The organism is Acidobacteriota bacterium, assembly GCA_035471785.1.
GTDB lineage: Bacteria > Acidobacteriota > UBA6911 > RPQK01 > DATIPO01 > JANQFM01.
This window is the reverse complement of the sequence record DATIPQ010000050.1, coordinates 1-57,671: the sequence shown is the minus strand read 5'-3', so window position 1 is coordinate 57,671 and position 57,671 is coordinate 1. Positions and strand designations below refer to the sequence as shown.

General features: G+C 62.6%; 40 protein-coding genes (1 of these 40 running past the window's edge). 18 read left to right on the top strand and 22 right to left on the bottom strand.

Annotated features, from left to right (window positions below; translation table 11 throughout):
* Nucleotides 1-210, bottom strand: partial view of an RNA-binding protein gene (locus VLU25_07815; GenBank protein HSR67833.1) — the 5' portion only. Its footprint begins 75 nt before the window's first position; the window shows 210 of its 285 coding nt (coding positions 1-210); it begins with the start codon at nucleotides 208-210; its stop codon lies off the left edge, out of view.
* 364 nt (nucleotides 211-574) lie between these two features.
* A complete protein-coding gene (locus VLU25_07810; protein HSR67832.1) occupies nucleotides 575-2,881 on the bottom strand; it encodes a hypothetical protein in 2,307 nt (768 codons plus the stop codon).
* Between the two features lie 635 nt (nucleotides 2,882-3,516).
* On the opposite strand from VLU25_07810, the gene VLU25_07805 reads away from it, so the two are divergent.
* The 10 genes from VLU25_07805 to VLU25_07760 all read left to right on the top strand — a co-directional run bounded on the left by VLU25_07805 (nucleotide 3,517) and on the right by VLU25_07760 (nucleotide 19,551).
* A complete protein-coding gene (locus VLU25_07805) occupies nucleotides 3,517-4,656 on the top strand; it encodes a hypothetical protein (protein HSR67831.1) in 1,140 nt (379 codons plus the stop codon).
* A 27-nt stretch (nucleotides 4,657-4,683) separates the two neighbouring features.
* A complete protein-coding gene (locus VLU25_07800; protein ID HSR67830.1) occupies nucleotides 4,684-7,386 on the top strand; it encodes a toll/interleukin-1 receptor domain-containing protein in 2,703 nt (900 codons plus the stop codon).
* Entirely contained in the window at nucleotides 7,370-9,865 is a 2,496-nt protein-coding gene (locus tag VLU25_07795; protein ID HSR67829.1) for a hypothetical protein, read from the top strand. Before VLU25_07800 ends, VLU25_07795 begins: the two co-directional genes overlap by 17 nt.
* Nucleotides 9,866-10,202: 337 nt before the next feature.
* Nucleotides 10,203-10,694: a hypothetical protein gene (locus tag VLU25_07790; protein ID HSR67828.1), complete on the top strand. Its 492-nt coding sequence runs from the start codon at nucleotides 10,203-10,205 to the stop codon at nucleotides 10,692-10,694.
* The gene (locus tag VLU25_07785) at nucleotides 10,691-12,013 is read left to right on the top strand and encodes a hypothetical protein (protein ID HSR67827.1); all 1,323 of its coding nucleotides are present in this window, start codon (nucleotides 10,691-10,693) and stop codon (nucleotides 12,011-12,013) included. Before VLU25_07790 ends, VLU25_07785 begins: the two co-directional genes overlap by 4 nt.
* A 71-nt stretch (nucleotides 12,014-12,084) precedes the next feature.
* Nucleotides 12,085-12,903: a creatininase family protein gene (locus VLU25_07780; GenBank protein HSR67826.1), complete on the top strand. Its 819-nt coding sequence runs from the start codon at nucleotides 12,085-12,087 to the stop codon at nucleotides 12,901-12,903.
* Between the two features lie 506 nt (nucleotides 12,904-13,409).
* Entirely contained in the window at nucleotides 13,410-15,080 is a 1,671-nt protein-coding gene (locus tag VLU25_07775; GenBank protein HSR67825.1) for an L-lactate permease, read from the top strand.
* Nucleotides 15,081-15,203: 123 nt separating this feature from the next.
* Nucleotides 15,204-16,985: a hypothetical protein gene (locus VLU25_07770; GenBank protein ID HSR67824.1), complete on the top strand. Its 1,782-nt coding sequence runs from the start codon at nucleotides 15,204-15,206 to the stop codon at nucleotides 16,983-16,985.
* Between the two features lie 88 nt (nucleotides 16,986-17,073).
* Entirely contained in the window at nucleotides 17,074-17,982 is a 909-nt protein-coding gene (locus tag VLU25_07765; GenBank protein ID HSR67823.1) for a TerB family tellurite resistance protein, read from the top strand.
* Nucleotides 17,983-18,024: 42 nt separating this feature from the next.
* Entirely contained in the window at nucleotides 18,025-19,551 is a 1,527-nt protein-coding gene (locus tag VLU25_07760; GenBank protein ID HSR67822.1) for a glycosyltransferase family A protein, read from the top strand.
* A 55-nt stretch (nucleotides 19,552-19,606) separates the two neighbouring features.
* Here VLU25_07760 and VLU25_07755 read toward each other — a convergent pair whose 3' ends face one another.
* From VLU25_07755 to VLU25_07745, 3 genes are all read right to left on the bottom strand, one after another.
* Nucleotides 19,607-20,416, bottom strand: coding sequence for a nitrilase-related carbon-nitrogen hydrolase (locus tag VLU25_07755; GenBank protein HSR67821.1), 810 nt, complete (start codon nucleotides 20,414-20,416; stop codon nucleotides 19,607-19,609).
* Nucleotides 20,417-20,418: 2 nt separating this feature from the next.
* Complete coding sequence (locus tag VLU25_07750) at nucleotides 20,419-20,796, bottom strand: S4 domain-containing protein (GenBank protein HSR67820.1); 378 nt, start codon at nucleotides 20,794-20,796, stop codon at nucleotides 20,419-20,421.
* Nucleotides 20,797-20,861: 65 nt separating this feature from the next.
* Entirely contained in the window at nucleotides 20,862-21,374 is a 513-nt protein-coding gene (locus VLU25_07745) for a CBS domain-containing protein (GenBank protein HSR67819.1), read from the bottom strand.
* A 297-nt stretch (nucleotides 21,375-21,671) separates the two neighbouring features.
* Here VLU25_07745 and VLU25_07740 point away from each other — a divergent pair, with 297 nt between their 5' ends.
* Complete coding sequence (locus VLU25_07740) at nucleotides 21,672-24,677, top strand: PD-(D/E)XK nuclease family protein (protein ID HSR67818.1); 3,006 nt, start codon at nucleotides 21,672-21,674, stop codon at nucleotides 24,675-24,677.
* Nucleotides 24,674-28,354, top strand: coding sequence for a UvrD-helicase domain-containing protein (locus VLU25_07735; protein HSR67817.1), 3,681 nt, complete (start codon nucleotides 24,674-24,676; stop codon nucleotides 28,352-28,354). The genes VLU25_07740 and VLU25_07735 overlap by 4 nt, the downstream gene beginning before the upstream one ends.
* 32 nt (nucleotides 28,355-28,386) lie before the next feature.
* On the opposite strand, the gene VLU25_07730 is transcribed toward VLU25_07735, so the two are convergent.
* From VLU25_07730 to VLU25_07715, 4 genes are all read right to left on the bottom strand, one after another.
* Nucleotides 28,387-29,721: a CCA tRNA nucleotidyltransferase gene (locus VLU25_07730; GenBank protein ID HSR67816.1), complete on the bottom strand. Its 1,335-nt coding sequence runs from the start codon at nucleotides 29,719-29,721 to the stop codon at nucleotides 28,387-28,389.
* A gap of 13 nt (nucleotides 29,722-29,734) precedes the next feature.
* A complete protein-coding gene (locus VLU25_07725; GenBank protein HSR67815.1) occupies nucleotides 29,735-30,886 on the bottom strand; it encodes a tetratricopeptide repeat protein in 1,152 nt (383 codons plus the stop codon).
* A 90-nt stretch (nucleotides 30,887-30,976) separates the two neighbouring features.
* Entirely contained in the window at nucleotides 30,977-31,546 is a 570-nt protein-coding gene (locus VLU25_07720) for a hypothetical protein (protein HSR67814.1), read from the bottom strand.
* A 95-nt stretch (nucleotides 31,547-31,641) separates the two neighbouring features.
* A complete protein-coding gene (locus VLU25_07715; GenBank protein ID HSR67813.1) occupies nucleotides 31,642-35,019 on the bottom strand; it encodes a TonB-dependent receptor in 3,378 nt (1,125 codons plus the stop codon).
* A 488-nt stretch (nucleotides 35,020-35,507) separates the two neighbouring features.
* Here VLU25_07715 and VLU25_07710 point away from each other — a divergent pair, with 488 nt between their 5' ends.
* The 3 genes from VLU25_07710 to VLU25_07700 all read left to right on the top strand — a co-directional run bounded on the left by VLU25_07710 (nucleotide 35,508) and on the right by VLU25_07700 (nucleotide 39,787).
* Nucleotides 35,508-36,803 (top strand): aspartate kinase, encoded by a 1,296-nt coding sequence (locus VLU25_07710; GenBank protein ID HSR67812.1) that lies wholly within the window; start codon nucleotides 35,508-35,510, stop codon nucleotides 36,801-36,803.
* Nucleotides 36,800-38,098 (top strand): homoserine dehydrogenase, encoded by a 1,299-nt coding sequence (locus VLU25_07705; GenBank protein HSR67811.1) that lies wholly within the window; start codon nucleotides 36,800-36,802, stop codon nucleotides 38,096-38,098. The genes VLU25_07710 and VLU25_07705 overlap by 4 nt, the downstream gene beginning before the upstream one ends.
* 66 nt (nucleotides 38,099-38,164) lie before the next feature.
* On the top strand, nucleotides 38,165-39,787 hold the full coding sequence (locus VLU25_07700) for a GWxTD domain-containing protein (protein ID HSR67810.1): 1,623 nt from the start codon (nucleotides 38,165-38,167) through the stop codon (nucleotides 39,785-39,787).
* An 83-nt stretch (nucleotides 39,788-39,870) separates the two neighbouring features.
* Here the strand turns inward: VLU25_07700 and VLU25_07695 are convergent, their stop codons facing one another.
* The 4 genes from VLU25_07695 to VLU25_07680 form a co-directional block, all read right to left on the bottom strand.
* Nucleotides 39,871-43,569, bottom strand: a complete 3,699-nt coding sequence (locus VLU25_07695; protein ID HSR67809.1) for a carboxypeptidase-like regulatory domain-containing protein — start codon at nucleotides 43,567-43,569, stop codon at nucleotides 39,871-39,873.
* Between the two features lie 415 nt (nucleotides 43,570-43,984).
* Nucleotides 43,985-44,176, bottom strand: coding sequence for a DUF2892 domain-containing protein (locus VLU25_07690; GenBank protein ID HSR67808.1), 192 nt, complete (start codon nucleotides 44,174-44,176; stop codon nucleotides 43,985-43,987).
* A gap of 89 nt (nucleotides 44,177-44,265) precedes the next feature.
* Nucleotides 44,266-44,712 (bottom strand): hypothetical protein, encoded by a 447-nt coding sequence (locus tag VLU25_07685; GenBank protein ID HSR67807.1) that lies wholly within the window; start codon nucleotides 44,710-44,712, stop codon nucleotides 44,266-44,268.
* Nucleotides 44,712-44,975 (bottom strand): hypothetical protein, encoded by a 264-nt coding sequence (locus VLU25_07680; protein HSR67806.1) that lies wholly within the window; start codon nucleotides 44,973-44,975, stop codon nucleotides 44,712-44,714. The genes VLU25_07685 and VLU25_07680 overlap by 1 nt, the downstream gene beginning before the upstream one ends.
* A 106-nt stretch (nucleotides 44,976-45,081) precedes the next feature.
* Between VLU25_07680 and VLU25_07675 the strand changes: the two genes are divergently transcribed.
* Entirely contained in the window at nucleotides 45,082-45,636 is a 555-nt protein-coding gene (locus VLU25_07675) for a nuclear transport factor 2 family protein (protein HSR67805.1), read from the top strand.
* A gap of 7 nt (nucleotides 45,637-45,643) precedes the next feature.
* On the opposite strand, the gene VLU25_07670 is transcribed toward VLU25_07675, so the two are convergent.
* The 4 genes from VLU25_07670 to VLU25_07655 all read right to left on the bottom strand — a co-directional run bounded on the left by VLU25_07670 (nucleotide 45,644) and on the right by VLU25_07655 (nucleotide 49,281).
* On the bottom strand, nucleotides 45,644-46,042 hold the full coding sequence (locus VLU25_07670) for a DUF1761 domain-containing protein (protein ID HSR67804.1): 399 nt from the start codon (nucleotides 46,040-46,042) through the stop codon (nucleotides 45,644-45,646).
* Nucleotides 46,043-46,161: 119 nt separating this feature from the next.
* Nucleotides 46,162-47,580, bottom strand: a complete 1,419-nt coding sequence (locus VLU25_07665; GenBank protein HSR67803.1) for a hypothetical protein — start codon at nucleotides 47,578-47,580, stop codon at nucleotides 46,162-46,164.
* A gap of 27 nt (nucleotides 47,581-47,607) precedes the next feature.
* A complete protein-coding gene (locus VLU25_07660) occupies nucleotides 47,608-48,330 on the bottom strand; it encodes a hypothetical protein (protein HSR67802.1) in 723 nt (240 codons plus the stop codon).
* 126 nt (nucleotides 48,331-48,456) lie between these two features.
* Complete coding sequence (locus VLU25_07655) at nucleotides 48,457-49,281, bottom strand: helix-turn-helix domain-containing protein (GenBank protein ID HSR67801.1); 825 nt, start codon at nucleotides 49,279-49,281, stop codon at nucleotides 48,457-48,459.
* 141 nt (nucleotides 49,282-49,422) lie between these two features.
* On the opposite strand from VLU25_07655, the gene VLU25_07650 reads away from it, so the two are divergent.
* Nucleotides 49,423-52,182: a cation-transporting P-type ATPase gene (locus VLU25_07650; protein ID HSR67800.1), complete on the top strand. Its 2,760-nt coding sequence runs from the start codon at nucleotides 49,423-49,425 to the stop codon at nucleotides 52,180-52,182.
* Here VLU25_07650 and VLU25_07645 read toward each other — a convergent pair.
* Complete coding sequence (locus tag VLU25_07645; GenBank protein HSR67799.1) at nucleotides 52,100-52,603, bottom strand: GNAT family N-acetyltransferase; 504 nt, start codon at nucleotides 52,601-52,603, stop codon at nucleotides 52,100-52,102. The genes VLU25_07650 and VLU25_07645 overlap by 83 nt on opposite strands.
* A gap of 71 nt (nucleotides 52,604-52,674) precedes the next feature.
* A complete protein-coding gene (locus VLU25_07640) occupies nucleotides 52,675-53,094 on the bottom strand; it encodes a hypothetical protein (protein ID HSR67798.1) in 420 nt (139 codons plus the stop codon).
* A gap of 396 nt (nucleotides 53,095-53,490) precedes the next feature.
* On the opposite strand from VLU25_07640, the gene VLU25_07635 reads away from it, so the two are divergent.
* Nucleotides 53,491-54,000: a hypothetical protein gene (locus VLU25_07635; GenBank protein HSR67797.1), complete on the top strand. Its 510-nt coding sequence runs from the start codon at nucleotides 53,491-53,493 to the stop codon at nucleotides 53,998-54,000.
* Between the two features lie 91 nt (nucleotides 54,001-54,091).
* On the opposite strand, the gene VLU25_07630 is transcribed toward VLU25_07635, so the two are convergent.
* From VLU25_07630 to VLU25_07620, 3 genes are all read right to left on the bottom strand, one after another.
* Complete coding sequence (locus tag VLU25_07630; protein HSR67796.1) at nucleotides 54,092-54,472, bottom strand: MerR family transcriptional regulator; 381 nt, start codon at nucleotides 54,470-54,472, stop codon at nucleotides 54,092-54,094.
* A 20-nt stretch (nucleotides 54,473-54,492) separates the two neighbouring features.
* Nucleotides 54,493-55,302 (bottom strand): SDR family oxidoreductase, encoded by an 810-nt coding sequence (locus VLU25_07625; protein HSR67795.1) that lies wholly within the window; start codon nucleotides 55,300-55,302, stop codon nucleotides 54,493-54,495.
* Nucleotides 55,303-55,404: 102 nt separating this feature from the next.
* On the bottom strand, nucleotides 55,405-57,671 hold a 2,267-nt coding region (locus tag VLU25_07620), incomplete at its 5' end, for an ADOP family duplicated permease (GenBank protein HSR67794.1).

Here is a 57,671-nt window from a genome sequence, read left to right as displayed (position 1 = left end):
TCCGCCGTGGTCTTGGCCGTTCAAGTTCTCGATGGCCGCTTCGGCGTCTTCCTGGCTCATTTCCACGAAAGCGAATCCGCGAGGACGGCCCGTGGCCCGATCCTCGGGCATGTGAATGGACGAAACATCGCCATAGGACTCAAAAAGTTGCCTGACATCGCCCTCGCTGGAGCTGAAAGGCAGGTTTCCGACATAAATTCTCATTGACATTTGTGTTCTCTCACGCGCCGGCTGGCGGCGCACTTCAAATCTATCTCGCTGCGGGGCACCTGACGATGCTACTCCCGGCATAAAGAAGCTCTGGAATCGGTTGTGTGGAGCACTGGCTAGTAGTGAAGGGTCTCGGTTGGAAAATCGCGGGTCTCCGCGCCACCTCAGAGGCTTATCCTCGATCAGGTCGCTGCGCTACACGTTGTGACAGTCTGATAATACCACACAATTCCCGCTTCCGGACTGCAAATCATCGACGGCTGAAAGCCGGTCATGAAACAGGTCATTTACAACCGGGTGAAAGAACCCTCCAGCGCACCGCATGCCTTAGGCTCTTTCAGAGAGTCAAGCAGCCGGCTCGTCCCTATCCGTGGCCGAGGTTTTCTCCGATCAGGTTCTTGCAGACGTCTTTGAAGGCCTCCGGTTTGGGAGGTTTGAAGGGCGGGGCCTCTTTTGTGGGCCCTCCGTCCTGGTTGGCCTGCAAGTAGTTGTAGTAGCTGACCATGATGTGGCGCTGTCCGGCCGACCAGGTGCGGGTCACGGGCATGTAGCCGGGTCCGTCGAATCCGTCGGGATTGGTCACCCCGTAGATGCTGTTGGCCATGCTCTGGAAGGTTGCCGGGTCGCTGATGAAGTCCATGAAGGGGAAAGCGTAGAAGTAGGTCACGAAGACCAGGTCCCAGGCCACGTTGGTGGCCTGTTCGACAGTCGGGTTGAGTTTCAGCCATTCATCGAAGAGTTCCGCCAGGGCGTTGTCGAAGTTGAGGTTCTTGATGACGGTGTAAAAGGTCGAACCGATTCCCACCCCCGAAGGGAAGGGAGCGCCTTTGAACTGGCTGCCCGACTGGTAGGGCAGAAAGAGCAGGTTGGGGATGGCCGCTCCCTTGGAGATGGTCTGCACGACCACGGAACCGTCGGCAGGGACGTCAATTGCGCCCTGGAAGGGAACGAACTGACCCGACGGGTCTCGGTAGTTCACTTGAAAGGGCTCCTTGCCTGGATCGTAGGGCGCCAGCGTCAGGCTCAAGGCACGCCATTCCAGTTTGGCCGCCACGGCTCCCGTGGGGACCTGGCCGGGCGCGAATCCCTTGTAGCGCACCTGCACCTGGCAGGTGGGAGCCGTCGAGGGCATCCCCGCTCCCGGCGAGGACGCGTCGCCGTCGGAAAAGCTGGGATCGGGCTGCTCGGCGTACATGCCGCGGGTGTCGGTCTGGGCTGTCAGGTGGGTCTCGTAGAGGGCGGTGACGAGTTGCCTCGAAGTGGATTGGCCGCTTTGCACCTCCAGCGAGAAATCCCACTGGGCCAGATTGGAGACGCTGACTTGCTTGCCCTCCGTGGACAGATCGACCAGGCCGCCGAAGCGCTCATAAGTGCTCTGGTCGTAGGCCACATTCCAAATATAGGGAGCATCGCCGGGCCTGTTGAGGAGTAGCCGGACATTGCCGAAGTCGCACTTGGTTCCGCTGCTGTCGCGCTCGGGAATGCAATTGCCCATGTCGAGCGTCAGGCGGGTGACGTTGCCCGAAGCGTCCGCCTCATACTCCACCGTGGCCGGCCCCAAAGGATTGGGAGCGTGGACGGGAGCATCGGTGTTGGGCGGCAACTGGGGCGGGGGCTGGTACTGGGAGGGCTCCAGGTTGGCGGGCGTCACGTTGATGGCGGGCTTGCCGGGGGTGGTGGCTTTCTGGTCGTAGGGAATGAGAAAGCGTCCGCCGGGGACGCTGACCTGCTCGCCCGGCATCCAGATACCGATCCAGCCAGCTATCCTGCTGTAGGCGCGGCTGACCGGCTTGTCCTTGAGCTTGCCGTCGGCGTAGGCCTGATAGAGTTCGCCCATCCTCTCCAAAAGCGGATAGCGGTTACCGGGAGCAAGTCCGTCAAAGACCGGGCCCTGAAAGTAGAGCGTGGAATAGGCGTTGTAGCGCAGCATCAATCCCGCGGCGCCCTGGCTGAAGGCCTGCTGGATCTGCTGCTGGAGCGGTCCGCCCGTGCCGTTGAACTGCACCTTGTTCTTGTCGAAGCAGGTCTGGAAGACGGCCCCGAAATCGGCCGCGATGACCAGGTCGTTCTTGGAGTTGTAGTTGCGCGGGGCGGTGCTGATGAAGCGCGAATGCATGCGGGCCACGCTGGGGGCGGTGAATCCGGCGCTGCTGTCGCCCAGGGTGAGGCTGTCGTTGAAGATCTGCGAACTCCAGAAAGACATCGGGTTGACGTCAACGAGCTTGGCTTCCGAACCGCCCAAGTCAAGCTGCAAGGGCTTTTGCAGCCAGGGTTCCGTACTGGCGTCGTCGCTGTAGTTTCCGTCCACGCCCGTGTAGCCGGTGGTCAGGGTCTTCTGGGAAGGGGCCGAAAAACGCGAGGGGTCGCTGATCTTTGGTGCGTCGGCGGTGACGAATCCGCATTGCTGTCCGCCGTACATTCCCCATTCGGCGGGCGGAATCTTGCGGGTGGGGGGAGAGTAGGGGATGTTTTTGCGCAAAAAGGGCGGGATTTCGCTCATATCGTCCACGCCTTGACTGTGCAAGTAGTCGAAGTCGAAGTCGGCCTTGGGCGGGTCCCAGGTGTTGATGGCGAAGGACTCCGATCCGCCGTAGTCATTGTTGTTGATGGTGTTCGGATCCCAGTACTGGTAACCCGTGAAGTAAATACGAGGCAGATTCGCCGATCCCATGGCTTCTCCTCCCGGCAGCGTACTTCGGAAAGATTGACGGTTGAATTCGGTATAGCAAGCGAATAGCTAAGATGTCAATAGTTTTGTCTTACAAAAGCTGGAGAAAAAGTGAGGATTTTAAGAAAAACAAGTGAATTCAGAGCAAGAGCGCGAAGTCCAATTAGCTCTTTGTGTCTAAAGTTGACTGCAATGTTCGGCGACTTGTCGGTGGGAATGGTGAAGATCGCCCCGGGATGAGTCCGGGCCGGCAAGAGTGGTCCCACCCAATACCGTGTGAGGCGCATCCCTGCGGGATCCTGATAGCGCCTCAAGCCGCCTTACAGCAGGAGCCAGGGCATCGGCAAATCGAGAGGTCTGAGTTCCGAGGACACTTCTTCCTGCGGTGACTGGCATCTCGAGAGAAGCAGCGCCAGGATCGATACCCCGACTCTTGCAGCAACCTCCTCATAGATGTGTGAGACGTGTCGGCTCCCTGGGTTGGGTGGCCCCTGAGCTGCCCAAAAAGACTCCCTCCCGCTAACCCCTTTCCCCGACGACCGTGTCTACAAGCGGGACAGGCCTGAGGCGTTTCGGGATCAGTAACGTCGATCAAGGGCTTGGTCCCTCAGAGTCAGGCTTTTAGGAGGACAGATGATATGCATCAGTTTGCGAAATGTGTCGCGCTGCTGGTCTTGCTCTCGGCATGTTCGGGCAGCGATCCGCGCACCGTCCGGATCACTGCCGAAAACCAGGGTGAAATCTACAACCGGCTTGAGTCGAGCAAGGTCTTAACCCTGGCAGAGGCTCGGCAGCTAATCTCCTTCCTTGATCGACGTCAAGAAGAGTTGGGCAATTACAAACTGCCGCCCGGACGCACCTTGGCGGAGATCTTCGAAGAGGAGGAGTTCTTTCTCAACAACCCTCCCTCGGCTCCCCCTCTGCCCGAGGAGGACGGAGAGTTGCGGGCCGTTCCGATCACCAGCGAAAACCACAGTGAGATCTTCAACAGGGCCCTGGCGAGCGAAGCCTTTACGGCTCACGAACAGAGTCTCCTCAACGCCTACCTCGACCGCACCAAGGATAAGGAGGTCCCCGCAGGCCAAACACTCGAATTGCTGTTGAGGGTGGAACGGTGCCGCCAGGAGAAAGACGAGTTGGCCAGGACGCTTAGGCGCCAAGCTAAGCAGTCCTGCGATGCACAGCCGGAGGCGGTAGCCGAAACAAAGTCCCAAGAACCTGATGTTGACGAAGCGGCCGAGCCTGTCATGGAGGGCCCTCAGGCCCAACCCTTGTCGGCTGTCCTGCCGGAGGGAACCAAAGTGGCCATCAGCCTTACCCAGTCCCTCAGCAGCAAGGACAATCTGCCGGGAGATGAGTTCGAAGCTGTCTTGGACGAGGAATTACGAGTCGGCGATCTCTTGTTGGCGCCGAGACGAAGCGTCATCAGAGGCAAGATTATGAAAGCGGGCCGGTCCGAGGGCGCCAATGAACTAGCCTTGACCCTTACTTTGATGCAGGTGGGCGACGATCTCTACCCGCTGGCAACCAACGTCCTTGAATTCCGTGCCAAGAAACAGGGCTTCCTCAAAAAGCTGGCCCTTGGTGCCGCAGCGGGAGCCGCTATCGGAGCGGTTGCGGCAGGGCGCAAGGGAGCCGCCATTGGCGCAGCAGCCGGAGCCGGTAGCGGCACGGCCATCTCCTTTAAAGGCAAGCATGTGGAGTTCGAAGCCGAGCAGAGTCTTTATTTCTACCTCTCCGATCCGGTTGAAATGAGAGTCGCGGTAGAAGCTCGATAGAAGCAACCGGAGAACGGGTCCCTTGCAATGGACGAAACGACGCAAACGGTCAAATCCGGCCTGACGGATGTGTTCATCTCATATTCCCGGCAGGATATTCTTCGAGTCAAACCACTGGTCGAAGCCTTGACCGGATGTGGCTGGAACGTCTGGTGGGACAAGAAGATACCGGTCGGAGCCAGAGGCCGAGAGGTCGTTAAGCGACAACTCTCGCAAGCCCGAACCGTTTTGGCGGTCATTAGCCGCAATTCAATCGACAGCGATTGGATCGATGGTGAACTCAAAGCCGCCATGAAAAAAGGCACCCCCATTTTCCCGGTTCTCCTCGACGATGTGGAACCTCCCATCCCTCTCTCGGGAATTCAGCACGTTCGATTCGTCGGCTGGAGTGAACGGCGCAAGTCTCCGAGATTCGGCGAACTTGTTTCGGGGATGGCCCTGGTCTTGGGTCCGCCGGCCAATCGGCAGGCCGAGGGGGCTTTTCCAGTGCACGAATTCGAGGATCTTGGGGTTCCGGACGAAGACGACAGCAAGAAAATCGAGACCGAGCCGTTTCAGGACCCCACCGTCCCGTTTCCTAAGAGCTCCGGCATCGCCGACCACGAATTCGATATGGATGAAGTTCGGACCTGGGCCGACGAACTTCTCTCACACCGACTCATCGCCGTTCGCAGCCCCGACGACGAAATCACCTCGGCCGCCGTCGATTCCCTGGTAGGCCTGGAAGAATTCAGCCGCTATGACATTCGCTTGTTAGCCTTCGGAATTGAGAATCAAAAACGCTCCGACTTGACTCTCAACAACTTGGCCGGTCGGGACTTCGGCAATCCCAACCAGGCGACCATCGTTGTCGTCGATTCGCATGGCGGACTTCCCTTTATTGAGTCCACCCTGGGAAGCCCGCACCAAGCCAGACGGACATCGGAGGAAATGAGTGGCCGGGACCTTCTCATGGTCGTTCAGATCGGGTCGCGATATCAACGTGAACTGAAACCCCGTTTTGGCAACTTCCGCTTCCCTTGCTGTGAGGTGAGGTTTCTAGAACCGCTCCTTCTGCGCTATTTCTCTAAAGAAAAAGCTCAGGTTTTGCACGAACGGCTCTTGAGGCAGCGGGAACGCAATTTGTGGGGGCCGGTCGACGATGACTTGGAGTTTTACGAGTCCCTGCAGGCGCTGCTCTCACCCAGAAAGGAACGATTTGAACAGGCGCTCGAAAGGCGAGAATCGGATGGCGTCGCCGAGCCGGAGACTCTGGTGGCCCTTGAGACTTTCCGCTCCAACCGCGACTACTGCCGCGGAATTATACTGTGCGCTGCCTTCTTTCGCGGTTTGGACGTCAATGAATTCAAGACCCTGTGCCTCTCTATCGTGGGAGACAGGGTGGTCCACGTTCCTGACGTCTCCAGGGGCGAGGGTGGGCGAGTATTATCCAGTGCCCGAAGGTCCACTCTGAGGGAGGAGTGGTCCAACGTTGCCGACGACCTCTTCGAAGAGTGCGATTTGGTTGTGCGCGACTCGCAAGGCCAGCATACCGTCGCCTTTGGGGAACCTAATGAACGCAAGACCGTAGCCCAGTACATTGAGAGCCGAGCCAACTATTTCTCGGAAACCGCTTCGAAACTGTGGGCCACGGGAATCTTCTTCGAGGAGGAATCCTCTACGGAGCTGGTGGATGGAATGACGGTCCTCTTTCTGGCCATGCTGCGTCACGACCGTAGTCTGAAGCGGTCTGAATGGCTCTCCGACCTGCTCGTCGCCAGACTGAGCGGAGGTCCTCCCAAAGACGTCGAAGACTGGTTTAAAAAGCTCACCGTCAACCACCTCGTTCTGGGACGAACCAGCCGTCTGCTTCGGGCCCTCCTAGTCGATGCGGACTACGCCCGCTTGGTCAACCGCTGGCTGGACGACCTGCTCTTCCGCGGCGGGCATCTTCAAGCGCTGGAGTTGACGGCTCACCTGCACTACGTCGAGGGCTTCGACTACCTGTTCTGGCTCAAGCGCTTCTGTGACGAGGGATCAAAGGATGTGCGTGCTGCCAGCTATGTTGCGCTCTACAGACACGCCCAGCAATCGGGAGCTCAGATATGGGAGTTTCTCTCCAGCTTGGAGGATTGGCTGCCCGATCCGTCCCGGTCGGCTTCGCGCAATCTCTCGACTTCAAACCTCTTCGCTCTAAATCTCATCATCCACTACTCGTTCGATTCCGCCAATCAGTTGAAGTCCGCCGATATCGGCTGCTGGCCGCCCCGCTATCCTCTCTTCAGGGACTTCGCCCTCGACGCGGAAGCAGCCTCGCAACGTCTCTCCTCTTTGATGTTCTGGATATTTCATCCGGGAGTTGCCAGCCTGCCTTCTCTGGAAACGTGGCAGGCCCGAGGGCAGCTGATCTCGGCTTGGGCTTACATCCTGCTTGGGTTGGAACCGGAGTTTACCCATGCAGAGGCAGAGAAGAACTACAAGCGGCTGATCCAGCTTTGCCTGAAACATACGAATGTCGATGGGCGGCGCAAGTTGCACGACGTTTGGGTGGTTGAAAAGCAGGACTATCAAAATAGGCCGCCTGGCAAAGGATACAAGTACTTTCAAGAACGAACCAAGTTGTTGGACCGCATCATTGTGGATGTGCGGGATGCGGTCCCTTCACAGTCCCGATCGGCGGGTCTAGGCAGAACTCCGGCCGGGGTGAGGATCGTTGAGCGGTTTGGAGACAGTCATGGCCAACGAGAGTGATGACAAAGAAGTAAGAGTGGAGCAAGATATCTCGGCGACGACCCAGAAATACGTGCAGGTTCCCGTCCTCAAGCAGGAGGAGATCGAGGATAATGTTCTGATCGGGGTCTGTGGCGTTCAAGCGTCCGGGAAGACAGTTTTCCTGTCCTCGATCTTCCACAATGTCAACGGCATTCACGTTAAGGGCGTCGGGCGGGTGACCCTCGACACCAAGGACAAAGGAGGTGAAACTTACTTCCGATGGGTTGAGGAGACGATCAGGAGAGAGGGCAAAACAGAACCCACTGATGAACCCGCTGTGGCCCGGCTCCTCATCAACACCGATAGCTCAGATTTTCAGAGAGGTTTGATTCTCTTCGACTTCGCCGGAGGTCATTTTACCGCCTTTGCCGACATTGGGAGCGCCATACGCAGCGCCGATTCGCTGCGCAAGAAAGCCGAACTGAGGCTTGTCGGGACTTACCTGGAACAGTGCGACGCCTTAATTGTGCTGATAGATGCCTCTCAGTTCCAGCAAAAAGGGCGTCCCTCAGCAACGAGCCCTTTCTCCCCCAGTGTGATCTACTTGCGCGATTACTGTGCCAAGGAAAATAAGCCGATCGCTCTGGCCTTCACAAAAAACGACCTTAATCCCGACTTGACCTTGGACAAAGTGCAGGAGTTCGGCCGGATCAAAGAGTTCAACCGCATCTTCAGTTCGGATTCGTCGGACGCAGACCGCCCCTTCGGACGGGTTCAAGTGCTGACTTGCTACGAGATTGACCCGGGCTACGGGACTGCCTTACAGCGGGATGACGGATCCATTTGGCTTCCCCAGTCCAAAGACCTTTTTGTCGAAATCCTCCGGGCCGCTTGGCCGTCTGCCCAGCGCCGGCTGGAGGGCATCGTGGAACGCAGGGAGACTGAGGCGAGGGAAGAGGAGGAGAAGCAGCGGATAGCCAGGCATCGGAAGAGACTCAAAGTCGCTCTGGTCGTCCTGCTAATCCTCATGGTGGCTGCTGCACCGCTGGTTTGGAACTTCGTCCAAGGCCAGCTTGAGAAAAGCGCCGATTCTCAGTCGCTGACGAGCGCTGCGAACCTCCTTAGGCAAGCCCAACCCGAGAGTATCAGCGAAGGGCACTTCCAAGCCATCGATCGCCTGCGCGGAGATTCGTCCAAGGCCAGGAAATGGGCCGAACTGGAATCAGCGTATCAGGCGTTACTCGCCGACTTGCCTGTATCGGTCTACAGGGGGACTGAGCAGCGGGGAGCCGCCGATAGCCTCCTGCGCCTGCGAAGCCTGGCGGGACGGCAGGACAGCCGCACCTTGGACATGCTGAGCCTGCACCGAGACCTGCTCGACGCCCAGAGTGTTTCCCGGCCTGTTGATCTGGCGATGCGCTTGCATTTGGTCAAGCGAGTTCAAGCTCTAGCCGGAGAACCGCGTAATCGGGATCTGCTTGAGGTCATTAGCGAAGCTGCTGACAAGGTGCTCAAGTCGAGCGCCGAAGAGATCGCGGCTCCGGGCTACGAAACCACCAACCTCCTCGATCGCGTAACCTGGATTCGCGAACAGCTTCTCGATGACCGCAAGCGCGACCCCGGCTTGCGGGCGGAACTGAGAGCTTGTTATGCACGCCTGCTGGGGGCCGGGATGGGAGGGTTGGCCGACCGCGAGCGGATGGTGGAGTTTCTCCTCAAGGCTAGCCCTGAGTTCAAAGTCCTCCTCTCAAGTGCTTCTCACGACTTCAAGCAGCTTGTCGAATATAGGTTCATTTATGAGTCCATAGAGAAGAGTGGAACCGGGGAACTGGCCCGCGTCCGCTCCGCTGTCGGCTCCCTGTTGGCAGACCTCGTCGCTCGCGAGCGGGTCCTGCAAACAACGCTCGAGTACACCATGAACCAACTCTATCTGGCTCCGGAGATCGACTCGCAAGAAGCCAGCGATCTTTGGCATGCGCTTTTCGAGGGCATGGACTCGGAGTTCCTATTCGAATTGAAGGACAATGCCTGGCCGCCCAGGCAGAGGCCCTGGCAGCACCAGCTTCGTGCCGACCTTAGCTCCGGCAAGTATTCACCGCGGGAAGCCAAGAGGGTTATCGGCGAGCTTTCCAAACATCCCCTTTACTGGAAGCAAGTGAGGACGCTTGCTGAAGCTGTGGGCGACCGTTACTTCGCGCTGGAGAAGATCAGGCTCTTTAGCGAGTTCCTGGAAGGTATCAAGGGGGGAAGCGGCGTGGAAATACGTGCCTCGGCCAAGCAGATTCGGGCTATCGGCGCCTTGGCCGGCAGAATCCACCAAGAACGCCTGAGGCAACTCAAGATCGATAATTCGTCCCTGATTCGGAGTCGAGACGAAGGCTACCAACTGGCGGATTTGCTGGAGCAGGTCCCCTACACGAGGGACACCGACTATGTCGGCTCGAGCAGGGTGCAAAATGAAATCATTCGCTTCTGCCGATCTCAGATGAGAGAATTCGGAATCGACTGTGGAGGATGAGATGGGTTTTCTGCCGGGCAAGTCTAGGGTACTCGTCCTCGTCTTGCTGGCTCCCCTGCTTCTCTCGGCCCGACAAGACCCGCCCAAACCGAGTCACGGTTCTGATCCATGCCCTCAGTGCGACTGGATGAAGGCCTACGTGACCCTCTCGGTGCCCGCTGCCGGAGATGAATTGGAACCCGGCTACCCTGAACTTGCTTTGGAGATCAGGAAGTGGCCCCTGGCTCTCTTGCGGGAAAGGCTTGAGGATGCACGGGCGTGTCTGCGGTCTTTTTCCCTGAAGTCGGCGGAACCGGTCTCTCCCGACACGGATCCGGCTGGTGGGCCGGAGGAGCCCGTGGCGGCGAGTCAGGAGTCCACTATCGAAGGACCCTGCGGGTTGGGCGTTTCCGGCGTCCAAAGAATCATCGACGATCTCGATCAGGCGGAGATGCAATTAGGAGACTCATTGCAACGGCTGGAAGAAATCGCTTGGATTGAGGCGCCGCTTGAGCGCTTTTCCGGAGTCACCTTACGCCGCAGCGAACTGCCGCCCCAGGAGGCCTGCTCCTCCTGCGACGACCTTCTCAGGAGACTCGCCGCAGTCTCTAACCTCGTCTCTTCCGAGTCCCGCACCAGGGCGGCGTTGGAGAGTGGCCGAATATCGCTGCAAGACATTGGAGAGTCCCTTGAGAAGGCCGAGACTCTGTGCACGGCTCGAAGGCAGGTCCTGGACGTCAGGATCCGCGAAGAGGACCTTGTTTACTTCACATGGACCGCTACCTGGCGGACCTATCGGGAAATGAAAGAAGCCCTCAGCAGGCCGACCTTTGAGAGCTTTTGTCGATGACTGGTTACGATTACATCGTTTACGACAACCGGACGCCGGGGCCTGAAGGTTACGACTGGAGCATCAAGATCGCGACAGGCGTGCTCAAGAGCGATCGCCGCATCCGCCGCAAGTTCGTCGAATACTGTGAAGATTCCTCCGCCTCTCCCACCCAACCGCTTCGGGGCTTCGGGGAAGCATTGGGAGGCTTTCCTCTGGCAGACGGCAGCTGTCTCATTTGCGTCACTCTTGAGACTAGGGATCGATCCGACCGTAACTCTTGCGCCTTCGTGGGGATACTGTTCTGCGACTTTTCATCGATGCGGACCTTGCTGAAACGCGGTGACCCGATCGAGATGGCTCGGTCTGTCTACGATGGCCCCGATCACCCTCCGATGCTGCAACGGTGCGGGAGTTCCCTGGCGACGGCAGCAGCCGAGAACTCCGCAAATCGAAGAGGAGGCATACGCGCCTTCGTTCCGAATTCAAGCCCTAAAGAGGCCGCTTCGCTGCTTCTCGAACAGAGTAAAGCAGCCAAGGCGCCGCCCTCGGTGCTCGGTGTCGCTACATGGGCGGCTCGTAACGCTCGGTCCCTGCGCAATTACGACGTGGCTTTCTGCATTGGACTGCCCGACTCTCGAGAACTTGCTGGCGAAGTGCAGGATTTAGAAACTGGCGAGAGCGACGGCTCCTCGACCCGCCCAGCGCTTTTGCCTGCCCTTGCCCAGGCAGCCGTGTTGTTCGTGGCGGTGGCCGCGCTATTGACTCCCATCCTCCTTCCCGTGCGGGGACCGCTGCCCGGCGCCGGGTCAAGCTCCGGCACACCCGTCGCCGCAGCCGGGCAAGACAAGTCGATCCCGGTTCAACCCCTCCCGGCGGGCGATGCAAGTTCGGAGGAAGCGGCCAATAGCCTCGCCAAAAGGGACGAGAGCCAGCAATTTCTGAGTCGCTTCGAGAAGGCCCTGAATGATCTTTATGAGCTCGCCCCGGAAGAACTGCTGGCTACGCCTGAGTACAAAGCCCTTCAAGATGTACCAGTCCTGGCTCGCCATGAAAAGGACCGGCAGACCATGCTGCGTCTGCTGACCGAAGACCTGCCGGCATTCCGAGACGAGGTCAAGGACAAGCACTTCTGGCCTTTCTTTCGTGCGTCCCCGTTGTCAGCACTGTCGCCCGAGCAAAAGGCCGCCAAGCTCCGCGATCGCCTGCCCCAGCTCAACCCACCTGTCGGAGCTTGTGAATTATTGTACGGGTCGTTCCGCTTCTGGACCGAGAGAGAGGACAGCTTGACGAGAAAGTGGTGCGGCATTGTAGAAGTCATGTCCGTTGAAGGCGAATGAAGCTAGCCCCAGAATCCCCAGCAGTGCCGCTTCCGCTTTCGGACGGACGTTGCAGGCGCTACAATTCAGGGATGCTTTTGCGAATCACACTTGTCTGTTTGTGCCTGCTTTCCGGTTTGGCGGCTCAGGGAGGGACAGCAGAGGGTGCTGAACCACCTTTCCGCGACCTGGACGCCATTAATTGGATGGACTTTGCCCAATGGGTGCCCGATCGGATCGACACCGTGCTGCTGCCGGTGGGGACGCTGGAGGCCCACGGGGTTGTCAACAACGGGGCTGACAATACCGTCCCCGCAGCCATGGCGCGGGACCTGGCACCTCGTCTGAACGCCATGTACGCGCCGGTCATCGCCTACGGGGTAACCACTTCCTTATCGGCCTTTCCGGGTACCTTCAAGATCTCGGAGCCGGTCTTCAAGGCCTACTGCAAGGAGGTCATGGCCGGTCTTCAACGCACCGGTTTCCGTAACATCATCGTCATCAACGGCCACGGTCCCAACTTCGGGCCCCTCAGCGAGGCCGCCGCCGAGTTGTCGGAGGAAACGGGCGTGCGCACGCTGGTCTTCAATTGGTGGTCCTACACGGCCGACGTGACCAAGGAAGTTTACGGCACCGACGGCGGGCATTCGGGCGTCAACGAAAACGCCGCCGTGCTGGCCACCACCCCTGAGTACGTGCGCGAGGAGCTCTACGACCCGCAGCAGGCCTGGTGGCGTCAGGACGGCGCATCGGCCTATCCTTTTCCGTCTTCCATCATCCTCTACCAGCCTGAAGAAGGGTATCCCGACTTCGACAAGGACAAGGCCGACAGGTTTTACTCCAAGGTGCTGGACAAGGTGGAGAAGCTGGTCCGCACCACCATCGAGAAGTGGAAGCTGGCGGGCCTGTAGGAAAGTTGGCGCAACCGAGCGGCCTCGCCGTTATCGCACCCTTTCAGGGTGCATCTTTAGGACGCGCGACCCAGGGTTGCGCCCTTGCCGCACTTCGCTTGCGGCGGGCTCCACCCTGGGCTGGCGAATCGCTCGCTTACAGCGAGCCCGGACTCGACCTTCAACACGGAGGCTGAACTAACGGATGGCTTCCGTTGAGCGAGCCCGGACTTGACTTCAACACGGAGGCTGAGCTAACGGATGACTTCCGTCGAGCGAGCCCGGACTCGGCTTTCGACACGGAGGCTGAAGGAACGGATGGCTTCCATTGAGCGAGCCCGGACTCGACCTTCGACACGGAGGCTGAACTAACGGATGGCTTCCGTCGAGCGAGCCCGGACTCGGCTTTCGACACGGAGGCTGAGCTAACGGATGGCTTCCATTGAGCGAGCCCGGACTCGACTTCAACACAGACGCTGCCTGTCCTCCATAGCCTTGGCGAAGGAGGGCGACACCGGGGAGGATTTTTGCAGGTCAATATCTTTTCGGCGCTGTTGGCGTTTTCGCCCATCTTGACGGTGGGGGTGCTGCTGGTAGGGTTGCGCTGGAGCGCCAAGCGCACCATGCCCGTCGCCTACCTGGTCACGCTGCTGATTGCCTGGCAGGTGTGGGAAGTCAAAGGCGAAGTGCTGGCGGCGGCCAGCCTTCAGGGGCTGATCCTGGCCCTTTCGCTGCTCTACATCGTCTTCGGAGCCATGCTCCTGCTGGCCACTCTGAACGAGAGCGGGGCGGTGGTGCGCATTCGGGAGGGATTCACCCAGATCAGCCCAGACCGGCGGGTGCAGGCGATCCTGATCGGGTGGCTTTTCGGCAGCTTTATCGAGGGAGCGGCCGGATTCGGGGCGCCCGCCGCCGTAGCGGCACCCCTGCTGCTGGCGCTGGGATTCCCCGCCATGGCGGCGGTCATGGTGGGACTCATCATCCAGAGCACGCCCGTCAGCTTCGGCGCCGTGGGGACGCCTATCCTGGTGGGCGTGGCCGGCGGACTCGACAGCGAAGTCGTGCGTCAGTACCTGGCGGAATCCGGCACCGCCTTCCGTCCCTACCTGGAAAGCATCGGATTGCGCGTAGCCCTGCTGCACGCGGCAGCCGGAACCTTCATTCCCCTGGTTCTGTGCGCCTTCCTGACCCGCTTCTACGGAGCCCGGCGTTCCTTCCGCGAGGGACTGCAAGCCTGGCCTTTCGCTCTGCTGGCGGCCTTCTCCTTCACGCTGCCCTACCTGCTTTTCGCCTGGCTCTTGGGACCCGAGTTCCCCTCCTTGCTCGGCAGCGCCGTGGCCATGACGCTGGTGGCGACGGCGGCCCGGCGCCGCTGGCTGACTCCTGCCGCCACCTGGGACTTCGCCCCCCAGCAGGAGTGGCCCCGCGACTGGATGGGGGCGCTGCGCCCGGGCAACGTGCGCCTCAGGTCCAACATGTCCATCGCCCGCGCCTGGACGCCCTATGCCGTCATCGCAGCGCTGCTGGTCCTGACCCGCATTCCCGCCCTGGGCTTGCAGGGATTCCTGTCCGGCATCCGCCTGGGACCCACCGACATCTTCGGCACCGGCATCGGACAGCAGATTCAGCCCTTCTACATTCCCGGCTTCCTCTTCATCCTGACCTGCCTGATCACCTACCTGCTGCATGGCATGAAAGCATCGTCGGTGGCGGCCTCCTGGAAGACCTCGTTGGGACAGATCAGCGGCGCCGGCGTGGCCCTGCTCTTCGCCCTGCCCATGGTGCGGGTCTTCATCGAGTCGGGCCTTGAGCACAACCTGTCCGGACTGCAGAGCATGCCCCTCACCCTGGCCCAGTACGTGGCCGCCATCGCCGGCGGACTGTGGCCGCTTTTCGCTCCCTGGATCGGCGCCCTGGGCGCCTTCGCCGCCGGGTCGAACACCGTCTCCAACCTGATGTTCTCCCTCTTCCAGTTCGCCACCGCCCGCCAGGTGGGCCTCTCGCCCGAGATCGTGGTGGCGGCCCAGGCCGTGGGGGGAGCCGCCGGCAACATGATCACCGTCCACAACGTAGTGGCGGCTTCGGCCACCGTGGGACTGCTGGGCCGCGAAGGCCACCTCATCCGCAAGACCATCCTTCCCATGGCCGGCTACTGCCTGATGACCGGCCTTCTGGCCCTGCTTTGGAGCTACCTCTGAAGCGTGTCCTAGGTGAACCTTCAGGCGGTCACCCACGTCGAAAAACACAGGTCTGCTCGGTGCCGGCCTGCCATTTGTCAGGCTAGCCCCAATCGGTATGGTGTAGCGGGTACAATAGTGTGCATGCGGCGAAAGACCTTGAAGGCGGGAGCCCTGACGAGGGTTGACTGGCGGGTGCTGCTGTGGCTGCTGCTTTTGCAGGCCTTGGCCGGCTGCGGAGCCGGCACTTCCGAGGTGCTGCCGGAAGAAGAGATCGAGGTGGTGCTGAGGCTGGTGCCGGGCCCGTCGGCCGACTCGGGACCCGAGGCGGTGGAAGTCGCCCTGACGGTCGATACCCGTGACCGCATCAAGACCGTCTTTCTGCTGGAAGAGTCCTGGGCCGCCGTCGAGGACGCCCGCGATTCGGTCACCGGCGTGCGGGCCCGCGGGGGCGATGGACGGCCTCTGGAAGCCTTTCGCAGCCGTTCCCACGGCTGGGAGGTCATTCACCGGCGCAACGAAAGGATTCAACTCCTCTACCACCTCGATCCGCCCCAACGCGTTATCGGAGATCGTCCCTCTCAGTACTATCGGGTTCTGCTTCTGGACGATCTGTTCCAGATGATCGGCCACGTGGGGATGCTCTATCCCGAACATATCGACAAGGGCAGGACTTGCCGTTTCTCGGTGCGCTGGGAAGGATTCCGCGAGAAGGGATGGAAGACGGTATCGTCGTTCAGTTCGCTCAACCAGTTTCAGGTGCGTACCGGGTTAGGGCGCTTCATCAACTCCATCTTCCTGGCCGGCAAGCTGCGGCTGCATCCCCGTTTCATCCAAGAAAACCTGGTTCAGATCGCTGTCTACGGAGAGTGGAAGTTCGAGGACGGCGACTTTGTCCAATTGGTCTCGCGCATCATCGAGATGGAGCGCGACTTCTTCGACGACCACAGCCAGGACTACTTCCTCGTCTCCTTGCTGCCGGCGGGACGGGACAACGGCGGCAACATGGGCGGAACCGGCCTATCCGATTCCTTTGCGCTCTGGGTCTACCCGGGACTGGAGATGGATGCCGGCGCCGAGGGCCGGCAGCGCATGCAGCAGTTGCTGGCTCACGAGATCTTCCACAACTGGAATGGGGGCAAGATCGCCCGCGAGGAACCCGAGCAGCTCATCTATTGGTTCTCGGAGGGATTCACCGACTTCTACGCCCGCCGCCTGCTCTACCGGGGAGGGTTCCTGAGCCAGCAGCAGTATGCTCAATCGCTCTCCCGCCGTTTCGCGGCTTACTGGCTCAGTCCCGTCAACCGCCAGCCCAACGCGCGCATTGCCGAAGACTTCTGGACGGATTCACAGATCAAGGACCTGCCTTACCTCCGCGGCGACGTGGTGGCCATGCTGCTCGATCACGAGATCCGGCGGATCTCGGGCGGCACCCGCAGCCTCGATGACCTGATGCGCGAAATCGTCCGCCGCTTCGTGCAGGAACAGGAGCAGGTGGGCATCGAAGATCTGCTGGAGTATTTCGCGCAGGCCACATCTCCCCAGTTCGCCGCCCGCCTGCGCCAGGTCATTGTGGAGGGACGCATGCCCGAGGTGCCCTCAGACCTGGGAGCGCCCGAACTGGTTCTGCGCACGCGCCAGTTGGGACATTACGATCCCGGATTCGACATCCAGGCCTCCATAACGGCCCGTCAGGTTCTCGGCGTCAATCCCGCCTCGCGGGCTTACCAGGCCGGCCTCAGGGAAGGGCAGAAACTGCTGGGGTGGAGCGTCCGCTACGGAGACATCGATTTTCCCGTCCGCCTCTCGATTGCGGAGCCTTCCCACGCCAGTGGTTCCAACGGCAACTCAACCCGGCGCATCAGCTACCTCCCGCAATCCCCCCAGACCATCCCCGTGCCGTCCTTCCAACTGGTGGGCGAGTGAGGTCGTGGTCCATTCTTGGCTGCGGGTGGTGAACTGAGGGGTGTCGGGCTGGTAAAATCTATCGATCATGGCGAGCAGACACCTTGTGATGAGTTTGGCCAAGCTGGTTATCGCCACGGCCTGGGTGGACGGAGAGCTCAAAGCCTCCGAGGTCAATGTCCTCAAAGACCTTATCTATTCCTGGGGCGACGTCAGCGAAGAAGAGTGGACCATGCTGGAAGCCTACATGGACTCTCCGGTCCACGAGGCGGAACGGCAACGGCTGCTGGAAGAGGTTCTGGCCAAGGTGGTCACCAAGCGCGACAAGAGCTTGGTGGTGGGAACCCTGCGCCGGCTGGTGGAAAGCGACGGCAAGGTCCACGAAAGCGAACGGCAGGCCTTGCAACGGATCGAGGAGGCGGTCGAGGCTAAGGGAACGGGGCTGGGCGGCCTCCTTTCATCGCTAGTGGGAGGCGCCGTCTCGCGCCGCTCCGACATCGTGGAGCAGAGTCCGGCCCGGGAAGAGCGTCTGGACGACTTCATCCGCAACAAGATCTACTTTCAACTGGTGTCCGAAGTGGAAGCCCGCGACGACGTCACCATCGACCTGCCCGAGGACGAGCAGCGCAAGCTCTGCCTGGCGGGGGGAATGCTGGCTCAGGTGGCTCTGACCGATTCCGAGATCGATGAGCCCGAAATGGAGAAGTTGCGCCAGGTGCTGCGCCGCCAGTGGGACATTTCGCCGGCAGCCGCCGAATTGGTGGCCGAGATCAGCGTCGACCGGGCCGTCCGCGGACTCGACCAATTCCGCCTCACCCGCACCTTCTTTGAACTGACCGATCACGACGAGCGCCGCCGCTTCCTCTTCAGCCTTTTTAAAGTGGCCAACGCCGTCAACAAGACCTCCTTCGAGGAGATCGAAAAGATCCGCCAATTGGCCCGCGCCCTCAAGCTGCCTCACGACGACTTCATCGCCGCCAAGCTCTCCATCAACTCAGAGGACCGACACGGCTTGTAGCTTGCTCGGTCGGTCAGCCCTGTGTTATGAGCTTTCATCACCATGCCACCTGCCACCAATGACCTGCAGGCGCCTTCGGACGCAAGCAGCCGGGGCAGGCCACGACTTTCCGTGGTCATTCCCATGATGGACGAAAGGGGATACGGGTTGCGCTGCCTGCGCGCCTGGAAGGAGCAGACCCTGCCGCGCCACGACATCGAAATCATCGCTGTGGATGACGGGACCCGTCCCGACTTTGCACGGCAGATCCAGTCCCTGCTGCGTCCTCATGACCGCTTCCTGCAGCAGCCGGCGGACGACGAAATGGAGCTCTATGACTTCGGTTGCCGGGAGGCCAGGGGCGATCTCATTCTCATCACCGAAGGACACGTCCTGCCCGAACCCGACGCGGGCGAAGAGGTGGTGCGCTTTTTTCAAAGCTCGGAGTGCGCTGCGGCCATGCTCGACTCCGACAGCATCATGCGCACTACAGTCTCCCGCATGGAGGATCGCGACTTCCGATCCTGGTACGCTATGCGGTCCGACATCGCCGATTGGCGCCGGTTGACGCTGCGGGGCTTGGCGATCCGCCGGGGGGAACTGATGCAGGCGGGAGGGCTGCGACCGTGCTTCGGACGATTCGCCGAGACGGCCCTGGCCTTCCAGATGCGCCGCCGCGGGAAGTCGCTGGGATTCATACCCGCCGCCAAGGTCCATCATGTCAACAGCACCGATTTCCGGGAGATGGGCGAGGCCATCAGCAGTTGCGCCAGAGGACAGATCGCTTTCCGCCTGGAGACGCCGGACTGTGAGGCCAAGGGCTTCCTGGACGAGATCGACGTCTGGACCCACCGCGCCTTCTTTTACCGTCCGGCGGCCCGCCGGCTGGTCCTCGACATCCTCAAGTCGCTCGTCCTTGATCTGGGCCGGGCCGGATACCGGTCGAAGTCCTTGCGGGGACTGCGGGCGCTGCTTTTCTTCGGCCGCAGCGCCCTTTTCGGACTCGGTTGGCGCGCCCTGCGGGTCCGTTTGCGGGTGGCTTGGATGAAGATGCTCTTTTACCTGCCCCCCGCCAACCCCGACCGCCGCTACCGTCTCTTCCGCGGTGTCTGGGAAGGACTCTTCGAACTGGGCTTCATCGAAGCCCTGGCCGACTCCCCCCGCGCCTTCTCGATACAGGGCCCCGCGGAGGGTCGCCCAGAGCCGACTCAGGCCAGCTACAACGCCAACGAGATCCCCGAGCACTGGCTGGTCGGTTTTCACCCCCTGGACGAGTTGGAGGGACGCCCCTGCCGTTGGACCCGCCCCCACGCCCTCATCCGCCTGCCCGTCCCGTCCGGCCACTACAAAGTCGAGTTGTACCTGGGCTCGCCATCCCCCCGCGACCAATGGTGCCTGCGTCTCTTCTTCAACGGCAAATCCATCCCCAACCCCACCACCGCCGCCGACGGCATCCTGGCTTTCAACCTCACCCCCCAAGATTTCCGCCCCGGCCAGGAACAACATCTCACCATCTCCACCCGCCCCCGTCCCGGCGACTCCGGCCTGGCCTTCCTGGCCGTACGCTTCCTCCCGCTGGAGGTGGATTGACAGCCGACTTCGGACTTCGGACCTTCGAACCTCGGATCTCGGATTGCGCACTTTCCTAAAGAGGATAGACGTCCGGGCGGCGGTCTTTCAGGAAGTGGCGGCGGGCGGGGGATTGGGGGATTTGGGAGAGGTCGATGTCGCAGAGGAGGAGGTGGTCGCGCCCCTTGGGGGCTTGGGCCAGCAGGAGTCCGCTGGGGTCGGTGACGAAGGACTCGCCGGCGAATTCCAGGCATTCCTCGCGCCCCACCCGGTTGACCAGCGCCGTGAAGTATCCGTTTTGCAGGGCGGCGATCTGCATCTCGGCTTCGAACAGTCCCGGAGTCCATTCGTCCACGGCGCCCGCCTGCGGAACCACCACCAGTTCGGCGCCTTTCACGCCCAGCGCCCGCATGTACTCGGGAAAGTGCCGGTCATAGCAGATGGCCACGCCGATCTTGCCCACGGCGGTGTCGTAGACCGGCGCACCCGTGTCTCCCGGATGGTAGTAGTCGGTCTCATGAAAGCAAGGGCCGTTGAGGATGTGGACCATGCGGGTCACGCCCAGGAGTTTTCCGTCGGCGTCGATCACGGGGGAGGAATCGTAGCGTTCTTCGCCCTCCCGTTGATAGAGGTTGAGGACGGTAACCACCCCCAACTCCTTGGCCGCCTGACTGAAGATTTCGGTGGTGGGGCCGGGAATAGGCTCGGCCTCGGGAAACGGTCCGTCCTCTCGTTCATGCTGGGGAAAAAAGGGGCGGAAGGCCAGTTCTGCAAAGGCAACCAACTGGGCGCCCCGGGCTGCGGCCTCGCGCATGGCGGCCAATCCGCGCTGCAGGTTGGACTCGATGTCCTCTCCGGCGGCTTGTTGAATCAAGGCGATTTTCATGCTTACTCCCAGCCTTCCCAGTCGGCGATTTCACGCCGCTCCTTCTTGGTCGGCCGCCCCTTGCCCTTCTCGCGCTGGGAAGGAGGCTGGCGCATCACCCGCTCCAGCGGCGAAAGCTTGGGCCGCGGCGGAGTGATGTCGTCGATCAGCGTGCGGGCTTCGGCCTTGGGCACCGGTTTGTCGCGCAAGCCCTTGACGATCACGATGCGCGTCCAGTCGCGGTACTCGACTTCGATGCGGTCTTCCAGTTGGACGCTTCGGTGGGCCTTGGGCGACTGCCCGTTGACCTTGACGCGATTGAGTTCGATGGCCCGCGAGGCTTGAGAGCGTGTCTTGAAGAGACGCGCCACTTGCAGCCACTTGTCGAGACGGACTTCCATTGCGCCGTCCAGTGTAGCTTCGTGGCCAGGATCGTGCAGAAAATGGCGTGAGGAAGTCCCCCGGCTCAACGTCCGGAGGACTCGTTACCCGCTGTTAACAGTCTGAGGAGGTCGAGCGTGGTGACGATTCCCACCAAACGCTCGCGTTGCGTGACGAAAAGGCGATGAACGCGACCCGAAATCATGGTCTTCGCCAGCTCCATCACAGGAGTGTCCTCTGGAACCGTGAAGATGGAAGGATTCATGATGTCGGCGACCGTCCGCGACTCGCTTCCGAGCACAAGGTGTTCCATGTCCGAGGGGTCGACTTCGTCTTCCCATCCTTCACTGTAGAAGTGGCGAAAGAATCGCTCGGTGGCGATCTCCCCGCGCTCGGCGCAATCCCTGGCCACGTCAGTCACGCTGAGGACGCCCACGAACTTGCCTTCCTCGTCGACAACCGGCGCTCCCGAGATCTCATGCTCGGTCAAGAAGGCCGAGGCCTCCTGAAGCGTCATCTGGTCGCTGAGAGTCAGCATGGCCGAGGTCATCAGATCCTTGGCCGTGAGGGCTTTGAGATCGAGTTGGACGGTGCTCACTTTGCCTCCTGCTCACCCGGCGGGTGAGGGTCCGGCGCCAGGCCGGACTGTTCACGGTTTCAACCCATGGTCCCGCCTACTGTAGCACTTCAAAACCTCGTTCGGGACATCTTACCCGGCAGCAACCCCGGTGCCAGCCGCCGATTGGCGCTGGACAGCCTTCTGGCGGGATTCCCCTCCGATTGGCAGAGGACTGTGCGTGAAATCGCTAAAAAGGCTGGGGCAAATCCCCGAGTAGCGCCGGGTGCCGGTGTCAGAGGTCGATCCTAATCTTGATCCGTGCGGGAGGCCCCGGTTATGAGCTTGCAGATTCGCGAGGGCGGCAGCTACCGGCGACTGCTCGACGAGTTGCTGGAAGACGTGGCGAAGGACCGCGCCGAGAACGGTTTGCAGCCGCTCTGGCTGGTGACGCCGACGGCCTCGGTTGCCAATCATCTGCGCTGGACCTTGGCGCGGGGTGCCGCGAACCGGGTGATGGCGGGGGTGCGGGTGGTCACGGTGGGAGGTCTGCTCGCACGGCTGGGGGAGGCCCTTTCCTGTCCCTTGGGCCATCGCCGCCATCCCCGCTTCGACCTCCTGCTGCTGGAACTGTGCCGGCGTTTTCCCGAGCTTGAGATCACCCGGCGCCTCAACGAGATGCCGGCAGGGCAGAGCCTGCTCTTTCCCACCTTCTTCGACCTGGCGGACGGAGGATTCGGCACCCAGCAAGAGGACCTGCTCAAGGAATTGGCCCTGGCGCCCCAGCTCAAGCAAGTCGAGCGCGAGATGCTCACTCTCTATTACGCCTGGCTGAGACTTCTGCTGGAACGCCGGGTGGAATGGATGCCCCTGCAAGTGCAGCGTCTGGCCCAGGTCATCGAAGAGGCTCCGGCGGAGACGCTTCACCGCGCCCTCAGATGCTGCTCCCAACAGCAGTCCCAAGTCTGGCTTTACGGATTCTATGACTTGACCGACGTCAACCTTCAGGTCGTGTGCGCCTGCGCCCGCAAGCTCCCCTTGCGCCTGTATTTTCCGGCCCTGAGGCAGGACGGTGAGCTGCATCCGGCCTTCGAATCGGTGCAGGACCTGCTGGAGGAGATCGGCTTGCGTATGGGCGGGGAGGTGGAAGTACATGATCTCTCAGCCGCCGAAGCCGACCCCAAGTCCCCCTCGCCCCGGGAGTACTTCTCCGCCACCTTTCCCCAAGGCCCGTTGGATGGGCAGCCCGCCTGCGTGAGCTTCCAGAAGGCCTCCGGATTGCGGGCCGAAGCCCTGGCTGCCGCCTTGCAGACGCGCCGTTGGCTGGACGCGGAGGACGACCTGCAACCGCAGGACATCATCGTCGCCGCGCCCGCCGCCGAGGCCTATCTGCCCCACTTGCGGGAAGCCTTCCAATCCTTCGCACTGCCCCTCAGGATCCAGGACGTCAAGGGCGATCCTAAACCTGAGCTGCGGGCCCTGCGGGGGCTGGTCCGGCTGCTGGGGCCTGACGCCGAGGCCGAACCCTTTCTCGACTACCTGAGGGACCATCCCCAACTGCTGCACTCTCACCTGGACCTGGATCAACGGCTGAGGAAGGCCGGCATCTGGGGCGGGCCGCATTGGAAGCTGCTGGGTCAGGAGGAGGTAGACCTTCAGGCAAAGGCCTGGATCGAGCGTTTTCTTCAACTCGGCAGACAGGGTCAGGCCGAGTCGCTGACTCCCGCTCAGGCGCTGGGCCTGGTGGAGGCGCTGCAGCGCGATTGGATCAGCCAAGCCGAGTCCTTGCGTCCTCTCGGCGAGGCCCTCGCCAACATGCAGCAGTCGACACCTGATCTGCCCATTCCCCTGGCCCTCTTGCAGGATCTGCTTTCGCGGGGACCGGAGCAGCGGCAGGCGGACGATTTCAACCGCCGCGGCGTTTGCTTCACCACCCTGATGCGCAGCCGCGGACTGACCGCCCGCCGCCTGATCGTGATGGGACTGAGCAGCCGGCACCTGCCTCGCCGGGTGGACGAAGATCCCTTGCTCAGCGACGACTCGCGCCGCCGCCTGCTGAACCTGGCCCGCGACGTCGGACACCGCCTGCCCATCAAGGCGCGGGCGGGCGAGGAGCAGTTGCTGCTTTTCTACCTGCTCAACACCTCAGCCGACCGCGTCCATTGGATCGTCCCCGAGAGCGACGAGAGCGGACGCCGGGTGGCCGCCTCGCCCTGGGTGCAGCGCTATCTGACGGCCTGGAACGCCGAGCGGCGCGCCACCCTTCCGCGAGGTCCCCGCGAGCAAGCCCGCCACCTTCTCCAGCAAGACTCCTCGGGAGCTCTGCTGCCGCCTCGCTACGGCGGACTGATGGGGCGGGGCCGCAGGTCGCTTCCTGGCGCCTTCTCAGGCGCTTCTCTGCCGCTCCCGCAACGTCCTCTCAGCGTCACGGCTCTACAGGACCTGGCGCGCTGCCCCTTTCGCTTTTACGCGGCGAGGGTGGCTGGATGGGAACCCCTGGCGCCGCTCCTCCGCGAACGCGAGATGGCGCCCTTGCAGCGAGGCAAACTGCTTCACGAGGCCTTGCAGGATGTGCTGGCTCCGGCTCTTTCCCAGCAACTCTCCCTGGCCGCTGCCGCCCGTCGCGCCCTGGGCCATCGCCAGCGCCCCGCCCGCCGCGCCCTGCAAGCCTCGCTGCGGCGGGCCTGTCACCGCAAGGCGCCGCCCCATCCGTTGCTGAAGGAGGCGGAAGTCGACATCCTGGCCTCCCAGATCGAGGACTACCTGCGCCTCCTCTGTGAGCAGGAGTCGATGCATCCCAAACGGCTGGAAGCCCGCATGAAACGGGGCTTTCCCGGTCTGCCTCAAGTTGAAATCGAGGGACGGCTGGACCGCGTCGACGAAGGCGAATTCGGCGGGGCCGACTCCATCGTCGACTACAAGGCCGGAGTCCGGCCGCCGGTGGGGGAACTGGAGAGGGAAATCCAGGCGGGCTTCCAACTGCAGCCTTCCCTCTATCCCTGGTTATGGCGAGGGAGTTCGGGAGAGGAAGGCGATTTCGTCTACGTTTTCCTGGGGGACTCGCCGCCCTGCGCATTCTCGGTGCGCGACGTTCCCCCGGCCCAAGAGGCCTTGGCCTCGCTGCGGCCGCTGCTGCAAGAGGCCGTTTGCACGCCTCTTTCCAATGAGGCCTGCCGTGCCCTGGGGCTGGAGCGGCTGCAGCCCTGCCGCTACTGCGATTTCGCTTCCGTCTGCCGCCGCCACGACGCCTCGGCTCCTTCCCGCATGGCCGACCACTTCCGCAGCCGGGCGCCGTCCCGCCTGCACTACCTGCAAGAGCGCCTGGGGCAGGAGGAGGGGTCATGAGCGTGCCCGTCTATTTGGACTCCTCCTCCCTCCGGCCCTCTCCGGGCGACGCGCAGCAGCGCAGCCAGGCCATCCTCACCGAGGAACACGCTTTCGTGTGGGCCGGCGCCGGCACCGGAAAGACCCACACCCTCACCCACAGGGCACTCTACCTGCTGCTGCGGGCTCCTTTCCTGGAGTGTTTTCAGCGCAGCCACCAGGAGGCGGCCGGAGTCGACCTGACGGCCCTCTACCGCAGCCGCGAGCGCAGCGGGCGCATGGGGGCCGCCCGCCGCGTGGTGCGTTCGCTGGTGCTGACCACCTTTACCCGCAAAGCGGCGGCGGAGATGCAAACCCGCCTCCACCAGTACCTGGGACGGGTGGCGCGCCTGCAGGAAGCCGAGCTGGACGATCCGCCTCCCAAGGACGTCTTGCTGGCCCAAGTCGTGGATCAGGTGCTCTCTGAGCTGAAAAGCAAGGGCTACCAAGACCCCCTGGAGAGGTTGCGCCTGGGGGCCGGAGCCTTGTCCGAACTGGCGGCCGACATGCAGATCTCGACCCTGCACAGCTTCGCCGCCGGACTGCTGAAGCGTCATCCCCTGCAGGCTGCCATCGCGCCGGGCGCCCACTTCGCACGCGAGGACGAGACCGACTTGTCCACGCTTCCCCGCCGCCTCATCGACCGCTGGTGGAACCGCTGTGCCCTCAGCGATTCCGCTTTGCAGGAAGATCTGAGGCGGGTGCTGGAGGCGGTTCCTGTCAGGCAACTTGAGCAATGGCTGGAGCAGACTCTGTTTCATCCCTGGCTGGCCCAGCTTGACGCCGGGGAGAGCGAAAATGCGGACCAGGCGCTGCGCAGTTTGACGGAGGTGGTGCAGCAGCTCCATCGCCATTGGCCCGGAAAGCCGTCGTCGCGGCTGGAGGAACTGACCAAACGGCTTTATGCCGTCCTCCACACGGCGGCCACTCCTGCCGACAGGCAATCCGGCGATTTCGACTGGAGCGCTGTCGACCCCAAGGCCTTGGGACGCTTGCTCGACTTCACCGAGCGCATCGCAAAGAGCCTTTTTCTCGACAGCTCCAGGCGCTGGAAGACCCTCGACAAGGCGTTGCAGGCCTCGCCCGCCCATGCCCGCCGCTTCTTCCGCACTCCCTCTCACCTGCGGCGTCCTCTGGTGGCGCGCCTGCTGGGCACCCGGCTGGCCCCGGCGCGGGACTCGCTGAGGCGCTTGCTGCAACACTTCGAGGAGTGGAGCCGCGGCGCCGCACTGCGCGAACTGAAGCTGGTGACCTTCGACGACATGATCGAAAAGGCCGTGACTCTGCTGCGGGAACACCCCGACATCCGCCGCCGCGAGCAAGGGCGCCTGGCCGTGTTGCTGGTGGACGAGTTCCAGGACACCGATCCCCTGCAACTGCACCTGATCGAGCTTCTGCTGCGCCGCTCCCGCAAGGGCCGCGGGCCGCTGGGATTCTTCGTGGGGGACCGCAAGCAGTCCATTTACCGCTTTCGGGGCGTCGACCTGCCCGCCCTGGAGGCTTTTTTCAGCCGCTACCAGGAGATAGCAGGCGTCCCACCGCGCGAGTTTCAGCTCACCACCAGCTTTCGCAGCCTCAAGCCGGTGCTCGACTTCGTCAACGCGTTTTTTCAGGAACAGGTGCCGGCCGCCCAGTCCCAGGAGAGTCTGCAGGCTTTCCGCCGTCCCCGCTCCGCCCAGCCGCCTGCTCCCGGCGCGGGCCGCGCCGCACGCGACCAGATGGCCCTGCCTTTCCAGCAGGGCGAACGTCCCCAGTGGATCTACCTGCGCGACCAGCGTCCTCAGGGGCGCGGTTTCAGCGCCTCCGAGGCTCGCCGGGTCACCGCCTCGCAGGCCGTCCGCACGGTGGGCGAATTGTGCCGCCAGGGCTACGCCTACAAGGAAGTCTCATTGCTGGTGCGCAAAGAGCGCGAACTCGATCCCATCCTCGAGGCCTTGCGTCACGCCGGCATCCCTTACGTCAGCACGGGCGCCCGCACCTTCTATCGCCAGGCCGAGGTGCTCGACCTGCTCAACCTCCTCATCGCCCTCCATCATCCGGGCGACACCTTGGCCTGCGCGGCGGTCTTGAGGGGGCCCTGGGTGGGGCTGCACGACGAGGCCCTCCACGGCCTGCTGAGCCTGATCGAAGACGGCAGCCTGCTGCATGGAGAAGATCCGCTGCCCCCCGAACTTCCGGACCCCGCCCGCGAGAACGTGGAGGCCCTGCGGGATCTGGTCCGGCAACGCCGCTTGCAGCCCACCCAGGACTGGTTGCAGCAGATCCGAAACCGGCTTCCGCTGGAGGCTTATGTCAGCCGCCACGACCACGAGGGACGCAGCCTGGTGCGCATGGAGCGGCTGCTCGACAACTACCGGCTGGAAGTCGAGCAGGGAAGCGAACCGGTGCTGTTGTGGCTGTTGGAACAGCGCCAGCGGGCCGACCGGGGAGACCGCTTCGATGCCGACCTGGGAGAGGACGTCAGCATTTCGGACGATACGCTCGATGCCGTGCGGGTCCTCACCATTCACAAGGCCAAGGGGCTGGAGAACCGCGCTGTTGTGGTGTGCGGATGGCACGCCGTGCTGGAAGAACTGAAAGGCGATTTTCCGGCAGGCGATCCGCCCCTGCTGGACGATTTCGCCGCCCCGGGGCAGCGACGGCGGGGCGAATTCCTCATGCCTTTCGGTCCTCTCAAGGTGGAGAGCGCCGGATACGCCCGGGCCCTGCAAGAGGAAAAGCAGCACAACCGGGGCGAGGCCATGAGGCTGGCCTACGTGGCCGCTACCCGGGCCCGCGACCAGCTCATTCTCATCTGCGCCCAGCACTGCTACTCGCGTCCCTCGCCCGAAATGGACGAATTCCTGGCTCAAGCCTGCCAGACAGCCGAGCAGACGGGAGGAAGGGCCGAGCTATGCGGCGGAACTCTGCATTTTCGTCTGCTGGAGGCCGGCCAGGCCCGCTCCAAGAAAGCCCCAGTGGCACGCTGGGAGCTGGGGGAAGACTACGAACGCCTCTGGCAGGAACGCCGCCGCCGCTGCCGCCAATGGCTGCAGCAGCCTCTCTGGCGCAGTCCCACCGACGAGTTGGGCCGCACCCCTCAAGAAATACGCGATCCCGACCCGGATTGGCGCCTGCCCGACATTGCCGAGGATGAAGCGCCGATGTCGGAGGAGGACCGTGGAATTCGCCGCCGGGCCGGTGAAATCGTCCACCGATGGCTGGAGGACTGGGACGGCCAGGCCTTCCCCGGGCGGGCCCGACTGGAGCGGGAACTGTCCTCTCCGGGCCCGGCCGCTTCCCGCTTGCCCAAGGAGATGGAAGAGCGGTCGGTGGAGCGGGCGGTCGTATCGCTCTTGTCCTTTTTGCAAGGAGAGGCACTCGACGATCAGGGCCGGCCGCTCATCCGGCGCTTTCAATCCGCCCGGGTGCTGGCCAAGGAACTGCCGGTCCACCTCCAGTACCGGAGAGAACCCTGGTTCGGGGTCGTCGACCTGGTCCTCGAAGAGGGAGAAACCATCACCGCCGTGGACTACAAAACCGGCCTCCGGCCTCGAGAGCTTCCGCCCCACTACCGGCTTCAGAGCGAGCTCTACGGAGAAGCCCTGCGCCGCCTCTTCCCCCAGCGCCGCGTGGGCGTCGAGTTCTGGTGGCTGGAGGGAGCCGGCCGGCAGCGTTAAGCTGATCGCCGCAGGGATGTGCCTCCCACCCTCTAACTGACAGCATAGTGTTCAGTGACCCATTGGCGGGCTTGGGACGGTTCGCTCAGTTGGCCCTCCAACTGCAGGTCTTCCACCCGTGTCAGGATCTCTTTGAAGAGCGGTCCTGGACGGTAGCCCATCTCGATCAGGTCGTTTCCGTCCAGCAGAGGTTGGGGGCGCACCGGTTCCCGCGCGAATTCCTCCAGCTTGCGGCGGCAGAACTCCCAGGTCCCCAAATCGCCGTGACTGGCCAGGCAGTCCCAGCGATGCAGGGTCAGGTGCTTGTCGAAGAGATCCAGGCGCAGGAAGCGCTTGAGGGTGCTGCGGCGCATCTTCTCGACGTGCATGAAGCGCAGGTGCTGACGCACCATCTCGACCACCTGGCGGCGGGTCTCGTTGGAAAGGCGCAGGCGACGGGCGACCTCTTCGGCCATCTCGGCGCCCACTTCGGCATGACGATCGAAGCGGATGCGCTCGCGCACCGTGTAGGTGGGAGGCTTGCCCACGTCGTGCAGCAGCATGGCCAGCGCCAGGGCCGGATCCTCGACCTGTCCCGCCATCTTGAAGAGCAGGCGGGTATGGGTGAAGACGTCTCCCTCGGGATGAAACTGGGGAGGCTGGGCCACCCCCTCCATGGCAGCCACTTCGGGCAGGATCACCTGCATGATCCCGCTCTGCTGCATGAGCAGCAGTCCGCGCGAAGCGTCCGGCCCGGTCAGCATCTTGATCAACTCGTCACGGATGCGCTCCCAACTGACCTGAGTCAAGTGGGGGGCCTGAGCTTCGACCTGGCGCCAGGTTTCTTTTTCAATGTCGAATCCCAGGCGGCAGGCGAAGCGGATGGCCCGCAAGATGCGCAGCTTGTCTTCCTGGAAGCGGCGCTCGGGCCGGCCCACCGAGCGCAGCACGCCGAGGCGCAGATCCTCCTGGCCCCCCACGTAGTCGATGACCTTGTGCTGGAAAGGATCGTAGAAGAGCGCGTTGACCGTAAAGTCGCGGCGCCGGGCGTCATGGCGGGCGTCGCTGAAAGAGACGCTGGAAGGATGGCGCCCGTCCAGGTAGTCGCCCTCCATCCGAAAGGTGGTGACCTCGTAGCTGATGCCGTCCACCCGCACCAGGATGACGCCGAACTGACGTCCCACGTCGTAGGTATCGGGGAAGAGGGCCTCGATCTGTTCGGGGGTGGCCGAGACCGCGATATCGACGTCCTCGACCTTGCGGCCCAGCAGCAGATCGCGCACCACGCCTCCGGCCAGCAGCGCTTGATGCCCGTGCCGGCGAAATCGGCGGACGATGCTCAGCGCTCCCTCGCGCAGTCCAGGATCGAGGCGTCTCAGATCGGGCATGGCGGGGCCGCCCTTAACCCTTGAGCTTGTTGAGGTGCTTGGTCCAGCCGGAATCGGGAAACCGCTTGTTGCACAACTCGCGGTTGCGTTCGAAGTCCTCGATGCGGCCCAACTCGTAATAGCTCAAGGCCAGATTGGGAAGCATTTCCCTGAGGAGGGGGAAATCGGAAGAGATCTTAAGCGTCTTTTCGCCCTCCGCAACGGCTTCCTCGTGATGGCCCAGGTAGCGGTTGCTGGAGGTCAGAAAGCTGCGCAGATTGGCCAATTCGACATTCTCGCCCACCGGCTGCTTGAGTCCCTGCTCGACCGCCTCCAGGGCTTTGCGATGTTCCTTGAGATGATAGAGGCAATGGGCGATTTCAGCGTACAACCAGGCCAAGGATTGGCTGCTATCGGCCTCCAGCTTCTTGATCTCCAGCAGCTTGCGGTAAGACTGCAAGGCCATGCGGTAGTCGAGCAGGCGGCTGTAACAGGCGGCGATGCGCCGGTGGACCTGCTCGGTGTTGGAAAAATTGGGATCGGCCTTGAGCACCTTGGAGTAGTAGGAAAGAGCCTCGTCGTACTCTCCCAACTCGAAGTAGTTGGCGGCCATGCTTTCATAGAGGTAGGCCAGTTCGGGATCGTTGTCGCTGATCAGCGAGATGGCCTGCATGTTGTATTCGATGGCCTTTTCGTGCTCGCCCATCCGCTCGTGGTTGCGGCTGATTCCCGAGAGCAGCATCCATTGAGCCTCGCCGTCCAACTCGTCCAGCACCTTGAGGGCTTGCAGACGGGTTTTCAGCGACTGCTCGTTTTCGCCCACGTACTCGTAGTAGGAGCCCAGAAAGAAGAGCACCATGCCGTAGACCTCTTCATTCCGCTGTTCGTCGTCGCCTCGCTGCTCGTCGAACATCTGCTTGGCGGCCCGAAGAGCCTCGTAGGCCCTTTCGTCCTGCTCCAGCAGATAGTGGCAAATCCCCATCTGTCCGGCGAAGTAGGCTTTGGCGTTGCCGCTGGGCGCGAGCTCCTCTCCCTGACGGTAGTATTGGGCGGCTTTGGCGTATTCGTCTTCGTCGTAATAGTGCCCGGCCAGCATGTCGAGGACATCCAGCCGCTGCTCCTGCGGAAGGTCCTCTCGCTCCAGCAAACTCTCCAATTGTTCAACCGTCAGATCGTCTGAACTCATCTTGCGGAGAGTAGCACACAAGCGGTTTATCGGGTAGCGCAAGACCGGCGGCCGCGGGAGATTCGGAAAGGGCCCGGGAAAGAGGCCGCCTCAGTTGCTCAAGACGGCCTGCCCCTTCATGACTTCGATGTCCCGAAGGCCGTAGGGCAGGTCAAAAGACTTGGTGGGGTCGAAGGGCGGATCTTGTTTTTCGCCGACCTGCTTGATGGCCGAATTGACCAGCGAGGCGGGAATGGGCACCGAGCCCATCCAGGCTTCGATCACGGTGTAGGAACCTCTGCCTTGGGAGGTTTCCAGGCGGCCTTCCACCTGCATGGTTCGCTTGCCGGTAAGAATGTAGCTGAGCCAGCCGGCGCCGCTCTTCTCCAAGTCCAGTTGGTCGAGGTCGACCTCCAGCCAGGTTGTGAAGCGGCGGCTGCCGTCCAGACGCACCCGGGCCGAGTCAAGGCCCTCGGGCTGCTGGACCTCGATGAGGGCTTTCAGGTAGGCGTTCAGTTCGTCCTCTTGAATCATGTAGGAGTTTCCGGAGCCGTTCTCGCTGTACTGGTCCTCCTGGATCTGGTTGAGGGTCTTCTCGACCTTGGCGGCCTTGGGGTCGGGTGATTCCGCAAGGGCCAACGCGACCGTGAAAAATGCGGCGGCTAGGGGCAGGCGCTTCATCAACATGTCCCTATAGATGCGGGCCCGGCTGCAAGGGTTGCTGAAAAACAAAGGGCGCCCCGGAGGGCGCCCTGAAGGTTGCGGGTGAGGGCGGTCTAGAAGACCACCTTCAGTCCGAACTGGATTTCGCGTGCATCGAAGGTATCGGTCACGCTGCCGAAGAGCAGGCTGTTGAGCCGCGGTTCGGGTTGCAGGAAGTTGGCGCGGTTGAAGATGTTGAAGAACTCGAAACGAAGCTCCAAACGCGATTCTTCGGTCAGCAGCCGGTCCAGCGAGAACTCCTTGAAGAGCGAGAAGTCGACGTTGGCGAATCCCGGCCCTTGGAAGGTGTTGCGTCCCAGGTCCCCGTTGGTTCCAAGCGTGGGGAGGGGGAAGTCGCCGACGTTGAACACCGGCCCGCTCTTCCAGTCATCCTGATCGAACTCGACCGAATTCCCGAAACTGGGAACATTGGTGCGGTCGTTGTTCTCGCCGTCGGCGTTGAAATCGCCGCCGGCGGGGCGGCTGGTGGAGTAGTGGGGCGTGAAAGGTTGACCCGACTGCAGGGTGACGACGCCGTTGACTTGCCATCCCCCCAGCACAGCCCGGCGCAGTCCGCCGCTGTCCCTGAACCAGGGCGTTTCGTAGATGAAGTTGCTGACGAAGCGATGGCGGGCGTCGAAGATCGAGCGTCCGTAGTCGAGGGCGAAGTTGTTGATGTCGAGGGCGAACCCGTCGGCGTTGAAGTTCGACGAGGTGGCGCCGCTATGCCAGGTGGAACGCGTATCCAGAGACTTGGAGAACGTGTAGTTGGCATTGAAGGCGAATCCGTCCGAGAAGCGGCGGTCGATCTGCAATTGCAGAGCGTGGTAGTTGGAGTTGACGGAATTCTCCCAGAAGCGCAGCCGTCCGAAGCCGGGGTTGAGGCGGTTGAGTCCGGTGTCGCCGGCGAAGTCTCCGTTGACGGGCGAGGGCGCGCCCAGCCGGTCGCCGGTAAAGCGGTTGAAGAACTCCGCCTTGATCAGCTTGCGGCCCAGGGTTCCCACGTAGTTGATCTCGAAGGACGTGTCCTTGGCGATCTCGCGCTGGATTCCCAGGAAGAAGCTCTGAGTGTAGGGATCGCGCGTGTTGGGGTTGGGAATGCCCGACAGGAACTGAGTGTTGGCGTTGGTCGGGTCGTAGGCGATGATGTTGCCTTCGAAGAGGCCGGCGCCGATGTTGTTGTTAGGTCCGGTGGGCGTGACCGCCGATCCGTCCTGCGGCCCGTAGAGAATGTTCTCGTTGGGACGTCCGCAGACGTCGGGAGCGCAGATCAGGTTGAAGGAATAGAAAGGCGGATTCCAGCGCGAGTTGGCCAACGGGTTGTAGACGGCGCCGTTGTAGGCGATTCCGTAGCCGGCGCGGATGGAGGTCTTCCCATCCCCGAAGGGGTCCCAGGCCAGGCCGATGCGCGGCGCGAAGTTGTTGTAGTCGTCGCCGGAGAGCTTCTCGGCGGTGGCGAAGCCGCCCAAGACCACGCGCTCGAAGATGTCGCTGCCCTGGGAGAGGTCGAACTGAGTGGTGCGGTTCTGGTCTTCCACCAGGCGGCCGAACCAATCCCAGCGCACGCCCAGGTTGAGGGTCAGGTTGGGACGGACTTTGAAGTCATCGTTGAAGAAGACCCCGATTTCCGTTCCCCTCCAGGCGCGGAAGTTGGAAGCCAGTTCGGCTTGTCCGTTGCCGCCCACTTCGGGCAGGTTGGGGTTGACGCCGCCGATCTGGTAGTAGGGAGTGTCGAGGGCGATCTGCACCAGGTCAAAGAAGTAGTAGCTGGGACGCCCCACGTTGAACTCGGAGTTCTCCTGATTGCGGCGGACGGTGATTCCTGTCTTGATGCCGTGACGCCCGCTGTTGATGGACAGGGTGTCGGACCAGGAGAAAGTGTTCTCGTGGAAGATTTGGGGATAGCCGTTGTAGGCCCCGAAGGTGGCCGTGCCGGTTCCGCCTTCCGCCACCAGCGGCACGCCCGGCGTTCCCGCCAGGATGTCGTTGATGGTGCGGTTGAAGCCGACTTTGGCCTCGTTGACCATGGTGGGCGAAATGATCGACGTCCAACTGATCACGCCGTGATGGGTGCGGATGGTCTGAGGCGAGTTGAAAGCCGGGCGCGGATCGACCACCACGCCGCCCTGGTCGTCCAGGAAGTAGCGGGCGAAGATCTTGTTGTCGTCGTTAAGGTCATGATCGCCGCGCAGAGTGAACTGATCGCCGTCAGTGGCCTGGGGCGTGAAAATGGAGACATCGCCCGTCATCACGTCGTTGACGCCCAGGGTCCCGGGGGCCACGCCGAAGAGGCCGTTGAGGGCGGCATCCACTTCGCCTTGGGTGGCGTTGTTGATGTATCCGGTACCCAACAGGTACTGGCCCACGGTGGTGGGATTGACCTGAATGTTGCCCACGGCGTAGTTGGAATAGAGAAACTGAGCGACCGGAGCGCCGTTGCTTTGCACGAAGTTGGTCCAGGCTGGAGCTTCGAAAGTGGTCAGCGTGGAGTCGCCGGTGCGGATGCGGATTCCCTCATAAGAGAAAAAGAAGAACGTCTTGTCCTCGATGATGGGTCCGCCGAAGGTGCCGCCGAACTGGTTCTGCTTGAACTCCGGCTTTCCTCCGGTGGGGTCGCCCGGATCCCCGATATCGAAGAACTCGCGGGCATCGGCGTTGTCGTTGCGGTGGAACTCGAAAACGGAACCGTGAAAGCTATTGGTTCCGCCCTTGGTCACGACATTGACCACCGAGCCGATGGAAGCGCCGTATTCGGCCGAAAAGTTGAGCGTCTCGACGCGGAATTCCTGTACCGAGTCGACTGAGGGCTGAGAGGCCATGCCGCCGGAAAGCTGCTTGGAACTGATGCCGTCCATCCAGAAGCCGTTCATGTTGACGCGTCCGCCGTTGACCGAGGTGGTCACGTCCTGAGTGGCGTTGGCCGCCCCCGGCTCCGAAATGGTGGCCGCAGCGTTGACCGAGCCCGGCGACAACTGCACCAGTTGCATGACGTTGCGCCCGTTGAGCGGCAGGTTGACCACTTTTTCCTGGTCGACCAGGGTCGAAACCCGGCCCTGCTCCAGTTCGATGGTGGCGGCCGCTCCGGTGACGATCACCTCTTCGCTGATTTCGCCCACCTCAAGTCTGAGGTCGACGTGGGCCACCTGTCCGACGCTGACGTCGAAAGGCTGGCTGGTGGTGGTCTTAAAGCCGGTGATCACCGCTTTGGCGACGTAGCGCGCCGGGCGCAGGTTGCTGACGCGGAAGATGCCGTTATCGCTGGTCACCACGGTACGGGAATCGCCCGTGGCCACATTGGTGACGGTGACCTCAGCTCCGGGAATCACGCCCCCGCTGGTATCGGTCACCTTGCCCGTGATGCTCGAACCCTGGGCAAAAAGAGGGACCGAAGCAATCAGGGCCAGCGCAGCCGCCACTAACAGCGTACGACTTGCGAGTTTGAAAACTTTCATAGATGTTGCTCCTTCTCCTTGAAGTTTCGTCAGTCCAAGAGGCTCCCTGACGTTAACCCGCAATGGGTCGGGCAATTCGCCGTGATAAGGAGAATCGAGCTGGCACTTTAAACGCAAGATTAGATAAGTGCCAGAACTTGATTCGCCACCCGACCACGTTGCGAAACGAGATCCTCGGACTGGCGTCTCCGATAAGCGCCGCTGTGATGCAATTTGAATACCAGCATTTCGGCGGTCTATGCCTTATAGACCCAAATCGTTGCCTGCACTGACTTACGCCTGTCCGCACCGCCGCCGCGGAGGTTCTCGGCTGCCGGCCTAATTCAAATAAATGGATGTCAACTCTTCGGCTCGGTCCAAATTTCTGAATGGCTCTCAGAGGGGAGTGAAACCGCTGGCGGAGAGGTGGAATTGACAAAAGGCGTCCGGATTGCCCATCATACGCCTTCGACGCCCGCTCGCCCGATTCTCTTCTGGATGGCTAGACCATGTCCAAGCAAGCCGTGCTGGTCAAGAAATACGGAGGCACCTCGGTCGGGTCGCCTCAGCGCATCCGCAAGGTTGCCGCCGACTTGGCAGGCGATCACCAGCGGGGGCTCTCCCAGGTGGTGGTGGTGTCGGCCATGGCCCGCACCACCGACCGCCTGCTGGCTCTGGCCCGCGAGGTGAGCAACCGTCCCCATCCCCGCGAACTCGACATGCTGCTGGCCACGGGAGAACAAGTGTCGATCGCTTTGCTGGCCATGGCCATGCACGAGCGCGGGGTGGAAGCGGTCTCGCTGACCGGAGCCCAGTGCGGGATCGTGACCGACGGCAACTTCTCGCGGGCCCGAATACGGGCCATCCGCACCGACCGCATCGAGGAGCGCCTGAGGGCCGGCCATGTGGTCTTCGTGGCCGGCTTTCAAGGGGTCACCGACAGCGACGAGATCACAACCCTGGGCCGAGGCGGATCGGACACCACGGCCACCGCACTGGCCGCCGCCCTGGGAGCTTCCCGCTGCCAGATCTTCACTGACGTGGAAGGCGTTTTCACGGCCGACCCGCGCATCGTTCCCGAGGCCCGCCTCTTGCCCTTCATCAGCTATTCGGAGATGCTTGAATACGCCGCCTCGGGATCCAAGGTGCTGCACCCTCGCTGCGTCGAGATCGCCAACCGGCATCAGGTCCCCCTGCAGGTGCTTTCCAGCTTCGCCGGCAGCGGCCAAGGGGCAGCCGGGCAAGGCACCACCGTCGTCAAGGAGGACCAAGTGGAAAAGGTTTCCGTTACCGGGGTCACCTACGAGTCGGACATTGCCCGAGTCGCCCTGACCCGGGTTCGCGATTTTCCCGGCGTGGCCGCCCTCATCTCGGAAAGGCTGGCCCAAGCCGGCATCAACATCCGCCTCATCATCCAGGGCCTGCGCCACGATCAGAGCAACGACGTCTCGCTGGTGGTCGACCGGGACAGCGCCGACCGGGCGCTGCAAGTCCTGCAAGAAGCGGCGCCCCAGGTCGGGGCCGAAAAAGTCGAAGTCGACCGCGAGGCGGGAGTGGTGGCCATAATCGGCTCGGGAGTGGCCTCGGTTCCGGGTGTGGCCGCCACCTTCTTCAGGGCTTTGGCCGATGAAGGCATCAACATCGAGTTGATCAGCAGTTCCGAGGTGCGCATCGCCTGCATCATCCGCGCCGCCGACCTCAAGGCTGCCGTGCGCAGCGTCCACCACGCCTTCAAACTCGACCAAGTGGAACGACGCTTGCGCCGCCCTCCGGCAGAGGACGGCCAAGAGGAGCAGGCGCCATGAGCATGCAACGCATCGGACTGGCCGGATACGGCACCGTAGGACGCGCACTGGCCCGTCAACTGACGGAGGAAAGCGGACGCTATCGGCGCGAGTTGGGTGTCGACCTGCGCCTGAGCCATATTTTCGACCGCAGCTACGGGAACAAGGACCGGTCCTTTCTGCCGCCTGACGTCAGCTTCAGCGACGATCTGGAATCCTTGCTGGCCCAGGACGTCGACATCCTGGTGGAAGTGCTGGGCGGCGAGCAGCCGGCGGACAAGCTGATCCGGGCCACCTTAGAGCGAGGACGCTCGGTGGTGACCGCCAACAAGTTTCTCATGGCCCGCCACGGTCCTCTCTACCTGCGCCTGGCCTCCATGCGGGGGGCCTTCCTGGGATTCGAAGCGGCGGTGGCGGGAGGCATCCCCGTGCTGCGCGCCTTGCGCCGTTCCCTCTTTTCCGACCGCATCGTAGGGTTGAGCGGGATTCTCAACGCCACCTGCAATTTCATCCTCTGTGAAATGGCCGCCAGCGGAGCCGACTATCATCAGGCCGTTTCGCGGGCCCAGGAGTTGGGCTATGCCGAAGCCGATCCGTCGCTGGACGTCTCGGGCCGCGATGCCGCCGACAAGCTGGGCATTCTCTCGGCCCTCTGCTTCGGGGTCTGGCCCGCTCCCGAAACGGTGCCGGTGCAGGGAATCGAATCGCTGGAGGCCGTCGATTTCCGCTACGCCCGCCAACTCGGTTACGCTATCCGGCTGCTGGCTTCGGGCTCTCTGGAGGAGGAGAGCGGCCGGCCCCGGCTGCGCGTCAACCCCTTCATGGTGGCTCAGGACTTGCCCTTGGCCAAGATCGAGGGCGAGGTCAACGCCGTCAAAATCGAGGGACGCCGGCTGGGCTCGACTGTCCTCAGCGGACCCGGTGCGGGAGGTGCGGCTACAGCCGTTTCGGCCGCCTCCGACGTGCTCAATGCCGCTCTCTGGAGAGCGGGCAACGGGAGCTTTTATGCCGCCCCCTACCTGATGGCCGACAAGGGCGCCCGCCCGGCCGACGCTTCCCGCGAGGTCTATCCCTTCTACTTGCGTTTCGTGGTGCGCGACCGCACCGGAATCCTGGCCGCGCTGGCGGGCATCCTCCACCGCCACGGCATCAACATCCACTCCGTGGTGCAGGAAGCCTGGGACGATCCGGTCGATCTGCCCTTCGTCATCACCATCGACCCCACCTCCTTCGCCTCGGTGGAAGAGGCGGTCGCCGAAATGGCCCAACTCGACTTTCACTCCCGTCCCCCGCTGGCCCTGCCCATCCTGGAGTGAATGTGGCGCTTGGCCTGAGAGTGTATAATTCCTTCCATACTTTGCTCAGCCTGAGAGGAGCCGCTTATGAGTGCTCGCCGCCTGCTTGCTTTTGGACTGCTGATGGCTATCTGCCTGCCCCCGCTCTACGCTCAAGAGCAGGAACGGCGTCAGGAGGAAGCCGAAGACTACTACCGCAAATGGCTTGAAGAAGACGTCGTCTACATCATCACCGAAGAAGAGCGCCAGGTCTTCGAGAGTCTGGCCACCCTGGAAGAAAAAGACCAGTTCATCGAGCAGTTCTGGCGCAGCCGCGATCCCAATCCGCAGACCGCCGAGAATGAATTCAAGAGCGAGCACTATCGGCGCATCAGCTACGTCAACGAGCGCTACTTTTCGGGCGAACCGGGATGGAAGACCGACCGCGGAATGATCTACATCAAGTTCGGCGAACCCGACTCGGTGGAGCGCCAGCCCTTCGGCGGACCTTACCGGCGGCCCAACAGCGAAGGGGGAGGCGAAACCACCACCCTGCCCTGGGAACGCTGGTGGTACCGCCACATTCCCGGAATCGGCGAGGACGTGGAGATCGAGTTCGTCGACAAGGGTTTCAGCAACGATTACCGGATTGCACTCAACCCCAATGAAAAGGACGCCTTCCTCTATGTGGCGGGGCACGGCAACACCCAGGAGGAATTCGACGGCAACTGGACGCGCTTCGACCGCATCAGCGCCCCTCTCGGGCTAGTCGACCGCGACAGCCCCTTCGTCCACAGCAACGACCTGCCTTTCCGCAGGTTGCGCCGCTTCGCGCAGCTCACCAAGGCTCCCGAGATCGAGAATCCCCGCCTACGGGAGATCGTCGATTCCGCGGTTCATTACGAAGAATTGCCCTTCAGCTTCCGCTCCCACTGGCTGCGGGCCGGAGATCAGGCGCTGGTACCGCTGACGGTCAGCGTCGATCACAAAGATCTGCGCTTCGGGGCCGACGGCCAAGGCGAGGAGGCCCGCCTCAACATCTTCGGGCGCGTCAAGAGCCTGCAGGGCCGCATCGTCTCCATCTTCGAGGACTCGGTGGAGCAGAGCCGCTCCGACACTCAGGGACTGGCGCCGGGCCGCTCCCTCTACCAGAAGCTGCTGGTGCTGGAACCCGGCCGCTACCGCCTCGATTTGGTGGTGGAAGATGCTTACGGAGGCGGCGTGGGGACGCTGCAGACCGGACTCATCATTCCTCGTCTGGCCGAGGACAAGCTGGCCGCCAGCCCCGTCATTCTGGTCGACCGGGTGGAGCCCATCGCCCAGGACTTCGACCCCAGCCAGCCCCCCGAGATGTTCGTGCTGGGGACCCTCAAGGTCTTGCCCCACTTGGGCGACGTGGTGGCCGAAAAACGCCACCTGATGTTCTACTTCCAGCTCTACAACGCGGGGATCGACGGTTCCACCCGCCTGCCCAGCCTCGACCTGTCCTACCAACTGGTGGACGAGGAGGGAAGTGTGGTGGCTGAAAAAAGCGATGAGGGAGCAGACCGCGCCTCCTACATCTCCGGCCAGCGCATCGCCTTTCTGGAATACCTCGATTTGCGCAAGGCCGCGTCCCCTTCGCTGCAGTTGAAGATCGAGGTCACCGACAAGGTCACGGGCCAGAGCCTCATTATCAGCGAGCCGGTGCGCATCCAGCGCGCACCCCAAGCCGACCCCTCCCGCCCTTGAATATCCCGTCCCAATGAGAAACGCCGCCAAACCGGTTTCCGGCTTGGCGGCGTTGGGCTGTCCCTAACCTTCGTGGTCTCGACTTAGAAGTCGATCCTCAGTCCGAACTGGATGACCCGGGGATCGTTGTTCTGGCCCGTGAAGGCTCCGAACGCCGTGGGGCTGTTGACCGACAAGCTGGGGTTGCCGTAGAGCACGTTGTTGAAGGCGTTCAGGAAGTCGAAGGAAAAGGTCATGGTTATGGGCTGGTCGGCGGCGTCGGCCAAGGTGGTGGTCTTGCTGATGGACAGGTCCAGGTCCCAGCGAGGGGGAGCGCGCAACGCGCCGCGTCCGTCGCGGGTGTCCTGGCTGATCAGCACCCTGCGGAAGCTGTTGAAGACCGCCTCGGGATTGCCGAACAGGTTGAGTCCGGTGCCGCCGTTGGCCGGATCGGAATTGGTTCCGATGCCGTTGGAGCCGGTGGCTCCCGTGTGGATGGAGTTGCCGAACTGGCCGGGGTCGGTGGTGGGGATGAGACCGATGGCATTGCCCAGCACATTGCCGCCGCCCCACACGCCCGAGCCCTGGCTGAAGGTCAGGGCGCCTCCGCTGCGCACCGAGACGATGCCGGCGGCGGTCCATCCGCCGATCAGCTTGTCCAGGAATCCGCCGCCGGAGAAGCGGCGGTTGGCTCCGAAGGGCAGTTCATAGACCCAGTTCACGTTGAAGATGTGATTGAGGTCGAATGCCGAAGGGCCATAGCCGGCGTCGAGGTTGAAGCTGTTGGGCACTTCGCCGGCGCTGTTCTGAACGGCGCCGTTTTGATCCAGCGAGCGCGAGAAGGTGTAGTTGAGGTCGTAGACCAGTCCGTCGGAGAAGTTCTTGCGCAGGCTGAAGACCACTCCATGGTAGTTGGACCGGCCGCCCGAGGTGCGCATGAAGAGGTCCAGCGACTGGAAGTTGTTGAAGTGCTGCATTCCGGTCAGGAAGAGCGGTATGTCCAGGTTGAGAAAGACGCTGTTGAGGTCGCCCTGGATAATGTCGGACGTACTGCTGCCGGCGATTCCAGCAGTTCCTCCGAAATTGCCGAAGACGTTCTCGAAGAAAGGCTGCGCCGTCACGTCGCCGGGCGCCACCCCGTTGCGCAACTCGGTTGCCAGGGCGTCAAAGGCCTGGGCGAAGCTCTGCCCTGAGGCGCTGTCGACGGCCAGATAGGGAACCTGCTGCAGGTTGACGCTCTGGTAGAGGTTGCGTCCCATGCGCCCGATGTATCCGACCTCCATGATGTGGTCGCCCGGCAGCTCGCGCTGGATGGTGAAATCGAACACGTGGTTGTAGGGAACCGTGATGTCGGGATCGACCGAGAAGGAAAGAATCTCGGAGAAAATGGGCGAAGGGATAATGGGCGATTCGGCAGGACCGAAATCGAGCAATGGGATAGGTCCGTCCACCCCTGCTCTGAAGGGTTCACCGGCCGCGTTAGTGGGCCCGTTGACGGAAACCGTCTGGCCGAACCCGACTCCCAAAGTGGGGATGATCACCGTCTGCACCGTGTTGGTGCGGTCCCAGAGCAGGGAGTATCCGCCCCGGAAGACCGTTTCCTTGTCACCGAAAAGCTTGCCCATAAAACCTCCTTTAAAGGAAGGGTTCCAGGCGATGGCGGCCCGCGGTGAGAGGTTCCGGTAATCGGTCTGATAAGCGGCGCTTTGCCCCGAATCATTGATGGGCACGAAGCCGATGTCGGGGTTGAAGATGCTGCCCCCCTGCGAGGTGAGGTTCTTGTTGGTCAAGAACTCTTCCGCCGTCACGAAGGTGCTGACATCGTCGGCGAAGGTCATGATGGTCTGCTTGCCGTCCTTCTCGATGGGCGGCGTGGTCCACCCGTAGTAGAGGCCGTAGTTGACTGACAGCGAAGGAACCACTCTCCAGGTATCCAGGAAGTAAAAGGAGAAATACTGTTGGGTGGTGTCGGCCTCCAGACTCGACCCGATGGGCAGCGGCTGAAGGTCACCGTCGCGAACGGCCAGGAAGGGAACCGAGTTCACGATTCCCAGCAGGGAAGCATAGAACTGGTCGTAGCGGCTGGTGTCGCCCGGTTGAATGAAGTCGGGGCGCTGGTCGGGGGTGATGTTGACGAAGTTGCCGTTGGCCAACTCGGCTACCGGAAGACCGATCGATCCGATCACTTTGTCGTCGCGGTCGTGGCGAAAGCGGATGTGGCGCACGTCGGCTCCGTACTGGAAGACGTGATTGCCCCTGACCCAAGTCTGGTTGTTGACCCATTGCCAGTAATCGGAGTTGCTGGTCTGGATGCGGGCCCGCTGGGTGTCGACGTCGGTCGGCTCGTCGATGGTCTGCAAGCCGATGTTGACGGCCACGTTGAGTTCCGGTCCCAGCCAAGGCAGCGAACTGGTGGGCCGGATGCGCTGCAGAGGCGTGTAGTCCTTGACCCAGCCGAAGCGGAACTCGTTGGTCAGCGTGGGGGTGAAGTTGGTGTTCAGCCCCAACAGAGCGTTGCGGGTCCGCCGGGGGGCCTCGGTAGCCCCGCGCAGGTTGAGCAGGTCGACTTGGGAAGCCGTGGTCTGAAGGGCCCGGTCGGCCGCGAACTTGGCCTCCAGATTCCAGTTCTCATGAAATTCATGGTCGACCCGCAGCACCGCGAAGTCGTTGCGGGTGTCGGTCGCCACGTCGGTCCGGAAATCGCCCGTGTTCAATCCGTCGCCGCCGCTGGCATTGGGAAGCGGCAACTGGTTGAAGACGTTGAGGACGACCGGGTTGGCTCCCAGTCCCCGGGGATCGAAGTCGATGGGGTTGATGGTCTGGATGTTGCCGTCGCCGTCGGCGAAGCGCAGCAGCCCGTCACGCAGGCTCTGGGTGGGAACGGTGCGCGTGATGGCCGTGGAACCCGGCAGGCGCCGTCCTTCGTAGTTCCAGAAGAAAAAGGTCTTGTCCTTGATGATGGGGCCGCCGATGGAAAACCCGAAGCGGTTGTCCTTGCGTTCCGCCTTGGGCGCGCCGCGCCGGTTGTTGTTCCAACTGTTGGCGTTGAGGTTGTCGTTCTGATGGTACCAATAAGCCGAACCGTGGTACTGGTTGCCGCCCCGCTTGGTGACCAGGGTCATGTTGGCTCCCGCCGAACGCCCGAAGCTGGCGTCGGGGTTGGCCACTGCGATGCGGAACTCCTGTACTGATTCCACCGGAGTGGGGATGACCGTCTCGATGTCGCCCACCGTGTAGTCGGAGACGTCGATGCCGTCCAACTGAAAGGTCTGCTGGTCGCTGCGGCTGCCCGTCACCTCGCCTCCCGGCGTAGTGCCCGGCTGCAGTTGAAAGTAGGAAATGGTGCTGCGGTTGGCGTTGGGAAGCTTCTTCAGACGCAGCTCGTCCATCTGGTTGCCCACCGTGGCGTCCGTTTTCTGCAAAACCACTTCGGCTGAAGCCGTTACCGTCACCTCCTCGGAGATGGCGCCCGGCTCAAGCACGATGTCTTGACGATGGTTGGTCTGAATGACCAGTCGAAGGTCATGAATGAGGATGGTGCGGAACCCGTCCATCTCGGCGGTCAATTCGTACACGCCCGGCAGAATGGTCCCGAACGTGTAGGATCCGGCGTCGTTGGTGAACGTCTTGTGCTGGGCTCCCGTGTCCACGCGCGTCAGGGTCACGGTCACCCCGGGGATGATGCCCCCCGTCTGGTCTCGGACAGTTCCCGATAGGCGGGTGAATGAAGTTTGCGCCCACGCCGAGGTGATTAGACATACACCTACGGCTAATAGGCCGATCAAAGGCAAGAACCTTCTCATCGTACCTCCCTTTGGGGACCCCGGGTCCCCGTACATTTTGATAGCCCCGAACGTCATGGGACAGCCCGCGAAGAACTCTTGCGCACTCAAAGGGCTGCCATTAGCTTTCGATGTGCTCTTCGAGACCGCCCCAAGGCTTCAGTGATTTGGCTGAGCCTTGCTCCCTGGACTGACCCGTCGGGCACTTATGGCTGTACCATTCGATTCGACAATTTTAGCGAGTGCCTCAGGTGATATCACAACTCATCGGTAACCGCAAGCAAAAAGCGCGTATGTTTTCGCGTTTTGACTCCGGACGACGGCTGTCGAGCGGGCAAGTTTGATCAGAGCACGGCGGATCGGCGGCGGGCGGCGCTGCGCCCGCCGGGGAAGCGGGCATATTCACCCATTTGGGAGGCTTATGCCCCTCGAGCTCTCAGACTTCTGCAACGCCCAGCTTGCGCAGAATGGTCATCATCGGGCACCAGTCGGTAAAGGCTGATTGAAAGAGGTTCAAGCCCACGAAGGCGGTAAAGAAGTACCAGTATCCGCTCAGGTAGTAGCCCAGAGCCAGACTGAGCAGAATGAAGAACCCCGCAATCATTCTCAAGTAGCGTTCGACGGTCATGGCATTACTCCACGGGGCGCCGAGGACCTGGCGGGCCTGCGCGATCCCCGCGCTCCCAGACAGAAATCATGCCCGCAATTCAGGGGCCACTATTGGGGACGCACTGGGGCGTCGGGCAGGATGAAGCTGCGGCGCGCCAGGTCGCCGTGCAGGCGTTGAGGAGAGTAGAGGCGCTCCAGGACGCCGCCCTTCCAGCGCAGCAGGTCGGGATTGCGTTGCTTGAAGCTGCCCCAGGACTCGTCAGGATGCCCATGCATACGCTCGTGGATGAGGAAGAAATAGGCCGAAGTGATGGTCTCGTGGTAGAGGCCCGGCTTTCCGACGTGCTCGGCGAAGCGGATCAAGGCCTCTCGAAAGCGGTGCATGGCCTGATCGAGGGGCAGGTAGCGCAAGAAAACCCAGGCCGCCCGCACGTGGTCGGCATGATGGAACTCCCCCGCCGTCAAGCTCAGGCCTTCAAGCCTCATGACCAGGTCCAGGTCCTCTGAAGTGACCCCTCGGCGAACCCCCTCCAGCGTTAAAGCAGCAGTGCTCATCACTTCTCCTCCTCTTCCAGATGATGGCTGTCGGCAGCCTCAAGATCGAGTCCGTAAACCCGCTTCAGGTCGCTGACGACTTCCAGTGACTGTCCCTGCAGCGCGCAGCGTCCTTCAAAGGCGTGGAGGACGATGCCCTCCAACAGATCCCCCAGGGTCAAGTCGTGGAACTCGGCCAACCCCTTCAGCACCTTGAGGATGCGCTTTTCAATGCGGACGCCGGTCTGCACGCGCTGCACACGAGTTCTCTTTGCCTTCTTCATGGCTATCAATATACCAATGTATGAATATAGCAGTCAAGCCGTTTCTCTGGGGCCGGTTCTGATAGGCTAGTAAGGAATGGAACACCGATCTGGAAGGATGAAGTTGATGGGCTTGACTGGACTTGTGTTGTTGGCGCTTGGCGGGCCTCAGGGCGGGGAGGAGATCATCGAACGCTACCGTCAGGCGGTCAACGCGCACGACATGGATCGGGCCCTGGCCTGCTTGGCGCCCGACTTTCAACTGCACTTCGTGGGATCGGAGTACTCACTGAGCAAGGAAGCGCTTTCAAAGGCAATGGGCTGGGATGCCGGAGCCGACGGCCAGGTCGAATGGGAACCGGTAGGATCTTCGGGCGGCTCCTTCAGCTATGAAGGTCAGGAAAGCAACGAGTTCCTGCGCCTGCTGGGAATCCCCCACCTCAAGTTTCAAACCACCTTCAGCGTGAATTCCCAGGGCCTAATCGAGAAGCAGCGCTATCAGCTCCTCCCAGATCAGCCCTCCAGCCAGGAGGCCATGAAACCGGCAGTGGAATGGGCCCGGCGTCACCGTCCCCAGGAACTGGCCGAGATCTACCCGGACGGACAGATGGTGTACTCCAAGGAGATGGCTCGCCGCTGGGTGGCCTTGCTCAAAGAGTGGCGAGCCGCAACCTCGCCCTGAGCAAGCTTTAGCGCCAGGCGCCCAGGATGAGGCCCATGAGGGTGAAGGCTACGGTCATGTAGGCTCCATTGACCAGCATATAGCTGAAGGGACGCCTTTCGAAGAGGCTGACCATGCCGATTCCCAGGGCCACCCAGCCGAATCCGGCCAGGAAGCCCGCCGTGGCGCCCCAGGCCATATCGGTTTCAGGTCCGCTTAAAAAAGCCGCCAGATTGGCCGACATGATCAGCGAAAAGAGGAAAGACACGCCGTAGATCTTGGCTGGATTGCCGTCTTCAAGATCTTTCTCGGTGAGCTGGTTGGCGCGCATCCACACGCCTCCGAAGAGGACCGGCGAATACCACAGCCCTCCCAGCAGAAACATGGAAAGGGCGGCGACCAGAACCGCCCAATAGTTGATAGCCATGCGAAATCCTTTCATCAGACGGCCTTCGGCCGTACCTCTATTCTCAACAACGGCTCAAAGCATGGCAGCGGACCCCCGGCGCTGTATTGGAAAAAATTGACCTGGATCGTGCGGTTGGGCTAGACGCGTCGTCGACCCGGGAGCAGCAGGGCGGCCCAGAGAACTCCGTGCTCGGCCAGCGTGATCATGGTTATCCCCAGCGGCTCCAGGTTGTTGTATTCGGGGAGGAAGTGAAGGTAGTAGACGGATGCCGCCGAGGAGAGCAGCAGGGCGGCTCGGGCGGCGCCGGCGTGGGGCGCCAGGGGCAGCAGGGCCAGCAAGGGCAAGGCGTACCAGGGGTAGGCGGCGGGTTGCAGCAGCCACCACAGCAGCAGTACCCATTGCAGATTGCAGATGAGGAGCGGCAGTCCGCGGCCCCGCCGCGTCCAGGGAATGAGGACGGCACCGGCCGAGGCCACAAGCAGGCAGCCGGCACGGGCCGCCAGAGGAGGCATCCCCAGCGCCTCCGTCAGCTTTTCCAGCACCATGAAGGCGCCGGCGTTGATCTGCCAGTCGCCGGCATAGGCCTCTATTCCCGAGGGTGTCCAGCTCAGCATCCAGGCAAGGCCCGCCGCGGTCGGCAAGGCGAAAGCCGTCCCCAAAAGCGCTGCCCCGGCATTGGTGGCCGGGCCTTGGCCAGACCGCTTGAGCAGCCAGAGCAGGAAGGCGGGCAGCAAGAAGAGGATGTAGAGCTTGCACAGGACGGCCAGTCCCAGGGCCGCCCCCGCCAAAACAGCGCCTGAGCAAGGCCCAAGCTGCAACCGTCCGCAGAGGGCTGCGATCGCCAGCAGCAGGAAGAAAGCTGCCAGCACGTCGGCGTGGGCCGAATTGGCCACCTCTTTGAGGACCAGCGGATTGCAGGCCCACAGCAGGCTCCATTGAGGGGGGAGGGCAAGCAGCTTGAGCAGCCACAGCAGCAGGGCCAGCAGGGCCAGGTCGACTGACAGGAAGACCCAGCGTTGTCCTCGCCAGTCCCATCCGCTCAACCAGGCTCCCAGCGCGAAGGCGCCCTGGGCCACTGGGGGATAGACGGTGTGCAGGTCGGGCCGGCTGACCCGCCGCAGGATTTGCCGCGCCTGAGGATCGCCGCGCAGTTGAGGCGTCAGCGGATGGTCAAAGCTCTGCGCGATCTGGCTGGGTGTGAGGCGGTAAGGGTCGGCTCCCGCCAGCACGGTCTGGCCGTCCAGGACGAAGCGGTAAGGATCGTCTTCCTGGATCAGGGGGGTGGGCAGCAGCACCAGGCGGCCCGCCAATCCCAGCAGCAGGGCCGCCTTCCAAGCCCATCCGGCCCTTTCCTCCGCGCTCACCCGGGAGGGAAGGCTGCGGGCCAGCAGCCAGAGTCCGGCCCCGGCTGCCGCCCACAGGAACACGAAGGCCAGGATGGGGCGCTGCGCGTGCCCCTCGCCGTAGCGGAAGGATGGGGAGAGAAGATTCCACCCCACGACGCAGAGCAGAATCCAGGCTGCCGCCAGCGGGGCGCCATAGCGGTAGGTCTTCACCTGATCAATGGTAGCCTACCCGGTGGCTTACAAGGCCAGCTTGTCGCGGAACTTCATTTTCTTCAGCTTGAACGTCTGCGACAGCTTGGTGTCCCGGTTCAGCCCGCACTCGAAACGGATCTCCTTGTCGGCAAGGGACACCGTCGGCTGGCCCTCGTCGTCGAAACGCGGGAAGAAGAACATCCCGTCGGCCTGTCCGGTTTGAGAGGGCGGCAGGTAGCGGCTCAGCAGCAATTTGCTGTCGCTGCCCTTGAGGTGGAGGAAGGTGGTGTCCTGCAACACATCGCTGTCTTGTTCCAGTTCGGAAGCGTCCTGGCCGGGCGGGACGCTGACACCGACCACGATGTGGTCGTTGAACAGACCGGCGTTGACGAATTGGCGCGCGTTCTCCTCCCTCAATCCGTTGTGGAGCATGGCCCAGCGGGCCATGGCCATGCGCACCGGCTGGGACATGATCTTGATGGAGTAAAAGCGCTGCACCTCGGCGGACTCCAGAGTACTGGGCGAAGAGGGCTGCTGTGCGGGCCGGCCTCCAACCGAACTGCCTTCAGGCAGGCGGCTGTCGTTGCGTCCTGCGCCTGCCCGCAGGGCGGGTCGTCCGATGCGCTGCACCTGGACCCAGGGCGACCGGTTCAGAACCGAGCGCACCTCGTCTTGCGACCAGTCGGTAAAAGGCTTGTCCTGCCAGTCGGCCGCCAAGGCCAGGACTCCCAGACTCAATAGGGCTATCAGCACCATCCACTTCTTCATAGAACGCCTCCGTCTCCCCGTAATGGGCTTGCCGCCATTGTTGCATGTTCAGATGAGGCCGGCACAAAGGCGTTTCAAGGCTTGTCGCTAATCCGACAGCTCACGGGCGGGCCAGGGGCGGGCGCTTCAGTCGAGGGGCAGGAAGTTGGGATACTCCCACCACTGCTTGAGGTAATCGGTGGGCCGCAGTCCGGAGAGGCTGCGGAACTCGTTGATGAAGTGGGCTTGGTCGTAATATCCCCAGTCGCAGCAAAGCTCGGCCCAGTTGACATCGCTTCCGCTGAGTCCTTCCAGCGAACCGATAACGTGCTGAAACTTGAAGACCCGCGTCAGGAACTTGGGCGTCACGCCCACGCAGTTCTTGAAGCGCTTGAGGAAATGGCGGTGACTGTACCCCACTTGCTCGATGAGGTCGCCGATGACGAGGAACTGAGGGCGGGTGGTGATTTGCTCGAGCGCGAAGGCGATGGTCCGGTCTTGCAGCAGGTGCTCGCGGGCCCGCCCCAGCAGGAACTCTTCCATGACCCGGAACTTGCCCCCGACGGAAGGCGTTTCCAGCAACTTCTCCCGCAACAGCGCAATGTCGCCGCCCCAGATCAGGTCGAGTTGAACGACCTGGTTGGTCAGTTCAGACATGGGAAAGGAGAAAAAGGGCCAAGCTCCTCCCGGACGGAACCGCACGCCGGCCATTGAGGAGTGAGGCGAGGCCTCGATGATGATGTACTCCTTATGTTCGCCCGAAATCCAGGCGCCGCGGAACTCTTGGGCTTGGGTCGAAGTCTCGGAGGCGAACAGCCTCTTGGGCGTGTCCTCCATGTCGATGATCAGTTCGATGGCTCCGTCGGGCAGCAGCTTTTCCCGCCGGTGTCCCGGATCGTATCCCGAGTAGAACCAGAGGTGCTCCACGAACTGGCTGAGCGGCAAGTTGGGCCGGTACTGCTCGTAGATCATGGCAGGCAGACTTTAACACGCCCGCCAGCGCCTGGACACCTGCTGTGAGCCCGTCCTGGGGGGAGGAGCTGCCGGCGATTTCGATGGACAGTTGCTTGTTCCGGTCGAGTGCGTCGACCAGAATGATTCTTAGGAGGAACCTTGAGACAGCAAGTCGCTGCAACGCCGTCCTCAGGCGATCCCGCGCGCAAGCGGGCCTGGCACGCCCAGGACGCGGAAGCCGTGCTGCGGGCGCTAGGCAGCGACGGCGAGAAGGGGCTGTCGCAGCGGGAAGCCGGCCGGCGCATGCATACCTACGGGCCCAACCGGCTGCGCAGGCAGATGCCCCGCAGCGCTTGGAGCATCCTGCTGGCACAGTTCAAGAGCCTCATCATCGCCCTGCTTGTGGTCGCGGCCGCCGTGGCCTTCGCCTTCGGCGAGACGTTGGAAGGCTGGGCCGTCGCCGTGGTGATCGGACTCAACACGGCTATCGGATTCTTCACCGAGCGCAGAGCGGTGCGCTCGATGGAATCCCTCTATGCTCTGACCAGCGTGGCCGCACGCGTGCGCAGGGGAGGACAGACACGGGAAATCCCCGCTCAGGACCTGGTACCCGGCGACATCGTCGTGATCGAGGGCGGAGATGTCGTCACCGCCGACCTGCGCCTCATCGAGGCCTCCAAGATGCAGGCCGACGAATCAGCTCTGACCGGCGAGAGCCTGCCGGTCGACAAGCAATCCCAGCCTGTCGCAGCAGAGACTCCCCTGGTCGAACGCTCCAGCATGCTCTTTAAGGGGACCGCGGTGACCCGCGGTGCCGGCGCCGGGGTGGTGGTCGCCACCGGAATGCAGACCGAACTGGGAGAGATTTCGGCGCTGGTGGCCGAGTCGAAGGAAGAAGCCACGCCGCTGGAGGTGCGGCTGGATCAACTGGGTCATCGGCTGATCTGGGCCACGCTGGCCGTGACGGCGCTGGTTGCGCTGAGCGGAACCCTGGCCGGCAAAGGCTTGATACTCATGATCGAGACCGGACTGGCCCTGGCGGTGGCCGCCATTCCCGAAGGCCTTCCCATCGTGGCCACCATCGCACTGGCCCGCGGCATGCGGCGCATGGCCAAGCGCCACGCACTGGTCAACCGGCTCTCCTCGGTTGAAACGCTGGGCGCCACCTCCGTCATCTTCACCGACAAGACCGGCACCCTTACCGAAAACCGCATGACCCTCACCTGCCTGGCCTTGGACGATGGCACGGTGGAAATCGGCGACGGATCGTCTGCCGGCACTTTTCGTCTGGACGGCCGCGACATTGACCCCGCCGATCATCGGTTGCTGCGCCAGGCGCTGGAGACGGGACTGCTCTGCAACAATGCCTCGCTTAATGGGAGGAAGGCTCTCGGCGACCCTCTGGAAACGGCTCTGCTGGCGGCCGGCGCCAAGGCCCGCCTGCACCGCCGGGAACTGGTGGCACAGCGCCCCGAGGTCAGAGAGGAAGCCTTCGATCCCGAGAGCAAGATGATGGCCACCTTCCACAAGGCGGACGGGGCGTATCAGGTGGCCGCCAAAGGGGCCCCCGAGGCCGTGTTGGCCGTTTCCACCCAGGTCCTGGCCGAAGAGGGGCCGATAGCCCTCGACGAGCGGAGACGCTCTGCCTGGCTGGCCCGCAACGAGGAATTGGCGGCTCGGGGCATGCGCGTGTTGGCCTTGGCTTGCAAAGAGGCCGGGAGCGCTGAGGAGGAGCCCTACCAGGGACTCACCCTGATCGGTTTGGCGGGCTTGCTTGATCCGGCCCGCAGGGACGTCGGCCAGGCCATCCGAGAGTGCCGGAGGGCCGGCATCGAAGTGGTCATGGTGACCGGCGACCAGGCTGTAACGGCCCGCGGTATCGGCCGGGCGGTGGGACTGACCGGGGACGAGCGAGAGCAGGTTGTGCAAGGGGCCGAGATCAAACCCTTGGACAAACTCAGCGAGAGTGAGAAGCGGCTCCTTCTGCAGGCCCGCCTCTTCGCCCGCGTCAGCCCCCGCCAGAAACTGGACCTGATCGAGCTGCACCAGCAATCAGGGCGAATCGTGGCCATGACCGGCGACGGCGTTAACGACGCACCCGCCCTGAAAAAGGCCGACATCGGCATCGCCATGGGTCAACGGGGCACGCAGGTGGCTCAGGAAGCCTCCGACATGGTCTTGCAGGACGACGCTTTTTCCACCATTGTGGCCGCCGTCAGGGAAGGCCGCGCCATCTTCCAGAACATCCGCAGTTTTGTCCTTTACCTGATGTCGTGCAATGTCAGCGAAGTCATGATCGTGGGCGCGGCGGCGCTGCTGGGGGCGACCTTGCCCATCCTGCCCTTGCAGATTCTCTTCCTCAACCTGGTGACCGACGTCTTTCCTGCGCTGGCCCTGGGGCTGGGACAGGGCGACGAGCATCTCATGGACAGTCCTCCCCGCCACCCCCGGGAGCCAATCCTGGGGCGCCATCACTGGCGGCTGATCGCACTCTACGGCCTGGTCTTTACGATTTCGGTGCTGGGCGCGCTGATCCTGGCCGAGGAGTGGCTGGGCATGGATCCCCCGCAAGCCGTCACGGTGTCCTTCCTGACGCTGGCTTGCGCCCAGCTCTGGCATGTCTTCAACATGCGCCAGGCGGGGACCAGCCGGCTGGTCAACGAGATCACCCGCAACCGCTATGTGTGGGGTGCCCTGGCGCTGTGCCTGGGCATGATCCTGGCGGCCGTCTACCTGCCCCTCATCGCCCGTGTTCTGGCCGTACGTCCGCCGGGCATCGGGGGGTGGGGAGTGGTGCTGGTCATGAGCCTGATTCCACTGCTGGCGGGCCAGTTCATCAAGCGGCGCCCGCCGGCGGCGGACGCAGGAAGAGCGTCAGCCTCTCCCGGCGGCGCGGATAAGGCTGGCCCACCCTCCTGAAACCGAGCGCGCTCAAGATCTTGATCATGGGTGCATTGTCGGGTCGGGTGGTGGCGAAGAGGCCGCAGGTTCCCTCGCTCTGCAGCAGCCGCCGGCAGAGGTCGGCGCCGAGGCCCTTCCCCCGCTCATGAGGGACGACGTAGACCCATCCCAACTCCAGTTCGTAAGGGGCGGCGCTTAGGCCTGATCGGGCCTTCTCGAAGAGACTCTCGCGATATCCGGGGGAGGGCGCCTTGAGGCCCGAGATGGCCGCCGGCGCGTCCTCATCGGTCCAGCAGAAGGCCAGCCTGCGGGCCGCGCTGATGCGCTCCTCCAAGGTCGAGTCGGAGCCGTTGAAGCCCTCCCGCACCAGGCGGGCGAACTCCCGCCGCTCGCGCTCGTCACAGGCGCTGGGCCTCTTGAGATAGACCGGTTTCTTCATTGGCAGGCCTTCAAGGTCATGATACTGCCGCTTTGCGCCAACATCCAGCCGGACGCAAGTTCGAGCATCCCTCAAGGACGGAAATCGCGTTCCAGCACGGCGATGTTGTCGTCGGCCGAAACCAGGTCCACCAGCCGGAAGCCCTCTTGGTAGGCCTGCTCCAGTTCGCGCTGCATGGTGGAGGTGCGGTCGGTGCCCAGGACGCGGTATTGATAGCGCCCGTCCTCGGGGGCCAGGGGCTGCATGAGCAAGACCAGCTCGCAGTCGTTGTAGAGGATCGAGTCGGGATGGAGGCGGTATCCCTGGGCCGCGCTGGCGTTGAGTTCCTCCTCCATTGTCGAGAGCCGGCGCGTAGCCAGCAGCAGGTAGTAGCCGCGCAGGAAGGGGTCCTCGCTGCGCTCCAGCAGATAGGCTACTTCGTCGTACTCGGCCGAGGCGCCCGAGACGACCCGGAATCCCAGGTCCACTGCCTGGTTCAACTCGTTCTGCATGGTCGACGTCTTCTCGGTTGCCAGAAGCAGGACGCGCTGGTCAGGCGACACTTGCACGTCCCCTGCCCACGCCGCATGAGCCCCAATCCATCCGACCAACCACGTCAGCAATACAAGGTGTCTCATCGCCTAATCAGACCGGGATTTCAACGCCAGAGTTCAGCAGCGGCACCTCTTAACTGGTAGGCAGGCAAGGCTATGGAGGGCTTCGCGATGGTCCGTTTTGACCAAAAGGACTGTAGCCAAGTCTTGTGGGAGGCGCATCCTTGCGGCGATCCTGGAAAGGCGTCGGTGGGACCACCCCCAGCCAAGCTTCCTCCACTGAACCCTACTTTGCGAAGGCTCATCTGTTTACGTAGCTGTCAAGTCATCTCGTTTTAGAGAAAGGGTCCTAGAATGAATTCTCAGAATCACCGTGTCCTTTTCATCCTGCTGATACTGGCCGTTTCGCTCCCTCTTCTATCAGCCCCGGCCGCGCCGGTGGACTGTCCGCTGGCTTCAGAGCGGCTGGGACGCAAGGCGGTGGGAGGGGGAAGTCTCCTTTTTTTGTTTCACGTGCTCTTGGTCGACCCTGAGGTCAACCAAAGATGTGGGTTGGGCTACGACACTGACCGTTGGGCTGTTGTTCGAGTGGGCTTCTATGGGGCCACCGCACCCGAATTCGCCGACCTGGAACTGGATGCTCTTTTCTTGGATGGGATACCGGCTGATCGCATAGTGGAACCTGACAACATTTTGCCAGGTAAGGAAAAGGGCATCGTCAATCGTGCCACAGTCGGGCCCAATGCAGCCGAAATCTGGTTCCCCATTCCTGATGGATTCTGGAACAGTGAACGCGATCTGAAATTCGAGGCCAGCGCCGACGGCCTGCGTTTCTCAGATGAAGTGAAAGTGCACCCCAAGTAGGGATCACGGGGGTCAAGTCTCGCGGGAGGCGCATCCTCGCGGCCCTCCTTCGATGGGGCTATGGGGGGCTTGGCGATGGCCCAAACTCTTTCTAGTCCAGCGCTCTCTCCAAACAATCGTCTCCCTCACCATAAAGCTCCAGCTTGGCCTCAATCGCCTCCAGATGCTCCTGCAGACGCTGAATCTTGGCTTGAAGAGCTTGCCGGTGAGAGGCCAGGATCTCGATCCGCCGGGGCAGGGTTTCTTCCCCCTGGCGCAGCAAGTCCACATAGCGGCGGATCTCCGAAATAGGCATGCCCGCCTCCCGAAACCGCATCAAAAAGCGTACCCAGCGGACGTGGCGGTCGTCATAGCAACGGCGGCCCCCGCCATCGCGGGAGACCGCCGTCATGAGTCCCGCTCTCTCGTAATAGCGCAAGGTGTGCCGGCTTAAGCCGGTGCTCTTGGCGAGCTGTCCGATCGAGTAGGCCATATCAAGTCTCCAGCCAGAGATTATATCGCCCTGGCCGCCAGCCCTCCCGTGACGGGAAGATTGACGCCGTTGATGTAGGCTGACCTCTGGCTGGCCAGAAAAAGGCAGGCGTCGGCCACGTCCTGGGGTCTTCCGATGCGGCCGCAGGGATTGGACATCCAGCCCGAGAGGAGCTTTTCTTTGATCTCCTCCAAGTCGTCGCCCCAGCCTTGCCCCTTGCCGATCTGAATTGCGAAGGTCTTCCAGGTCTCGGTCTCCACCGGCCCCGGACTGATGGTATTGGCGGTGATTCCGCTTCCGGCCAGCTCCTGCATGAGGCTGACCGTCATATTGACCGAGGCCGCCTTGGCGGCGGCGTAGTCGGGAAAGACAGGCGGTGCGACCGCAGCCGAGATGCTTGCGATCTGGATGATCCGCCCCCACTGCTGCCGGCGCATCGAATCCAGCACCCTGCGGATCAAGCGCACCCTGGAAACCACGTTGACGGCGTAGCTGTCCATCCAGCGCTCTCCGTCGGCTTCCTTCCAGCCGCAGACTTCGTAAGCGCCGGCGTTGTTGACTAAGACGTCGATACCTCCCAACTGCTCCAGGCAACCCTGGAACACCTGCTCCACTCCGTCTTCTTGCGACAGATCGCCCGAGAGGGCCGCAACCGGCGTTCCTCCAGCCTCTTGCGAGACTTCCCGAGCAACCGACCGGGCTGTTTCTTGACGGCGACCATGCACCGCCACCCTGGCTCCTTCCCCGACGAAACCCGCGGCAATCGACCGTCCGATTCCGCGCGTGCTTCCCGTGACCAACACTCGTTTCGCTTCCAGTCCTAGGTTCAAAATGGCTCCTTTGCAGGTCATGTTAGATTTGCTGAAAATCCGACCCTACAAGTTAGAGCGCGCTCAAAGTCAAGGAAAAAAAAGAAGGGCTGAAAGAGTGGCCTACTCGCGCAGAATATGAGCGGGATCGAGGGCCGCGGCGCGGCGGGCCGGCAGCAGGGCGGCCAACAAGGTCACCAGCGCCAGAAGGGCCGCCACGCCTGTGAGAATCCGCGGATCGTGAGGCTCGACGCCGAAGAGGAAGCTGGAGATGGCCTGGGAGGCCAGCCATGATCCCGCCAGTCCTAACGGGAGTGCCACCAGCAACAGCAGCAAAGCCTCACGCAGCACCAAACCGAGAATGGCGGAGCGGCGCGCGCCCACCGCCAGGCGGATGCCGATTTCCCGCCGTCGGCGCTGCACGGAATAGGAAAGGATGCCGTAGAGGCCCAGACAGGCCAGCAGGGTGCCCAGTCCCGAGAACCAGGCGGCTAGATGGGCCAGCATGCGTTCCTGGCGGATGGTGGTGTCGACCTGGTTCGACATGCTCTCCAGGCGGACCACCAGGGCCGTCTCGTCGAGGTCCTCGATGGCCTTGCGCAAAGAGGCGGCCGCCGATTGAAAGGGCACCTGCAGGCGGATCTGGATCGAGCGGGTGCTCATCCCCCATTGGGCCGAGGAGAGCAGGAAGATGGGCTCTGGCCGGGCCCGCAGGTCATTCCAAAGGAAGTCCCCCGTCACGCCAACGATTTCTACGTCGGCATCGTCGCCTTTGAGGCGGAAGGTCCGTCCCAGGGCGGACTGGCCGGGCAGGTAGCGTTGCACGAAGGCACGGTTGACCAGCGCCGCCTTGGGGGCTCCTTCATCGTCGGAAGCGCGCAGCGGGCGGCCCGCCAGCAGGGGAATTCCCAGGGTATCGAGGTAGGCCGGACTCACCGAGTTGACCCGCACCGAGACCTCCTCATCAGCACCGGCCTGATAGCCTGCGATGTCCAGATTGGCCGACATGTTGGAGCGGGTGAAGAGCCCGAGCCAGGAGGCGGAGGCTGAACGGACTCCAGGCTCGGCCGCCAGGCGCTCCTCGATGGCCCGGGTCAGCTCGGTACGGCGCTCCCGCGGGACCTCGAAGTGGACCGAAGCCACTGCCAACCGCTCCTGCTGGAAGCCCAGGCTGACTCCGGCCAACTCCTGCAGGGTGCCCAGCATCAGGCCTGCTCCCGAGAGCAGCAGCAGAGAGATCGTCAACTGGGCCGCCATCATGACTTTGGCCAGGCGCAATCGGGGACGTCCGGAGTCGCTTCCTTCACGTCCTCCTCCCAGGGCTCGGCCGGGGTCGCGAAGCAGGCACCAGCATACGGGCGCCAGTCCGAAGAGGAGTCCGGTGGCCAGCGAGGCGGCCAGGGCGTAGCCGAGAATGCGTCCGTCGGGACGCAGGTGGAGCAGGGAAGCGTCCTGGGGGGAAGCTATGAAGCCGGCGATGAAGGGGCTGGCGGCCCAGGCCGTAACCAGTCCGGCCAGTCCGCCGACCAGGCCCAGCAGCAGGCTTTCCATCATCATCTGACGGGCCAGACGCAGCCGTCCGGCGCCCAGCGCCAGGCGGGTGGCCAGCTCGCGTCCGCGGGCTGCGGCGCGCGCCAGCATCAGGTTGGCGACGTTGAAACAGACGATCAACAAGGCCAGCAGGGTGGCCGCCGTGAGGACCTTGAGGGGCAGGGAATAGGATTGGCGCAGACGGTCGAACCCGTTGGCGGCGGGTTTGAGCAGGATGCGGTGATCGGCGATGCGGGTGCCTTGCCGGACGATGGTCTCGCCCTGGGCGGCTTCCGCTTCCAGGCGGTGGCGGAAAAGGGCCGACAGCTCCTGCTCGGCCTGTTGCGGGGTGACGCCGGATCCCAGGCGTCCCATAATGCGGAAGAAGGTGCCGGTGCGCCAGGTGAGGCTGTCTTCGGACATCGAGCGGCGCATGGGTAGCCAGACGTCGGTACGGCTGCCCACCTGAGCGCCGAAGAACTCCGGCGGCGCCACGCCGGCGATGGTGAAGTGGCTTCCGCCCACCCGCAGGACGCGTCCCAGGGCGTCGGACTGCCCGCCCAGGCGTCCCGTCCAGAAGGCGTAGCTGACCACGGCCGCTCCTCCTTCGCCTCCTGGCTGGTCGTCCTCGGCACTCAGCATCCGCCCCAGGTAGGGCCGTACGCCCAGTACCTCGAAGTAGTTGCCTGAGACCGAGGAAACGCGCACGCCCGATAGTTTCTGGCCTTCCAGTTCGACTCGCTCCAGTCCGGCCCCGGCATCGGCCATGAGGCCGGTGAGGACGGTTTGCTGCTCTTGCAGTTCGGTGAAAAGCGGGTAGGAAATGGAAACGCGCCCGTCCGCTCGCTGCCCCTCGACCG

What these genes read in the sequence shown, in the direction of transcription:
- VLU25_07810 (HSR67832.1), bottom strand. Translation starts at nt 2,881, where the DNA reads ATGGGATCGGCGAATCTGCCTCGTATTTACTTCACGGGTTACCAGTAC.
- VLU25_07805 (HSR67831.1), top strand. Translation starts at nt 3,517, where the DNA reads ATGCATCAGTTTGCGAAATGTGTCGCGCTGCTGGTCTTGCTCTCGGCA.
- VLU25_07800 (HSR67830.1), top strand. Translation starts at nt 4,684, where the DNA reads ATGGACGAAACGACGCAAACGGTCAAATCCGGCCTGACGGATGTGTTC.
- VLU25_07795 (HSR67829.1), top strand. Translation starts at nt 7,370, where the DNA reads ATGGCCAACGAGAGTGATGACAAAGAAGTAAGAGTGGAGCAAGATATC.
- VLU25_07785 (HSR67827.1), top strand. Translation starts at nt 10,691, where the DNA reads ATGACTGGTTACGATTACATCGTTTACGACAACCGGACGCCGGGGCCT.
- VLU25_07780 (HSR67826.1), top strand. Translation starts at nt 12,085, where the DNA reads ATGCTTTTGCGAATCACACTTGTCTGTTTGTGCCTGCTTTCCGGTTTG.
- VLU25_07770 (HSR67824.1), top strand. Translation starts at nt 15,204, where the DNA reads ATGCGGCGAAAGACCTTGAAGGCGGGAGCCCTGACGAGGGTTGACTGG.
- VLU25_07765 (HSR67823.1), top strand. Translation starts at nt 17,074, where the DNA reads ATGAGTTTGGCCAAGCTGGTTATCGCCACGGCCTGGGTGGACGGAGAG.
- VLU25_07760 (HSR67822.1), top strand. Translation starts at nt 18,025, where the DNA reads ATGCCACCTGCCACCAATGACCTGCAGGCGCCTTCGGACGCAAGCAGC.
- VLU25_07755 (HSR67821.1), bottom strand. Translation starts at nt 20,416, where the DNA reads ATGAAAATCGCCTTGATTCAACAAGCCGCCGGAGAGGACATCGAGTCC.
- VLU25_07750 (HSR67820.1), bottom strand. Translation starts at nt 20,796, where the DNA reads ATGGAAGTCCGTCTCGACAAGTGGCTGCAAGTGGCGCGTCTCTTCAAG.
- VLU25_07740 (HSR67818.1), top strand. Translation starts at nt 21,672, where the DNA reads ATGAGCTTGCAGATTCGCGAGGGCGGCAGCTACCGGCGACTGCTCGAC.
- VLU25_07735 (HSR67817.1), top strand. Translation starts at nt 24,674, where the DNA reads ATGAGCGTGCCCGTCTATTTGGACTCCTCCTCCCTCCGGCCCTCTCCG.
- VLU25_07730 (HSR67816.1), bottom strand. Translation starts at nt 29,721, where the DNA reads ATGCCCGATCTGAGACGCCTCGATCCTGGACTGCGCGAGGGAGCGCTG.
- VLU25_07725 (HSR67815.1), bottom strand. Translation starts at nt 30,886, where the DNA reads ATGAGTTCAGACGATCTGACGGTTGAACAATTGGAGAGTTTGCTGGAG.
- VLU25_07720 (HSR67814.1), bottom strand. Translation starts at nt 31,546, where the DNA reads ATGAAGCGCCTGCCCCTAGCCGCCGCATTTTTCACGGTCGCGTTGGCC.
- VLU25_07715 (HSR67813.1), bottom strand. Translation starts at nt 35,019, where the DNA reads ATGAAAGTTTTCAAACTCGCAAGTCGTACGCTGTTAGTGGCGGCTGCG.
- VLU25_07710 (HSR67812.1), top strand. Translation starts at nt 35,508, where the DNA reads ATGTCCAAGCAAGCCGTGCTGGTCAAGAAATACGGAGGCACCTCGGTC.
- VLU25_07705 (HSR67811.1), top strand. Translation starts at nt 36,800, where the DNA reads ATGAGCATGCAACGCATCGGACTGGCCGGATACGGCACCGTAGGACGC.
- VLU25_07700 (HSR67810.1), top strand. Translation starts at nt 38,165, where the DNA reads ATGAGTGCTCGCCGCCTGCTTGCTTTTGGACTGCTGATGGCTATCTGC.
- VLU25_07695 (HSR67809.1), bottom strand. Translation starts at nt 43,569, where the DNA reads ATGAGAAGGTTCTTGCCTTTGATCGGCCTATTAGCCGTAGGTGTATGT.
- VLU25_07690 (HSR67808.1), bottom strand. Translation starts at nt 44,176, where the DNA reads ATGACCGTCGAACGCTACTTGAGAATGATTGCGGGGTTCTTCATTCTG.
- VLU25_07685 (HSR67807.1), bottom strand. Translation starts at nt 44,712, where the DNA reads ATGAGCACTGCTGCTTTAACGCTGGAGGGGGTTCGCCGAGGGGTCACT.
- VLU25_07680 (HSR67806.1), bottom strand. Translation starts at nt 44,975, where the DNA reads ATGAAGAAGGCAAAGAGAACTCGTGTGCAGCGCGTGCAGACCGGCGTC.
- VLU25_07675 (HSR67805.1), top strand. Translation starts at nt 45,082, where the DNA reads ATGGGCTTGACTGGACTTGTGTTGTTGGCGCTTGGCGGGCCTCAGGGC.
- VLU25_07670 (HSR67804.1), bottom strand. Translation starts at nt 46,042, where the DNA reads ATGGCTATCAACTATTGGGCGGTTCTGGTCGCCGCCCTTTCCATGTTT.
- VLU25_07660 (HSR67802.1), bottom strand. Translation starts at nt 48,330, where the DNA reads ATGAAGAAGTGGATGGTGCTGATAGCCCTATTGAGTCTGGGAGTCCTG.
- VLU25_07655 (HSR67801.1), bottom strand. Translation starts at nt 49,281, where the DNA reads ATGATCTACGAGCAGTACCGGCCCAACTTGCCGCTCAGCCAGTTCGTG.
- VLU25_07645 (HSR67799.1), bottom strand. Translation starts at nt 52,603, where the DNA reads ATGAAGAAACCGGTCTATCTCAAGAGGCCCAGCGCCTGTGACGAGCGC.
- VLU25_07640 (HSR67798.1), bottom strand. Translation starts at nt 53,094, where the DNA reads ATGCAGAACGAGTTGAACCAGGCAGTGGACCTGGGATTCCGGGTCGTC.
- VLU25_07635 (HSR67797.1), top strand. Translation starts at nt 53,491, where the DNA reads ATGAATTCTCAGAATCACCGTGTCCTTTTCATCCTGCTGATACTGGCC.
- VLU25_07630 (HSR67796.1), bottom strand. Translation starts at nt 54,472, where the DNA reads ATGGCCTACTCGATCGGACAGCTCGCCAAGAGCACCGGCTTAAGCCGG.